57 protein-coding genes, 1 tRNA gene and 1 pseudogene (2 of these 59 running past the window's edge) are annotated in these 56817 nt (G+C 72.5%); 39 read left to right on the forward strand and 20 right to left on the reverse strand.

Translation table 11 applies throughout. The features are described 5' to 3' along the window. The 4 genes from rny to caldi_RS05300 form a co-directional block, all read left to right on the forward strand. Positions 1–522 carry the end of a ribonuclease Y gene (gene rny, locus caldi_RS05285; protein WP_406568101.1) on the forward strand. It extends 1029 nt beyond the left edge of the window, so 522 of the gene's 1551 nt are visible here — the last part of the coding sequence; the start codon falls outside the window, past its left edge; the stop codon is at positions 520–522. 262 nt (positions 523–784) lie between these two features. Then, positions 785–1591: a TIGR00282 family metallophosphoesterase gene (locus tag caldi_RS05290; RefSeq protein ID WP_264844061.1), complete on the forward strand. Its 807-nt coding sequence runs from the start codon at positions 785–787 to the stop codon at positions 1589–1591. Between the two features lie 62 nt (positions 1592–1653). After that, positions 1654–1914 (forward strand): stage V sporulation protein S, encoded by a 261-nt coding sequence (locus caldi_RS05295; RefSeq protein WP_264844062.1) that lies wholly within the window; start codon positions 1654–1656, stop codon positions 1912–1914. A 138-nt stretch (positions 1915–2052) separates the two neighbouring features. Next, positions 2053–3600, forward strand: coding sequence for a leucyl aminopeptidase family protein (locus caldi_RS05300; RefSeq protein ID WP_264844063.1), 1548 nt, complete (start codon positions 2053–2055; stop codon positions 3598–3600). A gap of 91 nt (positions 3601–3691) precedes the next feature. On the opposite strand, the gene caldi_RS05305 is transcribed toward caldi_RS05300, so the two are convergent. Continuing rightward, positions 3692–3904, reverse strand: a complete 213-nt coding sequence (locus caldi_RS05305) for a hypothetical protein (RefSeq protein ID WP_264844064.1) — start codon at positions 3902–3904, stop codon at positions 3692–3694. A gap of 257 nt (positions 3905–4161) precedes the next feature. On the opposite strand from caldi_RS05305, the gene caldi_RS05310 reads away from it, so the two are divergent. From caldi_RS05310 to caldi_RS05320, 3 genes are all read left to right on the forward strand, one after another. Next, positions 4162–5127 (forward strand): LysR family transcriptional regulator, encoded by a 966-nt coding sequence (locus caldi_RS05310; RefSeq protein WP_264844065.1) that lies wholly within the window; start codon positions 4162–4164, stop codon positions 5125–5127. Positions 5128–5167: 40 nt separating this feature from the next. Beyond that, entirely contained in the window at positions 5168–5452 is a 285-nt protein-coding gene (locus caldi_RS05315) for a 4a-hydroxytetrahydrobiopterin dehydratase (RefSeq protein ID WP_264844066.1), read from the forward strand. 146 nt (positions 5453–5598) lie between these two features. Continuing rightward, the gene (locus caldi_RS05320) at positions 5599–7176 is read left to right on the forward strand and encodes an amino acid permease (protein WP_264844067.1); all 1578 of its coding nucleotides are present in this window, start codon (positions 5599–5601) and stop codon (positions 7174–7176) included. A gap of 12 nt (positions 7177–7188) precedes the next feature. On the opposite strand, the gene caldi_RS05325 is transcribed toward caldi_RS05320, so the two are convergent. Beyond that, positions 7189–8157, reverse strand: coding sequence for a TerC family protein (locus caldi_RS05325; RefSeq protein WP_264844068.1), 969 nt, complete (start codon positions 8155–8157; stop codon positions 7189–7191). 444 nt (positions 8158–8601) lie between these two features. On the opposite strand from caldi_RS05325, the gene caldi_RS05330 reads away from it, so the two are divergent. The 9 genes and pseudogenes from caldi_RS05330 to hfq form a co-directional block, all read left to right on the forward strand. Beyond that, positions 8602–9600 (forward strand): DMT family transporter, encoded by a 999-nt coding sequence (locus tag caldi_RS05330; protein WP_264844069.1) that lies wholly within the window; start codon positions 8602–8604, stop codon positions 9598–9600. Between the two features lie 66 nt (positions 9601–9666). Further along, entirely contained in the window at positions 9667–11133 is a 1467-nt protein-coding gene (gene miaB, locus caldi_RS05335; RefSeq protein ID WP_264844070.1) for a tRNA (N6-isopentenyl adenosine(37)-C2)-methylthiotransferase MiaB, read from the forward strand. 21 nt (positions 11134–11154) lie between these two features. Further along, positions 11155–11550, forward strand: coding sequence for a YlbF family regulator (locus caldi_RS05340; protein WP_264844071.1), 396 nt, complete (start codon positions 11155–11157; stop codon positions 11548–11550). A gap of 462 nt (positions 11551–12012) precedes the next feature. Further along, positions 12013–12945, forward strand: coding sequence for a metal-dependent hydrolase (locus tag caldi_RS05345; RefSeq protein WP_264844072.1), 933 nt, complete (start codon positions 12013–12015; stop codon positions 12943–12945). Between the two features lie 76 nt (positions 12946–13021). Continuing rightward, complete coding sequence (gene mutY / locus caldi_RS05350) at positions 13022–14131, forward strand: A/G-specific adenine glycosylase (RefSeq protein ID WP_264844073.1); 1110 nt, start codon at positions 13022–13024, stop codon at positions 14129–14131. Continuing rightward, positions 14128–16767 (forward strand): DNA mismatch repair protein MutS, encoded by a 2640-nt coding sequence (mutS, locus tag caldi_RS05355; protein WP_264844074.1) that lies wholly within the window; start codon positions 14128–14130, stop codon positions 16765–16767. The genes mutY and mutS overlap by 4 nt, the downstream gene beginning before the upstream one ends. A 75-nt stretch (positions 16768–16842) precedes the next feature. Then, positions 16843–18696: a DNA mismatch repair endonuclease MutL gene (mutL, locus tag caldi_RS05360; RefSeq protein ID WP_264844075.1), complete on the forward strand. Its 1854-nt coding sequence runs from the start codon at positions 16843–16845 to the stop codon at positions 18694–18696. Beyond that, on the forward strand, positions 18693–19640 hold the full coding sequence (gene miaA, locus caldi_RS05365; protein WP_264844076.1) for a tRNA (adenosine(37)-N6)-dimethylallyltransferase MiaA: 948 nt from the start codon (positions 18693–18695) through the stop codon (positions 19638–19640). The genes mutL and miaA overlap by 4 nt, the downstream gene beginning before the upstream one ends. Positions 19641–19682: 42 nt before the next feature. Then, positions 19683–19913 (forward strand): annotated as a pseudogene (gene hfq / locus caldi_RS05370) (RNA chaperone Hfq); the annotation flags it as partial. 207 nt (positions 19914–20120) lie between these two features. Here the strand turns inward: hfq and caldi_RS05375 are convergent. Then, positions 20121–21074 (reverse strand): aldo/keto reductase family protein, encoded by a 954-nt coding sequence (locus caldi_RS05375; RefSeq protein ID WP_264844737.1) that lies wholly within the window; start codon positions 21072–21074, stop codon positions 20121–20123. 214 nt (positions 21075–21288) lie between these two features. Here caldi_RS05375 and caldi_RS05380 point away from each other — a divergent pair, with 214 nt between their 5' ends. The 6 genes from caldi_RS05380 to caldi_RS05405 all read left to right on the forward strand — a co-directional run bounded on the left by caldi_RS05380 (position 21289) and on the right by caldi_RS05405 (position 27697). Then, on the forward strand, positions 21289–22323 hold the full coding sequence (locus caldi_RS05380) for an AAA family ATPase (protein WP_264844077.1): 1035 nt from the start codon (positions 21289–21291) through the stop codon (positions 22321–22323). Between the two features lie 24 nt (positions 22324–22347). After that, a complete protein-coding gene (locus caldi_RS05385; protein ID WP_264844078.1) occupies positions 22348–22923 on the forward strand; it encodes a GTPase domain-containing protein in 576 nt (191 codons plus the stop codon). 55 nt (positions 22924–22978) lie between these two features. Then, positions 22979–24334 carry a GTPase HflX gene (gene hflX / locus caldi_RS05390; protein ID WP_264844079.1) on the forward strand — a complete coding sequence of 452 codons (1356 nt, stop codon included), beginning with the start codon at positions 22979–22981 and terminating at the stop codon, positions 24332–24334. A gap of 47 nt (positions 24335–24381) precedes the next feature. After that, a complete protein-coding gene (locus tag caldi_RS05395) occupies positions 24382–25662 on the forward strand; it encodes a methionine gamma-lyase family protein (RefSeq protein WP_406568121.1) in 1281 nt (426 codons plus the stop codon). A 187-nt stretch (positions 25663–25849) separates the two neighbouring features. Further along, positions 25850–27157: a type I glutamate--ammonia ligase gene (gene glnA, locus caldi_RS05400; protein ID WP_264844739.1), complete on the forward strand. Its 1308-nt coding sequence runs from the start codon at positions 25850–25852 to the stop codon at positions 27155–27157. Between the two features lie 144 nt (positions 27158–27301). After that, positions 27302–27697: a hypothetical protein gene (locus caldi_RS05405; RefSeq protein WP_264844080.1), complete on the forward strand. Its 396-nt coding sequence runs from the start codon at positions 27302–27304 to the stop codon at positions 27695–27697. 79 nt (positions 27698–27776) lie between these two features. On the opposite strand, the gene lexA is transcribed toward caldi_RS05405, so the two are convergent. Then, positions 27777–28409 (reverse strand): transcriptional repressor LexA, encoded by a 633-nt coding sequence (gene lexA, locus caldi_RS05410; protein ID WP_264844081.1) that lies wholly within the window; start codon positions 28407–28409, stop codon positions 27777–27779. Between the two features lie 322 nt (positions 28410–28731). Here lexA and caldi_RS05415 point away from each other — a divergent pair, with 322 nt between their 5' ends. The 10 genes from caldi_RS05415 (at position 28732) to caldi_RS05460 (ending at position 36331) form a co-directional block, all read left to right on the forward strand. Next, positions 28732–29049, forward strand: coding sequence for a LysM peptidoglycan-binding domain-containing protein (locus tag caldi_RS05415; RefSeq protein ID WP_264844082.1), 318 nt, complete (start codon positions 28732–28734; stop codon positions 29047–29049). Positions 29050–29078: 29 nt separating this feature from the next. After that, on the forward strand, positions 29079–29420 hold the full coding sequence (locus caldi_RS05420; RefSeq protein WP_264844083.1) for a hypothetical protein: 342 nt from the start codon (positions 29079–29081) through the stop codon (positions 29418–29420). Positions 29421–29614: 194 nt separating this feature from the next. Next, positions 29615–30286, forward strand: coding sequence for a redoxin domain-containing protein (locus tag caldi_RS05425; RefSeq protein ID WP_264844084.1), 672 nt, complete (start codon positions 29615–29617; stop codon positions 30284–30286). 23 nt (positions 30287–30309) lie between these two features. Next, positions 30310–31020, forward strand: coding sequence for a cytochrome c biogenesis protein CcdA (locus caldi_RS05430; protein WP_264844085.1), 711 nt, complete (start codon positions 30310–30312; stop codon positions 31018–31020). Positions 31021–31300: 280 nt separating this feature from the next. Continuing rightward, positions 31301–32848, forward strand: a complete 1548-nt coding sequence (gene resB / locus caldi_RS05435; protein WP_264844086.1) for a cytochrome c biogenesis protein ResB — start codon at positions 31301–31303, stop codon at positions 32846–32848. Continuing rightward, positions 32829–34079 (forward strand): cytochrome c biogenesis protein CcsA, encoded by a 1251-nt coding sequence (ccsA, locus tag caldi_RS05440; protein WP_264844087.1) that lies wholly within the window; start codon positions 32829–32831, stop codon positions 34077–34079. Before resB ends, ccsA begins: the two co-directional genes overlap by 20 nt. 147 nt (positions 34080–34226) lie before the next feature. Then, positions 34227–34685 carry a stage V sporulation protein AC gene (spoVAC, locus tag caldi_RS05445; RefSeq protein ID WP_264844088.1) on the forward strand — a complete coding sequence of 153 codons (459 nt, stop codon included), beginning with the start codon at positions 34227–34229 and terminating at the stop codon, positions 34683–34685. A 5-nt stretch (positions 34686–34690) separates the two neighbouring features. Next, a complete protein-coding gene (gene spoVAD, locus caldi_RS05450; RefSeq protein WP_264844089.1) occupies positions 34691–35704 on the forward strand; it encodes a stage V sporulation protein AD in 1014 nt (337 codons plus the stop codon). Then, complete coding sequence (gene spoVAE, locus caldi_RS05455; RefSeq protein ID WP_264844090.1) at positions 35701–36051, forward strand: stage V sporulation protein AE; 351 nt, start codon at positions 35701–35703, stop codon at positions 36049–36051. The genes spoVAD and spoVAE overlap by 4 nt, the downstream gene beginning before the upstream one ends. A 22-nt stretch (positions 36052–36073) precedes the next feature. Next, positions 36074–36331 carry a DUF1657 domain-containing protein gene (locus tag caldi_RS05460; protein WP_264844091.1) on the forward strand — a complete coding sequence of 86 codons (258 nt, stop codon included), beginning with the start codon at positions 36074–36076 and terminating at the stop codon, positions 36329–36331. A gap of 158 nt (positions 36332–36489) precedes the next feature. Here caldi_RS05460 and caldi_RS05465 read toward each other — a convergent pair whose 3' ends face one another. Next, complete coding sequence (locus caldi_RS05465) at positions 36490–37386, reverse strand: hypothetical protein (protein ID WP_264844092.1); 897 nt, start codon at positions 37384–37386, stop codon at positions 36490–36492. A 60-nt stretch (positions 37387–37446) separates the two neighbouring features. Further along, positions 37447–38187 (reverse strand): SGNH/GDSL hydrolase family protein, encoded by a 741-nt coding sequence (locus caldi_RS05470; RefSeq protein WP_264844093.1) that lies wholly within the window; start codon positions 38185–38187, stop codon positions 37447–37449. Between the two features lie 149 nt (positions 38188–38336). Here caldi_RS05470 and caldi_RS05475 point away from each other — a divergent pair, with 149 nt between their 5' ends. Beyond that, entirely contained in the window at positions 38337–39524 is a 1188-nt protein-coding gene (locus caldi_RS05475) for a thiolase family protein (RefSeq protein ID WP_264844094.1), read from the forward strand. A 108-nt stretch (positions 39525–39632) separates the two neighbouring features. Here caldi_RS05475 and caldi_RS05480 read toward each other — a convergent pair whose 3' ends face one another. The 6 genes from caldi_RS05480 to caldi_RS05505 all read right to left on the reverse strand — a co-directional run bounded on the left by caldi_RS05480 (position 39633) and on the right by caldi_RS05505 (position 43777). Then, on the reverse strand, positions 39633–40784 hold the full coding sequence (locus caldi_RS05480) for a class II aldolase/adducin family protein (protein WP_264844095.1): 1152 nt from the start codon (positions 40782–40784) through the stop codon (positions 39633–39635). 112 nt (positions 40785–40896) lie between these two features. Further along, positions 40897–41910, reverse strand: a complete 1014-nt coding sequence (gene trpS, locus caldi_RS05485; RefSeq protein WP_264844096.1) for a tryptophan--tRNA ligase — start codon at positions 41908–41910, stop codon at positions 40897–40899. A gap of 162 nt (positions 41911–42072) precedes the next feature. Then, a tRNA-Cys gene (locus caldi_RS05490) sits at positions 42073–42147 on the reverse strand. An 88-nt stretch (positions 42148–42235) separates the two neighbouring features. Next, positions 42236–42868 carry a thioredoxin family protein gene (locus tag caldi_RS05495; RefSeq protein WP_264844097.1) on the reverse strand — a complete coding sequence of 211 codons (633 nt, stop codon included), beginning with the start codon at positions 42866–42868 and terminating at the stop codon, positions 42236–42238. A 69-nt stretch (positions 42869–42937) separates the two neighbouring features. Beyond that, positions 42938–43558 (reverse strand): hypothetical protein, encoded by a 621-nt coding sequence (locus caldi_RS05500; RefSeq protein WP_264844098.1) that lies wholly within the window; start codon positions 43556–43558, stop codon positions 42938–42940. Between the two features lie 12 nt (positions 43559–43570). Next, entirely contained in the window at positions 43571–43777 is a 207-nt protein-coding gene (locus tag caldi_RS05505) for a hypothetical protein (protein ID WP_264844099.1), read from the reverse strand. Positions 43778–44082: 305 nt separating this feature from the next. On the opposite strand from caldi_RS05505, the gene modA reads away from it, so the two are divergent. Genes modA through caldi_RS05520 form a run of 3 tightly spaced genes read left to right on the forward strand, consistent with a single transcriptional unit; the run spans position 44083 to position 46659 of the window. Then, positions 44083–44880 carry a molybdate ABC transporter substrate-binding protein gene (modA, locus tag caldi_RS05510; RefSeq protein WP_264844100.1) on the forward strand — a complete coding sequence of 266 codons (798 nt, stop codon included), beginning with the start codon at positions 44083–44085 and terminating at the stop codon, positions 44878–44880. Beyond that, positions 44877–45545, forward strand: a complete 669-nt coding sequence (gene modB, locus caldi_RS05515; protein ID WP_264844101.1) for a molybdate ABC transporter permease subunit — start codon at positions 44877–44879, stop codon at positions 45543–45545. Before modA ends, modB begins: the two co-directional genes overlap by 4 nt. Positions 45546–45549: 4 nt before the next feature. Further along, complete coding sequence (locus caldi_RS05520) at positions 45550–46659, forward strand: ABC transporter ATP-binding protein (RefSeq protein WP_264844102.1); 1110 nt, start codon at positions 45550–45552, stop codon at positions 46657–46659. Positions 46660–46665: 6 nt separating this feature from the next. On the opposite strand, the gene caldi_RS05525 is transcribed toward caldi_RS05520, so the two are convergent. The 3 genes from caldi_RS05525 to caldi_RS05535 all read right to left on the reverse strand — a co-directional run bounded on the left by caldi_RS05525 (position 46666) and on the right by caldi_RS05535 (position 48635). Continuing rightward, positions 46666–47520, reverse strand: a complete 855-nt coding sequence (locus caldi_RS05525; RefSeq protein ID WP_264844103.1) for an anti-sigma factor — start codon at positions 47518–47520, stop codon at positions 46666–46668. After that, entirely contained in the window at positions 47492–48076 is a 585-nt protein-coding gene (locus caldi_RS05530) for an RNA polymerase sigma factor (protein WP_264844104.1), read from the reverse strand. The genes caldi_RS05525 and caldi_RS05530 overlap by 29 nt, the downstream gene beginning before the upstream one ends. Positions 48077–48167: 91 nt before the next feature. After that, positions 48168–48635 (reverse strand): copper amine oxidase N-terminal domain-containing protein, encoded by a 468-nt coding sequence (locus caldi_RS05535; protein ID WP_264844105.1) that lies wholly within the window; start codon positions 48633–48635, stop codon positions 48168–48170. Positions 48636–49061: 426 nt separating this feature from the next. Between caldi_RS05535 and caldi_RS05540 the strand changes: the two genes are divergently transcribed. Then, entirely contained in the window at positions 49062–50276 is a 1215-nt protein-coding gene (locus caldi_RS05540) for a tyrosine-type recombinase/integrase (RefSeq protein ID WP_264844106.1), read from the forward strand. Positions 50277–50344: 68 nt separating this feature from the next. Here caldi_RS05540 and caldi_RS05545 read toward each other — a convergent pair whose 3' ends face one another. The 4 genes from caldi_RS05545 to caldi_RS05560 form a co-directional block, all read right to left on the reverse strand. Then, positions 50345–51385 (reverse strand): hypothetical protein, encoded by a 1041-nt coding sequence (locus caldi_RS05545; RefSeq protein ID WP_264844107.1) that lies wholly within the window; start codon positions 51383–51385, stop codon positions 50345–50347. A 74-nt stretch (positions 51386–51459) separates the two neighbouring features. Beyond that, a complete protein-coding gene (locus tag caldi_RS05550; protein ID WP_264844108.1) occupies positions 51460–52434 on the reverse strand; it encodes an MBL fold metallo-hydrolase in 975 nt (324 codons plus the stop codon). Positions 52435–52458: 24 nt separating this feature from the next. Then, positions 52459–54618 carry a cell division FtsA domain-containing protein gene (locus caldi_RS05555; RefSeq protein WP_264844109.1) on the reverse strand — a complete coding sequence of 720 codons (2160 nt, stop codon included), beginning with the start codon at positions 54616–54618 and terminating at the stop codon, positions 52459–52461. Between the two features lie 4 nt (positions 54619–54622). Further along, on the reverse strand, positions 54623–54835 hold the full coding sequence (locus caldi_RS05560; protein WP_264844110.1) for a YpmA family protein: 213 nt from the start codon (positions 54833–54835) through the stop codon (positions 54623–54625). Between the two features lie 181 nt (positions 54836–55016). Here caldi_RS05560 and caldi_RS05565 point away from each other — a divergent pair, with 181 nt between their 5' ends. Together caldi_RS05565 and caldi_RS05570 are read left to right on the forward strand one after the other, a co-directional pair. Then, positions 55017–55532 (forward strand): YhcN/YlaJ family sporulation lipoprotein, encoded by a 516-nt coding sequence (locus caldi_RS05565; protein WP_264844111.1) that lies wholly within the window; start codon positions 55017–55019, stop codon positions 55530–55532. Positions 55533–55671: 139 nt separating this feature from the next. Further along, positions 55672–55902 carry an alpha/beta-type small acid-soluble spore protein gene (locus tag caldi_RS05570; protein ID WP_264844112.1) on the forward strand — a complete coding sequence of 77 codons (231 nt, stop codon included), beginning with the start codon at positions 55672–55674 and terminating at the stop codon, positions 55900–55902. A gap of 95 nt (positions 55903–55997) precedes the next feature. Here caldi_RS05570 and caldi_RS05575 read toward each other — a convergent pair whose 3' ends face one another. Beyond that, on the reverse strand, positions 55998–56817 hold the 3' portion of the coding sequence (locus caldi_RS05575) for a tetratricopeptide repeat protein (protein WP_264844113.1). Its footprint extends 368 nt past the window's final position; the window shows 820 of its 1188 coding nt (coding positions 369–1188); its start codon lies off the right edge, out of view — the gene reads right to left on this strand; its stop codon occupies positions 55998–56000.

Raw genomic sequence — 56817 nt, forward strand, 5'->3', positions numbered from 1 at the left:
GGCATCATGGCGTCCGAGCTGGGCGTGAACGCCGAGGTCGCTCGCCGGGCCGGGCTCTTGCACGACATCGGCAAGGCGGTCGACCACGAGATGGAGGGCTCCCACGTGCAGATCGGGGTGCACCTCCTGCGCAAGTACAGGGAGCACCCTGACGTGATCCACGCCATGGAGACCCACCACGGGGACGTGGAGCCCCGCTCCGTGGAGGCGGTCCTGGTCACGGCGGCGGACGCCGTGTCGGCGTCGCGCCCCGGGGCGCGCCGGGAGACCCTCGAGAGCTACATCAAGCGGCTGGAGAAGCTGGAGGCCATCGCGGACTCCTTCGAAGGGGTCGAGAAGGCGTACGCCATCCAGGCCGGGCGCGAGGTCCGGATCATGGTCAAGCCGGATCGGGTGGACGACTTCGGCGCGATCAAGCTGTCCAAGGAGATCGCGCAGCGCATCGAGAACGAGCTCGAGTACCCGGGCCAGATCAAGGTCACGGTCATCCGGGAGAGCCGCGCGGTGGAGTACGCGCGCTGAGCCGGGCGCTCGGCCGCCGGCAGGGCAGGGGCCGCCCCCGTGCGGGGTGCGGCCCCTCTGCGTTTCCGACGCGACAGGTGCGATAAACGCGGTCACGCGCGGCGGGAAGGCGGCATAGAAAACACCCGGGGACTGCCGGCGCGAACCCGGGGGCGGGTCGCTGCGTAATTCGTCGTGAAGGCGTTGTGGGGTCCGGCACGGGAGGTGGGAGCCGCCCCACCGGCTGGCACTCTGCTATAATCCTGCCGGTGGGGGTAAGAGCTTGAACATCCTCTTCTTCGGCGACGTCGTCGGCAAGGCTGGCCGGCAGTTCCTGGCCCGCCGTCTCGGGCCCCTGCGGCGGGAGCACGGGGCGGACCTGGTCGTGGTGAACGGGGAGAACGCCGCCGCCGGGGCCGGCATCACCCCGGCCGTCACCCAGGAGCTCCTGCGCCTGGGGGTGGATGTCGTGACGCTGGGCAACCACGCCTGGGACCGTCGTGACATCCAGACGTACATCGACTCGGAGCCCCGGCTCCTGAGGCCGCTCAACCTGCCTGCGGGTACGCCCGGCTTCGGCTCGGCGGTGGTGAACACGGCCGCCGGCAGGGCAGCGGTCGTCTGCCTGCACGGACGGGTCTTCTTCCCGTTCCACCCGGACGATCCGTTCCGTGTGGTCCAGTCGGAGGTGGAACGCCTCCGCGAGATCACCCCCGTGATCGTGGTGGACTTCCACGGCGAGGCCACGTCCGAGAAGGCGGCCCTCGGGTACTTCCTGGACGGCAAGGTGAGCGCGGTCGTCGGAACCCACACGCACGTGCAGACGGCAGATGAGCGCATCCTCCCCGGGGGTACCGCGTACATCACCGACGTGGGCATGTGCGGGCCCCAGCACTCGGTCATCGGCATGGACGTGGAGCAGGCGCTGCAGCGGTTCCTGACCCAGTTGCCGGTCCGCCTGGAGGTGGCCAGGGGCCCGGCGGTGCTGTCGGCGGTGGTGATCACGGTCGACCCGGGGACGGGGAAGGCCTTGGGCATCCGGCGCATCCTGGAGCACGAGCAGCCGGACGACCCTGACAATTCGGATTGAAGTCAGCCGGTGCGGACCAGAGCTTCATCCGGCAGAGGGAAGGAATGGGGGAGGATCCTGCCGTGGACGTGCTAAAGGTGTCTGCCAAGTCCAGCCCGAACGCGGTCGCGGGCGCCCTGGCCGGTTGCATCCGGGAGAAGGGGTGCGCGGAGCTGCAGGCCATCGGTGCCGGGGCCCTCAACCAGGCAGTCAAGGCGGTGGCCATCGCCCGGGGGTTCGTGGCCCCCAGTGGGATGGACCTCATTTGTATCCCGGCCTTCACGGACCTGAAGATCGACGGTGAGGAACGCACCGCCATCAAGCTCATCGTCCAGCCCCGCTAGGGAACGCGGACGCGCCGCCGCCCGGTTTGCCGGGCGGCGGCGCTCCATGTGCGCCCAGAACCGCTCCCGGCGCCGCCTGGGCGGAGGAACGCGCCGGGCGCGCGTGGAAGTCCAAGCGCCGGGGAGGCTGGAGACGCCATGACCGAAGTGCAGGTCGTGACCGGGAACATCACCGACATCGACTGCGACGTCCTGATCGTCAACCTCTTCGAGGGCGTGACCCGCCCCGGCGGGGCCACGGGGGCGGTCGACGCCGCGCTCGGCGGCCTCATCTCGGACGCCATCCGGGCCGGGGACCTCACCGGGCGCTGGGGTGAGACGGCCATCCTGTACACTGGGGGCCGGATCCGAGCCCGGAAGGTGCTCGTGGCCGGCCTGGGCCAGGCGGCGCGGTTCGGGTACCGGGAGGTCTTCCGCGTGGCGGCCCTGGCGGCGCGGGCCGCCCGGGCGTCGGGCGCCACCCGGATCGCCTCCATCGCTCACGGGGCGGGGATCGGCGGGCTGGACCCCGCCCGGGCCGCCCAGTTCACCGTCGACGGGACGCTGCACGGCCTCTACCGGTTCGCGGGGTACCGCACGGAGCCACAGCCCGAGCGCCCCCAGGTGGAGGCGTTCCTCCTGGTCGAGCGGGACCCGGAGAGGGCCCGGGCGATGGCCGAAGGGGCGCGGACCGGCCGGCTGCTGGCCGAGGCGGCGGCCTGGGCCCGGGACCTCGGCAACCGGCCAGGGAACCGCCTCACGGCGGCGATGCTGGCGGACGAGGCGGTCGCCATGGCGCGCGACACGGGGCTCGAGGCGGAGGTGCTGGGCCCCGAGGAGGCGGAGCGGCTCGGCATGGGCCTCCTCCTCGCCGTGAACCGGGGCTCCGCGGAACCGGCGCGGGTGATCGTGCTCCGGCACCGCGGCGGCCGGAACTCCGGCCGGGCGGCTTCCGGGCAGCAGGCCGGCGGCGGGTGGCCGCTGGCGCTCGTGGGCAAGGGGCTCACCTTCGACACCGGCGGGATCTCCATCAAGCCGTCCGAGAACATGTGGGACATGAAGTTCGACATGTGCGGCGGCGCGGCGGTGCTCGGGGCCATGCGGGCGATCGCGCAGCTCGCCGTGCCCCTGGACGTGCTGGCGGTCGTGCCGGCCACCGACAACATGCCCGACGGCGCGAGCTACAAGCCGGGCGACGTGATCCGGGGCCTGTCCGGCAAGACCGTCGAGATCCGCAGCACGGACGCCGAGGGCCGGCTGATCCTCGCCGACGGCCTGGCCTACGCCGTCCGGGAAGGGGCACGGCGCCTGGTGACGATCTCCACCCTCACGGGCGGCGTGGCGGTGGCGCTCGGCAGCGTCCGCTTCGGCCTCCTGGCCAACGACGACCGCTGGTACGAGGAGGTCGCGGCGGCTGCCGAGGAGGCCGGGGAACGGGGCTGGCGCCTTCCGTCCGACGAGGACTACCGGGAACTCCTGCGGTCGCCGGTCGCGGACATGACCAACGGGGGGCGGCGGGAGGCCTCCACGATCCAGGGCGGGGTCTTCCTCTTCCAGCACGTCGGCGGGGTGCCGACCGTCCACATGGACATCGCGGCCACCGCGTGGTTGAGGGACAAGACGGCCGAGGCGGACGAGGGCGCCACGGCCGTCGGGCTGCGGACCCTGGTGGCGACGGCCCGGCGGCTCGCCGCCGCGGGCGGCTGAGGCTCCGCGAGGCAGAGAGAGGGCGGGCGGCCGGAAGTCGATCCGGCCGCCCGCCCGTGCCGCCACCGCGTGCCCGCCTGCACGCCCCGGATCACACCCTCGGTCCCACGCGGGTCCGCCGCGCCGGCGGCCAGGGGCCGTCGGCAAGGCGCAGCCCGGGCGGTGGCTCCGGCTTGTGGGTCCACCCCAGGAGCGGGTCGTCAGGGTACGCCGGCTCCTCGTCGAGGTCCGGTGGCACGTGCCTCAGGCTGAGCGATGGTGTGACGGCCCTGTGCGGGGGCCGCTCCGCCCGGTTCGGGGTCACGGTTGCCACCTCCCCTGCACAAGCGAGTCGGGGCACGCCAGGGGCGGCGCGTCCGGGTCGCAGTCCTATTGTACCACGCACGGGAATGAACAGGGCGGCCGTACGGCCGCCCGAATGGGAGGGGAGGGGCAGAAGGACCTGGTCCGCGCCCTGTTGCTTTACTGTTCCTGGATCGGTGGTCCTTCCGTCCTTGAGGATAGCGCAGGGCCTGGTATACTTCAAATGAATGGGTGGAATCCAGCGGATAACCCAAGGGAATGATGGCCACCATGCTGCTGCAGCACCTGATCACGTTCTCCCGGGTCGTCGAGACGGGCAGCTTCACCCGCGCCGCGCAGGCCCTCAACCTGAGCCAGCCGAGCGTCACGAAGCACGTGAGCAGCCTCGAGGCCTTCCTCGGCATCCAGCTCCTGGACCGGGACGGCAAGCGGATACACCTCACGCCCGCGGGGGAGGCGGTCTACGCTTACGCCAAGCGCATCCACCAGGCGGTGCTGGACTGCCAGGCCACGGTGCAGGCCATGAAGAGCCCCGACGTGGGCCTGGTGACCGTGGGCTCGGTGCACACGATCGGCCTCTACACCCTCCCGGACCTTCTGGCCGACTTCGCCCGGGCGTATCCCCACGTCCGCCTCATGGTGAAGACGGCGCCGATGGCCCAGACCCTGGACCTGCTCCTCCGCCATGAGATCGACATCGGCCTGGTGACGGCGCCGGTGAGCCACGAGCGCGTGGAGTGCGTCCCGCTTTACGAGGATCCCGTGCTCGTGGTCACCTCGCCCGAGCCCCGCTTCCCGCTGCCCCACCCGGTGGTCATGGAAGACCTCGGCCGCCTGCCGGTGATCGGCTACCAGCGCGGCAGCCGGTACCGGAGCTTCGTGGACTCTGCCCTGGAGGGGCTCGGGATCCACCCCCAGGTGCTGATGGAGTTCGACAGCCACGAGGCGGCCAAGGCCATGGCCGCGCTGGGGCTGGGAATCGCCCTCGTCCCGGCCTCCGCCGCCCGCCGCGACCTGGAGGAGGGGAAGCTGGTGGAGGTCCGGGTCCAGGGCCTGCCCCGCATCGCCCGGACCACCTGCATGATCCTGCGCCGGGACGGGCGGCTGTCACCGGCCGCCGCCAACCTCGCCCAGTTCATCCGGGAGCGCTTCCACGGCCACGGGCAGGCGGCCGTCCGGCCGGCCCCGGCAGAGCCGGCCAGAACCCGCGGCGCTGCAGGTTGAGCGGGCACCCGGGACACCACTCCGAGGGGAGGCATGTGCGGTGCGCCTGAGCGAGGCGGAGGTCCGTGAGCGCCTGAAGGGGCTTCCGGGCTGGACGTATACGGGCGGCCGGATCGAGAAGCGCTACCCGTTCCGCGCCTTCACCGACGGGCTGGCGTTCGTGAACCGGGTGGCGGCCATCGCCGAGGCTCTGGACCACCACCCGGACGTGCTCCTGCAGTACGGGTCCGTGACGCTCATGTGCACGACTCACAGCGAGAAGGGAGTGACGGAGAAGGACTTCGAACTGGCGGCCCGCTGCGAGCTCGCCCTCGCGGAGGAGTAGGGCGGCCGGTATCTCCGCCTGAGGCGCCCACCGGCCCGAAGGCACGGCGCGGAACCCACCGGGGCGGACGTTCGCCCCGGTGGGTTCGCGTCGCGCGAGACTGGCGGATACCGCCCGGTGATACTAGTCCGCGGAGGGGAGAACGGGTGGGACTTCTCCGGGAACTGTTCCGCACCCGCAACCCGGAACCGGCGCCGGCCGAAGGTGCGGGCCTCCGCCGGGTGCTCGGGTGGGTCGACCTGAGCGTCCTGGGCATCGGGGCCGTGATCGGCACGGGCATCTTCGTCCTGACCGGCGTCGGCGCGGCGCGGTACGCCGGCCCCGGGGTCACGCTCTCCTTCCTCCTGGCCGGGCTGGTCGCCGGACTCGCCGCGCTCGTCTACGCCGAACTGGCTGCCATGGTGCCGGTCTCCGGGAGCGCGTACACCTTCGCGTACGCCGCCCTGGGCGAGATCGTGGCGTGGGTGATCGGCTGGAACATGATCCTGGAGTACGCGGTCGCCGGGGGGGCCGTGGCGATCGGCTGGGGGTCCTACCTGGTCGACCTCCTCCGGGCCGCCGGGGTCACCCTGCGGCCGGCGCTCACGGAGCCGCCGCCCGCAGGGCTCGTGAACCTCCCGGCGATGCTGGTGAGCGTGGCGGTCACGGCCCTGGTCGCGCTGGGGACCCGGGAGAGTGCCCGGGCGAACCGCGTCATGGTCGGCCTCAAGCTCGCCGTCGTCCTGCTCTTCCTGGCGGTGGGGATTCGCTTCGTCGACCCGGCGAACTGGCGGCCGCTGCTGCCGTTCGGCTGGGCAGGCGTGGCGCGGGGGGCGGCGATCATCTTCTTCGCCTACGTCGGCTTCGACGCCGTGGCCACGGCCGCCGAGGAGGTCCGAAGCCCCGAGCGCGACGTGCCCCGCGGCATCCTGGGGGCGCTCGTGGTGGCGACCTCGCTGTATCTCGCCGTTTCGCTCGTCCTCACGGGCATGGTGCCCTACCCCCGGCTCGACACCGCTTCGCCGGTCGCGATGGCCCTGCTGGCCCACGGCCAGCGCCTGGCCGCCGGCGTGGTGTCCGCAGGGGCGGAGGTCGGGCTCCTGAGCGTGCTGATCGCGGTCACCTTCGCCCAGTCCCGCATCTTCTTCAGCATGAGCCGGGACGGGCTGCTCCCCCCGATCTTCTCCCGGGTGCACCCCCGCACCGGTACCCCCCTGGCGGGCACGCTCCTGACCGGAGCCGTGGCCGTGGTGATCGGGGGCTTCCTCCCGATCTCCGTGGTCGCCGAGCTGGCGAACATCGGAACGCTTTCCGCCTTCGTCGCGGTGGGGCTGGGCGTGTGGGTCCTGCGCCGGACCCGCCCGGAGGCCCGCCGCCCCTTCCGGACCCCGGGGATGCCCTGGACCGCGCTCGGGGTGGTCGTCTCCAGCCTGTACCTCATGTCCCGGCTGCCGGTGCTGACCTGGACCCGGTTCGGGGTCTGGCTGGCGATCGGCCTGGCCGTCTACTTCGCCTACGGCCGGCGGCATAGCCTCCTGGCCCGGCCGGCCCGCGCCCCGCGGGAGCCGCGTGCGCCGGCTGCCCCGGCCGAGCCCGTGCAGGGCGATGGGGTACCGGCGTGGACGCCCCCGGTACCCCCGGCAGCGCCCGGCCCTGCCCCCGAGCCTGCCCGCGCGTCCTGGGCTCCGCCGGCGGACGCGGCCGGCCCGGGCGGTGCGCCAACCGGGCACCCGCCCGGGCCGTGACGGGCAGCGGGATCAGCCCGTGTGCGTGCGGGCGGGATCCTCGGCGCCGCTGGCCGCCGTCTGCTCGTGCGCCGGCGCGGGAATGAGGACCGACGCGAGGACCGACACGACCAGCACCGTGAAGATGACCCCGAGGGACGCCAGGATGGGGATCTTGTAGAAGCCGGCGATGAGCATCTTCACGCCCACGAAGGCCAGGATCACGGAAAGGCCGTACTTCAGGAACCGGAAGAGGTCCATGATGCCGGCCAGCAGGAAGAACAGCGACCGGAGGCCGAGGATGGCGAAGATGTTGGAGGTGTAGACGATCAGCGGGTCATGCGATACGGCGAATACCGCCGGGATCGAGTCGACCGCGAACACGACGTCGGTGGTCTCGACCAGGATGAGGACCAGGAGGAGAGGGGTCGCCAGGAGGCGGCCGGCGCGGCGGACCAGGAAGAACTCACCCTCGTACCCCTCGGTCAGGGGCAGGACGCGGCGGGCCCAGCGGAACACGGGGTTGGCCTCCGGTTCCAGCTTCTCGTCCCTGGCCAGGGCCATCTTGGCGCCGGTGTACACCAGGAAGGCGCCGAACACGTACGGAATCCAGTGGAACGCCTCGAAGAGAGCGGCGCCGGCGGCGACGAAGATGCCGCGGATGACCACCGCGCCCAGGATGCCCCAGAAGAGCACCCGGTGCTGATACTCCGGCGCCACCTGGAAATACGAGAAGATCATGATGAATACGAAGAGGTTATCCACGCTCAAGGAATACTCGATGAGATAACCCGCCAGGAACTCCAGGGCCCGCTCGGGACCTTCCCAGAAGTAGACGAACACGTTGAAGGCCAGGGCCAGGGCGACCCAGACCAGCACCCACAGCCCCGCCTCCCGTGTGGACGGCCGGTGCGCCTTCCGGTTCAGGACCCCGAGGTCCACCGCCAGCGCCGTCACGATCATGATCGTGAACGGGACCCAAAGCCACAGCTCATGGGACATCGGCACCCCACCCTCCCGCGGTTCCCAAGAAATAAAACCTGCACGCCACCGGCGTGCAGGTCTTGCGTCCCGTGATCCCTGCCTGGGCAGGCGGGCGGACAGACCGGGCTGTTCGTGCCGTACTGACGGCCTGCCGTACCGGCCTCGGGGCCGGCCGCTACTCCCCTGCAATTCCCAGCGTAGGACAAACCCAAGACCTACGGTAACACAAGCATCGCTACCGGTAAAGGGTCGGAGCTGCCACTGCTGCCTTCCCGGTAGCCCTGTTTACCGCCACCATATTCGGGCGGGCGGCGAGGATATACCGACCTTCGAGGGGAAACCGGGGGTGCCGGCGCGACCCACCGCCGGCAAATGCCTGCGGCCGGTGTTGTTCACTCGCAGGAAGTTTCGTACACTGCAAGATGTGCGGCGAGTGAGGGATGTCCGAGCGGAGATGGTGCCGTGTCCTTCCTGGCCCGGTGGCTCACGGACCTCGTCATGGTCCTGGTGGTCCTGATCTGGGCGCTGAACAACGTCCTCATGAAGGGGGCGCTGGCGGGGTGGGTCACCCCCGGTGCCTTCAACGCGGTGCGCTTCTCGCTCGGCGCGACCCTCCTGGGCGCCCTGGTGCTGGGCGTGGAAGGGAGCCTGCAGGTGCCCAGGCCGCTCCTACCCCGGGTGGCGCTTCTCGGCATCATCGGCAACGGGCTCAACCAGTTGTTCTTCATCAACGGCCTGGCGCGCAGCACGGCCAGCAACGCCGGCGCCTGGCTGGGCCTGGCGCCGGTGCTCGTCGCGCTCATCGGCGCCGCCGTCGGGCTGGAGCGGGTCAGCCTGCGCATGGTGCTGGGCGCCGCGATCTCTGCCGCGGGCATCGTGACCGTGCTCAGCGCCCAGGCCGGAGGCCTTTCCCTGACGGCGGGCGACCTCCTGCTGGCCGGCGCGGTCACGACGTGGTCCATCTATACCGTCGCGGCGCTGCCCCTCGTCCGCGTGGTGAGCCCCCTGCGGGTGACCGCGGTGGCGATGATCTTCGCGGCCGCCGGCCTGGTCGCGGTCAACTTCCCGGCGCTCCTGGCCCAGGACTTCCGTGCGGTCCCGATGGGGTCGTGGCTGGCGCTCCTGTACGCGGCGGCCGTCTCGAACGGCGCGGGGTACGCCCTTTACGTGTGGTCGGTGCGCCGCATCGGCGCCGCCCGCGCTGCCCTCTTCAACAATCTCGGCCCCGTGTTCACGGCGGCCGGCGCCCGCCTGATCCTGGGGGAACGGTGGGGGCTGCAGCAGTGGGCCGGGGTGGCGCTCGTGATCGGCGGCGTCGTCGTGGCCCGGTGGGACGACCTGCGGCAGGCCCTGCTGCCCGCCCGTAAGAGCGAGCAGGAAGCGCCCGGCCCGGCGCACCAGGATCTTCCCGCCCTGCCCGAGCGGCGGCCGGTTCGCCAGCGGGGAGCCGGCATGATATAATTCGCTTGACATCTCGGAGGCGGGCTGAGTAGCCCGTCTATCGGTTTGCCCGGAGGGCGGTGCCGGATGGACCGCGAGATCGATCTCGCCCTGACCCCGCCCGGTGAGTCGGACCGGGCAGGCGGGGCTCGTCTTGCCGGCGCGCTGAACCTCGACCCGGACACGGCCCGGCGCCTGCACGCGCGGCTGGATCCGAAGGTTTACATCGAGACGTTCGGCTGCCAGATGAACGAGCACGATACGGAGATCATGTACGGCATCCTCGGCCGCATGGGCTACGCGCAGGCGTCCGGGCCCGAGGAGGCCGACGTGCTCCTGTTCAACACCTGCGCCATCCGGGAGAGCGCCGTGGAGCACGCCCTGGGGCGCATCGGCCAGCTCAAGCCCCTGAAGTACAAGAACCCGGACCTCGTCGTCGGGGTGTGCGGGTGCCTGCCACAGGTGGAGGGCCAGACGGAGCGCCTCCTGCGCATGTTCCCGCACCTGGACCTCATCTTCGGCACCCACAACATCCACCAGCTGCCGGAGCTCATCGAGCGAGCGCGGCACGAACGCGAGACCGTGGTGGACGTGTGGGAGTCGATGGGGCCGGACGGAATCCCCGAACGCCTCCCCGTCCAGCGGGCGGGCACCCTGAAGGCGTGGGTGACCATCATCTACGGCTGCAACAAGCGCTGCAGCTACTGCATCGTCCCGCGCACCCGGGGCCGCGAGCGCAGCCGGCTCCCGGAGGACATCGTCGCCGAGGTCCAGGAGCTCGGCCGGCAGGGCTACAAGGAGATCACCCTGCTCGGCCAGAACGTGAACGCGTACGGCAAGGACCTGGGATACACGGACTTCGGCGACCTGCTCACTCTCCTCGACCAGTCGAGCCCGGGCATCGAGCGGATCCGGTTCACGACGAACCACCCCAAGGACTTCACCCCGAAGATGGTGGAGGCCATCGCCCGGGCCCCCAAGGTGTGCGAGTGGCTGCACCTGCCCGTGCAGAGCGGGTCCGACGCGGTGCTGCGGCGCATGCGGCGCAGCTACAACCGGCGCCAGTACCTGGACCTCGTCCGCCGGATCCGCGAGTGGATGCCCGATGCGGTGATCACCACGGACATCATTGTGGGGTTCCCCGGCGAGACCGAGGACGACTTCCGCCAGACCCTGTCCCTGGTCGAGGAAGTGGGTTACGACGCCGCCTTCATGTTCATGTTCTCGCCCCGCGCGGGCACGGAGGCGGCCACGCTGCCCGACCAGCTGCCGCAGGAGGTCAAGAAGGAGCGCCTGCAGCGGCTCATCGAGCTGCAGAACCGCGTCAGCCTGGCCAAGAACCAGGCCATGGTGGGCCGCGTGGAGGAGATCCTGGTCGAGGGGCTCGACAAGGGCAAGGCGGACCGGGTGTACGGCCGCACCCGCGGGAACAAGCTGGTGACGGCCCCCGGCAGCGCCGACCTCATCGGCCGCCTGGTGCCGGTCCGGATCACGGAGGCGCACATCTGGACGCTCGAGGGCTCGGTCGTCGAGGCTGCCGTGGCGACCGGCTGACGGAAGGGGAGAGCAGCCCGCATGGCCCGGTCGGACGTCTGGCTCCTGACCAGGCAGCTGGCGGATGCGCTCGCCCGCACGCCCGAGGTGGAGCGTTTTCGCACCACCGAGGAAGCCCTCCTCGCCGACCCGGAAGCGGTCCGCCTGGTGCGGCGCCATGGCGAGCTGAGGCGCAGGGTGGCCTCCGCCGGGCTCCTCGCGCCGGCCGAGCGGGCCAGGGTCGTGCGGGAGTTCCTGGCCGTCGAAGCGCAGTACCGCAACCACCCCTTGATCGTGGCGCACCAGGAGGCGAGGGCGGAGCTCGACCGCCTGGTGGCGCGAATCAGCGACATCCTGAACTTCGCGGTGACCGGCCGGCTCCGTCCCGGCGGTGGGGCGGGCTGTCCGGGAGGGTGCGGTCGCCTGGGTTCGCCGTAGCGGGGCCGGTCGCCGGCCCCGCTTCGCGGTGTGCGGGTACCGCCAGCCCTGGGGTGGACGTGCTGCAGCGCCGAACGCGCGCACGTACCGTACCCCGGCCGCCGGGGCGGGTCAACACCGGAGGCACCAATCGCGATTTCTGCGGATCTCCCCGCCGCGGGTGTCTGCAAAATCTGCAGAAGCCCGCCCCGCAGTTGACGGAATGTCGGACTTCGGGTCACCACGCTCGGCCGCCCAAGCGTTGAAGTCTCCACGGGGGCCACGGAGTACTGCAGTTCTTGCAACCTCTCCGCGCCGTACCCTCTGCTGATAGGGGGCCGGACGTACGCTTGGGCATCCTTCCGCTAACCAGCGGATACCAGACCAGGTAACGACTATACAATTGAGTTCAACGCCAATCGTTCGTTAGGATGAGCGTAGACCTACCTTCGGGTTTCAGAACGGCGGAACGGAAGGGACCGCATGGACACCCTCTCCCACACGCTCTTCGGACTTTCGCTGACCGCGCTGCGCCGGCCGGGGACCGGTCCGGACGAGGCCGTCACGGTCCGGGCCGTGCGCTGGACCTCCGTCCTCGGGGCCAACCTCCCGGACATCGACGTGGTGCTGCTTCCCGGCAACCCGGTGAACCAGATCGTCTACCACCGGGGGATCACCCACTCCGTGCCCGCAGCGGTCGTCTTCGCCGGGTTGCTCACGGTGTTCGCCCGGTGGCGGTGGCCCCGCGCCCGCTCGCGCACCGTGTTCGGCTGGAGCCTCGTCTCCGTCCTGGTCGGCCACCTCTTCGCCGACCTGATCACGAGTTTCGGGACCCGCATCCTGTTGCCGTGGGACAACACGTTCTACGCGCTGGACTGGATCGCGCTCACGGAACCCCTCATCGTCCTGCCACTCCTCCTGGGCGCCCTCGTCGCCTGGCGGCGCCCGGCCGCGGCACGGCGCTGGCTCGGCGCCGGGCTGGCCGCGGCCATGCTCTTCATCGGGTACCGGGGCGTCACGCACGAGGTGCTCCTGCGCCGGGTGGTCCGCACCTACGCGGCGAGCGGGCCGGTGCTCTCCGCCAGCATGCAGCCGGCGTACTGGCGTCTGACCCGCTACGAGTACGTCGTGGAGACCCCCGAGGCGTTCCGGCTGGGCGCGGTGCACCCGTTCGGGACACCGTCGGAGTATGCCGTGTACTACAAGCCCCTGAGGAGTGACCCCGTCGTCCGGGCGGCGGAGTCCGATCCGGCGCTCGGGCCGATCCTCCGCTTCGCAAGGCACCCGCTGCTGACGTACACGCCGGGCCCCGACGGATACCTTGTCAACATCACCGACTTCCGGGGCGGGTTCGCCTTCCGGTTCCGCCTGCACCTCGTCCCCCCGGCCGTGGCGGCGACGGCCCCGGGCGGCTAGCCCTTTCGCCGGCTGCGGCCCGCTCCGTGCCAGCCTGCGGTATAATTGGGGCGACGCTGGCACGGGAGGACGAGCATTGGCGGACACCCTGGATCGCGCACTGCTCGAGTGGTACGACTCCCGGCGCCGGGACCTGCCCTGGCGGCGACAGCGGGACCCGTACCGGATCTGGGTCTCCGAGGTCATGCTCCAGCAGACCCGGGTGGAGACGGCCATCCCTTACTACCTGCGGTGGCTCGAGCGCTTCCCGGACCTCCTGAGCCTGGCCCGGGCGCCCGAGGAAGAGGTCCTGGCGCTGTGGTCCGGGCTCGGGTACTACTCCCGGGCCCGTAACCTGCACGCGGCGGTCCGCGAGGTCGCCTCCCGGTACGGCGGGGAGGTGCCGAGGGATCCCGACGCCTTCGCGGCGCTGCCGGGGGTGGGCGAGTACACCGCCGGCGCGGTTCTCTCCATCGCCTACGGGCTGCGCCTGCCCGCCGTCGACGGCAACGCCCTCCGCGTGCTGGTGCGGCTGGGCGCCCTCGAGGGCGACATCACCCGCACCGCCGTCCGGCGGGAGGCGGTCCGGCTTGCCGCGCGCCTCGTCCCGGAGGACCGCCCCGGGGACTTCAACCAGGCCCTCATGGAACTCGGCGGCTCGGTCTGCGTCCCCCGCCGGCCGCGGTGCGGCGACTGCCCGATCACAGCCTGGTGCGAGGCCAGGCGGCGGGGCCTGGAGGGCGTCCTGCCGCGGCGCACCCGCCGCCCCGCCGCGCCGGCGGTGCCCCTGGCGGCGGCCCTGATCCGGGACGGTTCGGGCCGGGTCGGCCTCGCGCGCCGGCCCGCCGTGGGCCTGCTGGCCGGCATGTGGGGCCTGCCGGCGTTCGAGGTGGGGGCCGAGACCCCCGCCGGGGCGGTCGCTGCCGCTCTCGAGCGTCACCTGGAGGAGGCACACGGGCTGCGGGTGCGGGTGGGGCCGCCGGTTGCCCGCGCCCGCCATGTGTTCAGCCACCGGACGTGGGAGATGACGGCGTTCGCCGGCGACCTGCTGGAGGCACCGCCGGAAGGACCGGGCTGGCGCTGGCTCACGCCCGGGGAGCTGGAGGGCTTCCCGCTGCCCCGCGCGTTCTCCCGGCTGGTGGAGGCGGCCGGACTGGTCCCTGCGGCGCCGGCCGGGCGCCCCGAGCGGAGGAGGTCCACCCGATGAGCCTTCCCGGCCAGGACGCCGGGCTCACGCCCATGTTCGCCCAGTACCGCGAGTTCAAGCAGCAGTACCCGGACGCGCTGCTCCTCTTCCGCCTGGGCGACTTCTACGAGCTCTTCTTCGAGGACGCCGAGGTGGCCGCGCGCGAACTCGACCTGGTGCTGACCGGCCGGGACGGGGGCAAGGCCCTGGGCCGCGTCCCGATGTGCGGGGTTCCCTACCACTCGGCCGACGCGTACATCGCCCGCCTCATCGAGCGGGGGCACAAGGTCGCCATCTGCGAGCAGATGGAGGACCCCCGCCAGGCGAAGGGGCTCGTCCGGCGCGAGGTCATCCGGGTGGTGACCCCGGGCACCCTGGTGGAGCCGCGGAGTCTCGAGGAGAAGGAGAGCCACTTCCTGGCGGCCGTCTGCCAGGGCCGGACGGGCTTCGGCCTGGCCTACGCCGATCTGTCCACCGGCGAGTTCGCCGCCTGCGAGCTCTCGGGCGCCCACGGGCTGCGCCAGCTGGTGGAGGAGCTGGGCCGGATCGAGCCGCGCGAGGTGCTGCTCGAACCCGGTCTGGAGCGGGCGCCGGGCATCACCGCGCCCCTGGAGCGCATGGGGGCGGCCCTCACCCCGTACGGCTCGGGGGCCTTCCGCCACGAGGCGGCGTACCGGCTCCTGTGCCGGCACTTCGGCACCCACTCGCTGCGCGGCTTCGGCGCCGAGGACAAGGAGCTGGCCGTGCGGGCCGCCGGCGCGGTGCTCCAGTACCTCGAGGAGACCCAGAAGACCACCCTCGGCCACATCACCGCGCTGAACGTGTACTACCCGGGGTCCTACCTGGTGCTCGACCCCGCGACGCGGCGCAACCTCGAGCTGACCCGGGCGCTCCGGGACGGGGGTCGCCGGGGGACGCTCCTGGAGGTGCTCGACCGCACCGTCACGGCCATGGGCGGGCGCCTTCTCCGGGCCTGGCTCGAGCAGCCCCTCCTCGACCTGGCCGCCATCCGCGCCCGTCACGAGGCGGTGGGCGAGCTCGTCCAGGCCCCGCTCCTGCGCGGCGAGCTGCGCTCCCTCCTCGGCGACATGCGGGACGTGGAGCGGCTGGCGGGCCGGGTGGCCTACGGGAGCGCCGGGCCCAGGGACCTCGTCGCCCTCGGGCGCTCCCTGGCCGTCCTGCCCTCCCTGCGGGTGCTCCTGGAGGAGGCCGGCTCCCCCCGGCTGGTGGAGCTGCGGGAGCGGCTCGACCTCCTGGACGACGTCCGCGACCTCCTGGGGCGGGCCATCGCCGACGACCCCCCCGTCTCGCCCACGGAGGGCGGGGTGATCCGGGACGGGTTCGACGAGGAGGTCGACCGGCTCCGCGCCGCCGCCCGGGACGGCAAGTCGTGGATCGCCGCCCTCGAGGCCCGGGAGCGGGAGCGGACGGGCATCAAGTCGCTGAAGGTCGGCTACAACAAGGTCTTCGGGTACTACATCGAGGTGACGCGCGCCAACCTGGCCGCCGTCCCGGACGACTACCAGCGCCGGCAGACCCTCGCCGGCGCCGAGCGCTTCGTCACCCCGGACCTCAAGGCGATGGAGGAGCAGGTGCTCGGGGCGGAGGAGCGGCTGGCCGCACGGGAGTACGAGCTCTTCGCCGAGGTCCGCCGGCAGGTGGCGGCGCAGGTGGGCCGGATCCAGGCCTCCGCCCGGGCGGTGGCGGAGATCGACGTGCTGGCCGCCCTGGCCGAGGTGGCGGCGGTGTACGGCTACACCCGCCCGGTCGTCGACCACGGCGAGGTCATCGAGATCCAGGGCGGCCGCCACCCCGTCCTAGAGCGCGTGCTGCCCGAGGGCCGCTTCGTGCCCAACGACTGCCTGCTGGACACGGGGGAGAACCGCCTTCTCCTCATCACCGGCCCGAACATGGGCGGCAAGTCCACCTACATGCGCCAGGTCGCCCTCATCACCCTCATGGCCCAGATGGGCTCGTTCGTGCCCGCGCAGGCGGCGCGCATCGGGCTCGTCGACCGCATCTTCACCCGGGTCGGCGCCTCGGACGACCTGGCGACCGGGCAGTCCACCTTCATGGTCGAGATGTCCGAGGTGGCGGCCATCCTCCACGCGGCCACGCGGCGGTCCCTGATCGTCCTCGACGAGATCGGCCGCGGAACCGCGACCTTCGACGGGCTGTCGATCGCCTGGGCAGTGGCGGAGTACGTCGCCGACCCCACCCGGATCGGCGCCCGCACCCTCTTCGCCACCCACTACCACGAGCTGTGCGAGCTCGAGGGGCTCCTGCCGGGGGTGAAGAACTACTCGGTCGCCGTCCGGGAGAAGGGGGACGAGATCACCTTCCTCTACCAGATCGTCCGGGGCGGGGCCGACCGCAGCTACGGGATCCAGGTGGCCCGCCTTGCCGGCCTGCCCCGGGCGGTGGTCGACCGGGCCCGGGAGATCCTCGCCACCCTCGAGCAGCAGGAGGGGCAGCGCCGCGCCCGCCGAGAGGCGGCCGCCGCCCGGGCGCGGCAGCCCGTCCAGCTCAGCTTCTTCGAGTCCCGGCCGCACCCGGTGGTGGAGGAGCTCCTCGCCCTGAACGTGATGGCCCTCACGCCCCTGGAGGCGCTGAATCTCTTGCACAGCCTGCAGGAGAAGGCGAAGGAGGGGCGCTAGGCGCCCGCTTTGCGCCGGCCCGCGCCGGTCGGCTACAATCTGGAAGGGAAGACGTATCCTCCGGGAGGCGTGGCGGTGGGGCTCATCCGGGTCCTGGACGAGCGGACGGCCAACCAGATCGCCGCCGGCGAGGTGGTGGAGCGCCCGGCGTCCGTCGTGAAGGAACTGGTCGAGAACAGCCTGGACGCCGGAGCCCGGCGCATCACCGTCGAGGTCGCCGGCGGCGGCCGCGAGCTCATCCAGGTCGTGGACGACGGCTGCGGCATGGGGCCCGACGACGCCCGCCTCGCCCTGGAGCGGCACGCGACGTCGAAGATCGCCTCGGCGGAGGACCTCCGGCGCATCCGGACCCTGGGCTTCCGCGGCGAGGCGCTCCCCTCCATCGCCTCCGTGTCGCGGCTGGTCCTGCGCACGCGGCCCCGGGACCGGCTGGAGGGCACCTGCGTCCGGGTGGAGGGCGGCGGCCCGCCGGAGGTGGAGGCGTGCGGCTGCCCGCCCGGCACCGCCGTGGAGGTCCGCGACCTGTTCTACAACACGCCGGCCCGCCTCAAGTTCCTGAAGACCGACGCCACCGAACTGGGCCGCATCACCGAAGTGGTCGGGCGCCTGGCCCTGGCCAGCCCCGGGGTGGTCTTCCGCCTCCGTGCCGGCCCGGCCGAGCTGCTCACGACGCCGGGAACGGGGGACCTCCTGGCGACCGTCCACGCCGTGCTGGGCCGCGAGGTGGCCAGGGCGCTGGTGCCGGTCGAGTGGGAGGGCGGAGGCGTCCGGGTATGGGGCTACGCGGGGTTGCCGCAGCTCGTGCGCGCCGGACGGGCCCACCAGCTCTTCTTCGTCAACGGCCGCTCCGTCACCGACCGGGTCCTGCGCTTCGCCTTCGAGGAGGCCTACCGGAACGCCATCCCGGAGGGCCGCCACCCCGTGGCCGTCCTCTTCGTGGCGGTGGACCCGGAGGAGGTCGACGTGAACGTGCACCCCGCCAAGGCGGAGGTGCGCTTCCGCAACGAGCGGGCCGTGCGCGCCGCGGTGTACCAGGCGGTGCGGGAGGCCCTGGCCGCCCACGCCGGCCTGGCGCCGCGCGGGTTCGGCTCCGGGTACGGGCCGGCCCCCGGCCCTGCCCCGCCCCCGGGCGCGCCGTCCGCAGCGCCGCTCCAGCGGGCTTTCCCGGCCTTCCCGTCCGCGGTGCGGGAGGTGGCAGCGGGCGCGGCGCGGCCTGCGCCGCCCGCGGCGGCCGCCAGCGCCGACGGCGGCCCCGGCCCGGACCTCCTGTCCCGGGAGGAGGCGGAGCGCGCCGCCCTCGGCTACCCCGCGCCCGGCCAGGAGCCGCGCACCCCGGCGGACCTGATCCGGAGCCTGCGGCCGCTGGGGCAGGTCCACCGGACGTACATCGCCTGCGACGGCCCCGAGGGCCTGTACCTGGTGGACCAGCACGCGGCCCACGAGCGGGTGTACTTCGAGCGCGTGCTCCGCGAGCTCGAGTCCCGGCCGGTGGCGGTGCAGCTCCTCCTGTTCCCCGCCACACTGGAGCTGACGCCGGCCCGCTGGGCCCTCTGGACCTCGGTGGCCGACATCCTGCGCGATGCCGGCATCCACGCCGAGCCCTTCGGCCGCCAGACCCTGCGGATCACGGCGATTCCGGACGGCGTGCCGGAGGCCCACGCGGTGCGCCTCGTCGCCGATCTCCTCGACCGCCTGGCGGAGGAAGACCTGCCCTCCGCCACCGTCGAACGGCGCCGGCGGGCCGTGGCCGCCCTGGCCGCCTGCCGGGCGGCGATCAAGGCGAACGACCCGCTCGCCCCCGCCGAGCAGCAGGCCCTCCTCGACGCGCTGGCCGCCTGCGAGCATCCCGGCGAGTGCCCCCACGGGCGCCCCACGCTGATCCTGGTCAGCCGGGCCGAACTGGAACGCCGGTTCGGCCGCCGCGGATGAGGCCCGGACCCCTCCTGGCCATCGTGGGCCCCACGGCGGTCGGGAAGACGGCGGTGGCGATCGAGGTGGCGCTGCGGCTCCGGGGCGAGGTCATCAGCGCCGACTCGATGCAGGTCTACCGGGGGCTCGACATCGGCACCGCCAAGCCCACCCCGGAGGAACGGCGCGGGGTGCCGCACCACCTCATCGACATCTGCGACCCCGGGGAGAACTTCAGCGTCTTCCAGTTCCGGCTGCTCGCCGACGCGCTCATCGAGGACATCCAGGCCCGGGGCCGGCTGCCGATCCTGGTGGGCGGCACAGGCTTCTACGTGCGCGCGGTTTTGCGGGAGTACGGCTTCCCGGAGCTCGACCCCGACCCGGCGATCCGGCGGCGGCTCGAGGAGGTCGCGCGCGCCCACGGGCCCCTCGCCCTGCACGAGCGGCTGCGGGCCGTGGACCCGGCGGCTGCCGAGCGCATCCACCCGCACAACGTCAAGCGGGTCATCCGTGCCCTGGAGGTCTACGAACAGACGGGACAGCCGATCTCGTCCCTGCACCGGGCGACCTGGGCGCCGCGCTACGACGCCCTCGTCGTGGGGCTCACGCTCGAGCGGTCGGAGCTGTACCGGCGGATCGAGGCACGCACCGACGCCCAGCTCGCCGCCGGCTGGCTGGAGGAGGTGGTGCGTCTGGTGAACGCGGGCGTGCCGGCGACCACCGGCCCTCTCACGGGGCTCGGCTACCGCCACCTGGTCGGGTACCTGCGCGGGCTCGTGACCTGGGAGGAGGCGGTGGCCAGCATCAAGCGCGACACGCGGCGCTACGCCAAGCGCCAGTTCACCTGGCTGCGCCGCGAGGAGGGGGTCACCTGGCTCGACATGGCCGCGGGGGTGGAGGCGGTGGCGGCGGAAATCGTCCGGCTGGTGACAGGGAAATGGCCGGGGCGCGTGGAAAAGGCGTAGGAAACCTGGAACACAGTACACCACACGGGGGGCGGGTTGCGCTTGCCCAAGATCGTGATCAACCAGCAGGACACGTTCCTGAACCTGGTCCGCAAGGAAGCGGTACCGGTGACCGTCTACCTTGTCAACGGCTTCCAGCTCCGGGGCATCGTCCGCGGGTTCGACCAGTTCACGGTCGTGCTCGAGAACGAGGGCCGGCAAATGCTCGTGTACAAGCACGCGCTGTCGACCATCGCGCCGAGCCGGCCCATCAACCTCCACGCCGCCCAGCAGCAGTACCTCCAGCAGTTGCAGCAGGCCCAGCAGGCCGGGCACGCCCAGCAGGGGGCCCAGGGGCCGCACCCCGCCTCGCCGCCGGCGCCGCGCCGGGAGGCGTGACCGGGCTCGCCCCCCGGGGACGGACATTCAGGGCCGGCAGCCCTCGCTGCCGGCCCCTTTCCCTGTCTCCGGCGCCCGACCCCGTGGCCCCCGTCCGGGGCTTCACGCCAGCGCCGCCTCGATGTCCTGCAGGTCCTCCGCCGACAGGGTGACCCCGATCGCGCGCACATTCTCGTCGAGCTGCTCCGGCCGGGTGGCGCCGATGAGGGCGCTGGCCACCTCGGGGAGCCGCAGCACCCACGCCAGCGCCAGCTGGGCCAGGGTGAGGCCGAGGCGGGCGGCGATGGGGCGCAGGCGCTCCACCCGGGCCAGGTTCGCCTCGGTGAGGAAGCGCTGCATGAACTGGTTCACGCGTTCGTCCGCGGCCCGGGTCCCCTCGGGCACCCCCTGGCCGGGGCGGTACTTGCCGGTCAGGACCCCCTGGGCGAGGGGCGAGAAGACCACGAGGCCGATCCCCTCCTCCCGGCACACGGGCAGGACCTCGGGTTCGATCTTCCGGTCGAGCATGTTGTAGATCGGCTGGTTGACGGCGATGGGGTTGAGGCCGAGCTGGCGGGTGATGCGGGCGCCGCGGGCGATCTGCACCGCCGGCCACTCGCTGATCCCGGCGTAGAGGACCTTGCCCTGGCGGATCAGGTCGTCAATGGCCCGGAGGGTCTCCTCCAGGGGCGTCTCGGGGTCGTAACGGTGGCAGTAGAAGATGTCGACGTAGTCGGTGCCCAGCCGCTTCAGGCTCCGGTTCACGCTCTCCACGATGTGCTTGCGCGAGAGCCCCCGGTCGTTGGGCCCCTCGCCGACCGGCCAGAACGCCTTGGTGGTGAGGACGTAGGTGTGGCGCGGCACGCCCCTGAGCGCCTCCGCCAGGAACTCCTCGGCCGCCCCGGGCCGGTGGCCGTAGATGTCGGCGCAGTCGAAGTGGTTGATGCCCAGTTCGAGTGCCCGCCGCACGGTCGCGAGCGCCTGCTCGCGCTCCGTGGCGGTCCCGAACGTGAGCCAGCTCCCCAGGCTGATCTCGCTGACCTTGAGGCCCGTGTTCCCCACCTTGCGGTACTTCATCATGCCCCTTGTCCCCCCGGACGCGGCGCCACGCCGCCCGGGCGTCACCTCCCGGTCAAAAGTTCGGTACGCGATGTGCCCGGAACATAGACTTCCTCGGCGGCGGCAGTCCATCCTGCACCGGGGGAACCGTCCGGCGCGCCGGGCAGGCTTCGGGGCGCCCCGGCGTAGAGATGGGTAGGCAGGCACGCGAGTGACAGGGGAGGGCGAGCGGTTGGGGCAGCAGCGAGGGAGGGCGGCCCGTCCCGAGTGGAGCGCGTGGGTCGAGGAAGGGAGCCGCAGCCCCCTGGAGGTGCTCCGGGAGTGGAGCCGTGCGGGCGGCGCGGAGCCCGTCCCCGCCCGTGGGCGGCCCGGGCCGCGCCCGGCCGTGGCCCCGCCGCCCGAGAGCCCCCGGGGCGCCGCCCCTGCCGCCGCGGCGGACCGGCCTGCCGAGGCGGAGGCGGTCCTGGCCGAGCTCGACCGGCTGGTGGGCCTCGGCCCCGTGAAGCGGACGGTGCGGGAGATCGCCGCGTACGCCGCGATCCAGGCCCTGCGCCGGCAGGCGGGCCTCGCCGCCGACCCGATGACCCTCCACATGGCCTTCACGGGCCACCCGGGGACGGGCAAGACCACCGTGGCCCGCCTCCTCGGCCGGCTCTTCGCGGCGCTGGGGCTCCTCAGCCGGGGGCATCTCGTCGAGGTGGAGCGGGCCCACCTGGTGGGTGAGTACATCGGGCACACGGCCGTCAAGACCCGGGAGGCCGTCCGCAGGGCGCTGGGCGGGGTGCTCTTCGTCGACGAGGCGTACTCCCTTGCCCGTGGCGGCGAGAAAGATTTCGGCCGGGAGGCGCTCGACGCGCTGGTGAAGGCCATGGAGGACCACCGAGACGACCTCGCCGTGGTGCTGGCGGGCTACCCGCTCGAGATGGAGTGGCTCCTCGCCCAGAATCCCGGGCTCCGCTCCCGGGTCGCCATCCACCTGCACTTCCCGGACTACTCGCCTCCGGAACTGGTCCAGATCGCCGACCGGATGCTGGCCGAGCGCCAGTACGTCCTTGCCCCGGCGGCGCTGGTGCGGCTGAGGGAGGTCATCCTGCTCGAGCCGCACCGGTTCCGGGCGCAGGCAGGCAACGCGCGCGCCGTGCGCAACCTGCTCGAGCGGGCGATCCGGGCCCAGGCGCTTCGGCTCGCCGGCCGCGGCCCGCACACGCGGGAGGAGCTCATGACCCTGACCCGGCAGGATCTCGACGCGGCGCTCCGGCATCCGTGAGGCCCAGGCGGGGGGGAGCGGGCGGTGGACCTCGTCCTGGTGGGACAGCCCGGGTCGGGCAAGACCCTCCTGTGGGAGCGCCTGGGCCGGCTGGCCGGAGCAGGGACCGGGGGCGCTACGCCCGGCGCGCCGCCGGAGGTGCGGGCCTGGAGTGCCACCCGGGGACACGGCCCGTGGCGGCGCCGGGTCTGCCTCGTGGACACGCCGGGGCTCACGGACCGGGTGCACCCGGACCCCGCACGGCGCCGGGCCCAGGCCCTGGCCCTCGAGCGGATTGCGGCGGCCGCCGGCCTCCTCCACGTCGTCGACGCCAGCCGGGCGGGACAGCAGGGGGAAGAGGCTCTCGCCGGCGTCGACCAGGCCCTGTCGCTCCTGGGCGCCCGGCGCGGGGGATACGCCGTGGTGGCGACGAAGATGGACCTGCCCTGGGCCGCCACCGGGCTCGTCCTGGTGCGCAGGTGCCTCCAGCCGGGGATCCTCGTGCCCGTCTCCGCCCTGACCGGGCAGGGGCTCGGCCTCCTCCGGCGGCTCCTGTGGCGTGGCCCCTGGCAGGCGGTTCCCGGGGCAGCCCGCGGTCACCGGACGAGTCTGAAAGCTTGACGCCCGGAAGCGGCGGTCATACGATAACGTTGCTGCACGACCGGAGGCGAGCCCCGTGGCCGACACATCCCCTCAGCGCGCCCTTCTCGTGGCCGTGGAAGCCGGCGGCGCGCCCCGTCGCGCCCGGCCGGAGGCGGACGAGCCGTCCCCGGAGGAGTCCCTGGCGGAGCTCCGGCTCCTGGCCGAGACCGCCGGGGCGCAGGTCGTGGGGACCGTGATCCAGAGCCGGCGCGAGTGGAGCCCCGCCACCCTGATCGGCGAGGGCAAGGCCCGGGAGATCGAGCGGCTGCGCCAGGAGCAGGGCTTCGACCTCGTCATCTTCGACGAGGAGCTGAGCCCGTCCCAGCAGCGGAACCTGGAGGCCATCATCAATTGCGGGATCCTGGACCGCACCGCCCTCATCCTGGACATCTTCGCCCGCCGGGCCCGGACCCGCGAGGCCCGGGTGCAGGTGGAGCTGGCGCAGCTGCAGTACCGCCTGCCGCGCCTGACCGGACGGGGCGTGGACCTGAGCCGCCTGGGGGGCGGCATCGGGACCCGGGGCCCGGGCGAGACGCGCCTGGAGATCGACCGCCGGCGCATCCGGGAGCGGATCGCCCACCTCCGCCGGGAACTGCAGGAGGTCGCGGCCCACCGGGAGCGCCAGCGCGCCGGCCGGGAAGAGAACCGCGTCCCGCTCGTCACGCTGGCCGGGTACACGAACGCGGGCAAGTCCACCCTGCACCGGCGGCTGGCGGGCAGCGACGCCTACGTGGAGGACCGCCTGTTCGCCACACTGGACACCATGGTGCGCCGCGTCGAGCCGCCCGACGGCGAGCCGCTGCTCCTGGCGGACACGGTGGGCTTCATCCGCAAGCTGCCGCACACCCTGGTGGCAGCCTTCCGGTCCACGCTGGAGGAGGTGGTCCGGGCCGACCTCATCCTCCACGTGGTCGACGTGAGCCACCCGGCCCGGGACCGGCAGATGGACGCGGTCCAGGCAGTGCTCGACGAGATCGGCGCGGGCGACCGGCCCCGGCTGGTGGTGCTGAACAAGCTCGACCGGCTCCGGGACATGCTGGGAGAGGACGGCGCGCGGGCCGAGGTGGAGCGGCTGCGGCACCGCTTCCCCGGGGCAGTGGCCGTGTCGGCCGTCACGGGCGAGGGGTTCCCGGAGCTGTCCCGGGCGATCCAGGACGCGCTCGGGCGCCGGCGCGCGGTGGTCGAGGCGCTGGTCCCGTATCCGATGGCCCACCTGGCCGCCTTCATCCACCAGCGGGGCCGGGTGCTGGCCGAGGAGTACCGGGCAGGCGGGGTCTTCATCCGGGCGGAGATGGAAACGTCGCTGGCGGACCGGGTGCGCGCCGCCCTGGGCCCCCCTGGGACGGCGCGGAACGGCCAGGGGGCGCCCGCCGAGCGGTCCGGGAGGTGAACGCGGAGCTGTACGACGCCGACGTCCTGGCAGAACTGGTGCCCGACCTGCCCGGACCCGTCCTCGCCGCCGCCCGGGCCGCCCTGGCCGAAGCGGAACCCTGGTGGCGGCGGGTCGCGTCCGTCGTCCTGCAGAACCAGGCCCGCGTCCTGGCAGCCTTCCAGGCGGCCGGCGTGGCCGAGCACCACCTCGCGCCCAGCACCGGCTACGGGATCGGGGACCCCGGCAGGGCGAAGGTGGAGGAGGTCTTCGCCCGGGTCTTCGGCGCCGAAGCGGCCCTGGTGCGCCCGCAGATCGTCTCGGGCACCCATGCCATCACGCTGGGGCTGTTCGCGGTCCTCCGGCCGGGAGACGAGATGATCGCCGCTGCCGGCACTCCGTACGACACGCTGCTCCCCGTTCTGCGCGGCGCGCCGGGCTCCCTCGCCGAGTGGGGCGTCTCCTACCGCGAGGTGCCGCTTGCCCCGGACGGCCGGCCGGACCTGGAGGCGCTGCGGCGGGCGATCGGGCCCCGGACCCGGGCCGTCTTCATCCAGCGCTCCCGCGGCTATGCCCTGCGGCCGTCGCTCACGGTGGCCGAGATCGGCCGGATCGTGGAGACCGTGCGCGGGGTCCGCGAAGACATCGTCTGCGTGGTCGACAACTGCTACGGCGAGTTCTGCGAGACGGCCGAGCCCACCGCCGCCGGCGCCGACCTCGTCTGCGGCAGCCTCATCAAGAACCCGGGCGGCGGGCTGGCGCCGACCGGCGGGTACGTGGTCGGGCGCGCGGAGCTCGTGGAGGCGGCCGCGGCCCGGCTCACCGCGCCGGGCATCGGCGCGGAGGTGGGGGCGAGCCTCGGCACCACCCGGCTGATCCTGCAGGGGCTCTTCCTCGCCCCGCACGTGGTGGGCGAAGCCCTCGCGGGCGCACACTTCGCGGCGGCCTTCTTCGCGCGCCTGGGGCTGAACGTGCGGCCCCGGGTTGACGAGCCCCGGACGGACCTCATCCAGGCTGTCGAACTCGGCTCCGCCGAGGCCCTCGTGGCCTTCTGCGAGGCCGTGCAGGCGGCCTCTCCGGTCGACTCGGGCGCCCGTCCCCGGCCCGAGGCCATGCCCGGATACGACGACCCCGTGGTGATGGCCGCCGGCACCTTCGTCCAGGGGGCGTCCATCGAGCTCAGCGCCGACGGCCCGCTCCGGCCGCCGTACGCCGCGTACTTCCAGGGCGGGCTCACGCGGGAGCACGTCGTCGTGGCGGCCCTGCAGGCGGCGGCGGCGCTCTGGCGGCGCGGGCTGATCCCGGCCGCCGGGGGGCATGCCGGAGGCGGGCCGGGAGCCAGGCTGTAAACGAACCTGACAAGCAGAGCAGGAGAAGTCCGCTTGGCAGCGAATCCGATACCGCTGTGGGTCTCGGACGGCTCCCGGGTGGCCGGTCGCCACGCGCCGTCCCGCGATCGGACTGGCTGAGTGCCCGACGAAACCGCTCAGGAGGGGTCGTGCAGTGCCGGAGCGTCCTCGCACCAAGGACGAGGTCATGGCGAAGGTCAAGGAGCTGGGGGTCCGCTTCATCCGCCTGCAGCTCACGGACATCCTGGGGATCACCAAGAACGTCGACATCCCGGTGAGCCAGCTGGGCAAGGCGCTGGACGGGCAGATCATGTTCGACGGCTCGTCGATCGAGGGGTTCGTCCGGATCGAGGAGTCGGACATGCTGCTGCGGCCCGACCCGTCGACCTTCGTCGTCTACCCCTGGCTGGAGAGCGGCGCCACGGCGACGGCCCGGCTCATCTGCGACGTGTACAACCCCGATGGCACCCCCTTCGAGGGCGATCCGCGCAACTGCCTCCGGCGCCAGGTCGAGGCAGCGAAGGCCATGGGGTTCACGTTCAACGTCGGCCCCGAGCCCGAGTTCTACCTGTTCGAGCGCGACGCGGAGGGCAAGCCGACGACCCGCCCGACGGACAAGGCGAGCTACTTCGACCTGGCTCCCCTCGATCAGGGCGAGGAAACCCGGCGCGACATCGTCGTGGCCCTGGAGAAGATGGGCTTCGAGATCGAGGCGTCGCACCACGAGGTCGGGCCGGGCCAGCACGAGATCGACTTCAAGTACGCCGACGCGATCACGACGGCGGACAACATCGCGACCTTCCGGTTCGTGGTGCGGACGATCGCCATCCAGCACGGCCTGCACGCCAGCTTCATGCCCAAGCCCGTGTACGGCATCCCCGGCAACGGCATGCACCTGCACATGTCCCTGTTCCGGGGGAACGAGAACGCCTTCTACGATCCGTCGACCCCCAACCAGCTGAGCGACGTGGCCATGCACTTCCTGGCCGGGCTTCTCCACCACGCCCCCGCCGTCACCGCGATCTGTAACCCGCTCGTGAACTCGTACAAGCGGCTGGTGCCGGGCTACGAGGCGCCCGTGCACATCGCCTGGTCCGAGCAGAACCGCAGCCCCCTCGTCCGCATCCCCGCCCGGCGCGGCCTCTCCACCCGGCTCGAGTTCCGGAGCCCGGACCCGTCCTGCAACCCCTACCTCGCCCTGGCCGTGACCCTGGCCGCCGGGCTCGACGGGATCCGCAAGCAGATGGAGCCACCCGCGCCGGTGCACCGCAACATCTACCGGATGACCGACGAGGAGCGCCGCGAGCTCGGCATCCGTCCCCTGCCCGGCAGCCTGGGTCAGGCCCTGGACGCGCTCCGGGAGGACGAGGTCATCCAGGAGGCCCTCGGCCCGCACATCTACGCGCACTTCCTCGAGGCGAAGGAGGTCGAGTGGGAGATCTACCGGAGCCAGGTGCACCAGTGGGAGCTGGACCAGTACCTCGGGGTGTTCTGAGGGCCCCTGCCTCCCGGCCCCGGGGGCGCCGAGGCGGGAGGATGGCCACGCGCCGTCTGACCCGGTATCGACGGGACCGGACCCTCGCGCTAGAATAGGACTACTAGACGTACTTGGCGCCGGTACATCCGGGGGGCGATCGCCATGCCGGACCTGGACTTCTTCGACCCCATCGCCTACTTCGAGCAGCGAACCCGGGAACTCGAGGAAGCGTGGACGACCAAGAAGGCGCGGCTCGAGCTCCTGCAGGCCAACCTGGACCGCCTCGAGCGGACCCTGGAACTCCTTGGCGAGCTTTCCGAGGAACACCAGCGGGCGCTCCAGGTCGAGGTCGCGGCGCTGGTCGAAGCACGGGAGAACACCCGGCGGACGATCGAGAACCTCGAGGTCGAGATGCAGCAGCTGCAGGCCAAGCTCACCGCACTGCGTGCGGCCCAGGCGCTCCTGGGCCCCGGCAGGAACGAGCCCGCACCGCCTGCGGCTGCCGATTCGGCGGAGCCGGGGGCCCGCCGGACCCGGAACGCCGGGCGCGGGCGCTGAGCCGGGAACTGCCCGATCCTGAAGAACGACCAGGGGCCAGCCGGAGACGGCTGGCCCTTCGGGTTCTCGCGCCCGGAACTCAGTCGAAGCGGCGGACGAGCCCGACCACCTTGCCGAGGATCGTGCACTCCCGGACGCGTATCGGTTCCAGGTTCGGGTTCTCCGGTTGCAGCCGGATGTGATCCACCTCGCGGAAGAAGCGCTTGACGGTGGCCTCCGGTTCGCCGGGCCCGGGCACCAGGGCCACCACGATATCGCCGTTCTGGGCGGCAAAGGTGCGGCGCACCAGCACGTAGTCGCCGTCCAGGATGCCCGCGCCGATCATCGAGTCGCCCTGCACGCTCAGGAAGAAGACGTTGTACTCTTCGTCCGGCCGCAGGAAGTCGGACGGCACCGGGAAGTAGTCCTCGATGTTCTCCGCCGCCAGGATCGGCTGTCCGGCCGTCACCCGGCCGACCACGGGCACGTTGACGACCCGCTTCACCGCCTTTGGCTCGTCATCCAGAACCTCGATCGCCCGGGGTTTGGTGGGGTCCCGGCGCAGATACCCCTTCTCCTCGAGCCGGGCCAGGTGGCCGTGCACCGTGGAGCTCGAGCTGAGGCCGATGGCCTCCCCGATCTCCCGGACCGAGGGCGGGTAGCCCTTGCGGCGGATCTGGTCCTTGATGAACTGGAGAACCTGGCGCTGCCGTTCGGTGAGGCGCTCCGGCATGTGGTGCCGCCCGGCCCGCCGCGGGGCTACGTCCCCGGCGACCAACCCGGGGCTCTGCGGGTCCGGACCGTTCACTCCTTTCCGTGCGGCTCGGTCCCTCACGGTACGGGGCCCGCGGCCTCTCCGGCCGGGGCTGGATCGCATTCTGGCACCAATTGTACCACAGGCTGGCTCGTCTGCAAACAGGTGTTCGAAATCGGGCGCGGGCACTTGCATCGAACGCCAGTTCGTGCTAGCATGATAGCGAACACCTGTTTCGGCGCACATGCATTCGCCCTGGGGCTACCTCACGGCCGGGAAGGCAAAGGCGGGTGGAGTCGGAGTGCGGCGCTCGCGTTCGAACCGGGAACGCCGGCGGCTATTGCGGCGCCTGGGAGTGGTGGCCGCCGCTGCCCTGATGCTGTGGGCCCTGGTGCCGCGAATCGTGGAGGCCATCGCCGGCGGGGCGCCGCGGCCCCGCATGGAAACCGTGGTCGTCTCGCCGGGAGACACCCTGTGGGGGATCGCGGTCCGCCTGTCCGGTGGTGAACGGGACGTTCGTGACGTGGTCTGGGACATCATGGAGGCCAATCACCTGCCGGACCCGCGCATCGAACCGGGGCAGGTCTTGCTCGTACCGGTTCCGAGCGGCGACCGGTAGGCTGCGCTGACCGTCCAGGGGGGAGCGCAATGCAGGCCGCTCTGGCAATCCGGCAGGATGCGGCGGGGCCGGGCGTCGCCCCGCTGCCGCCGGCGCTCGCCGGGGAGATCGACGAGATGCGGTCTCGCTTCGGGGAAGCCCTGATGCTGGCCCGCAAGGGCGACTACAGCCGGGGCGACGACCTCCGGGCCCTCGCCCGGGCGATCGGACGGCTGCTGGCCCGCGAAGCGCGGCGGCCCCCCGCCGAGCGCGGCCTGCCCATGCGCGAGCTGTCGATCGCGGTCGCCCGCCGCTTCCCGGAACTCTCGGATTGGGCGCTCGACAGCGCCCTGCGAGCCCGTCTGACCCGTTCCGGCACCCCGCGGGCCTGAAGCACCGTCGCCCGTCCGTCACGGGCGGCTTCTCGCGCCATCCGGCCCGCGCCCGAGAGAATTGGTGTCTCGCCGCATTGACACCGGGGCGCCGCAGACATACCATGCTAGTGACTTTTCGTAACGATAATCTTGTGCGTGGGCCGGGTGTGCTATGATAATCCCGACGTCCCGGGCCGGGAGGTGAACCCCCGTTGGCGGCGGCCGACACAGCCGGCATCGTCTGCCCGGAGTGCGCCACGGTCCTGTGGCGCGGCGGGCGTTTCTGCCATCACTGCGGCTGGGACAGCAAGAACGCCGCCGCCGGGGCTGCCGCCGCCCACGGAAACCCGGCCTACGGCCGGCCGGCGTGGAAACGCCGGACCATGGCGGCCATCACCTTCGTGACGCTGGGCCTCGTCCTGGCTCTCCTGCTGCGGCCCGGCGGGGGATCCCGGCGGACGGTGATCCCGGGCGCGCCGGCGCCGGACTTCGCGCTGACCGCTCTGGACGGCTCCACGGTCCGCCTCTCGGACCTCCGGGGCAAGGCGGTGCTCCTGAACTTCTGGGCGAGCTGGTGCCCCCCTTGCCGGGAGGAGATGCCCTACCTGCAGGAGGCGCAGGAGCGCTTCGGGCCGGAAGGGCTGGTGGTCCTGGCGGTCAACCTGGACGAGAGCCCGGTGGCCATCCGGTCGTTCCTGGAGCGGTACGGCATCCGCCTCCCCGTGCTCCTGGACAGGGATCTACACGTGACGGAGCAATACGGGATCATTCCCCTGCCCACGAGCTTCTTCATCGATCGCCAGGGTGTCGTTCGCAGCAAGGTAGAAGGCGCCATGGACCGGAACCGGGTCTTCTCGGAAGTCCGGCGCGTCCTGGCGCCGTAGGCGGACCGGTTGGAGGGGTGCGGTTGGAGACCGCGGCGCCAAGCATACTCTTCGCCTTCGGAGCCGGTGTGCTGTCTTTCCTCTCGCCCTGTGTGGTCCCGGTCTACCCTTCCTACATCTCGTACCTCACCGGGATGTCCCTCGGCGAGATCGAGGCGGGGGGGTCCAAGGCCCGAGCCCAGGTGATGCAGCACGCCATTTTCTTCATGCTCGGCTTCTCCGTGATCTGGGTCGCACTCGGCCTGGTCACCTCGGCCCTCTCCAGCCTGTTCTACTCGGGCCGCGGCGTGCTCCGGCTGGTCGGCGGGGTCATCATGGTCGCGATGGGGCTCGCCCTCCTCGGCGTTCTCCGGATCCCGCTCCTGCAGCGCGAGGCGCGGCTGCAACTCGCGCGGAAGCCGGCAGGCTACATGGGTTCCTTCGTGGTGGGCCTGGCTTTCGCGGCGGGCTGGACGCCGTGCATCGGACCCATTCTGACCGCCGTCCTCGCGCTGGCGGCGTCCCAGCCGGGGACAGGGGTTCCGCTGCTGCTGGCGTACTCCGTCGGGTTCGCCCTGCCCTTCCTGCTGCTCGCCTACGGGCTGGGCTCGGCCCGCTGGCTGGCCCGGTACAGTGGGATGGTCGAGCGGGTGGGAGGCGGCCTCATGATCCTGACCGGCGTCCTGCTGGCGACGGGACGCCTCGAGCGCATCCTGGCGTGGCTCATCGCCGTCACCGGCTTCTCCGGCTTCTGAGCCCGTCCTGCGTTGCAGATCCCGTTTCAAAGGAGCATCTCGCATGCCGACACAGAAGGGTACGGAATCATGACTTCCAGGTGGGGGACGAATGCACGTCAGAGAACTGGCCGCTACGGCTACCGGGCGTTGCCCGGCATGCGGCGCCGTCCTCCCTGGCGCACGCGGCGAAGCGCGCTTCTGCGCCGTCTGCGGCGCGGCGGTAGCCGGAGACGGGAACGCTGAAGCGGCTGCGGACGGCATCCATGCACGCGGCACCGCCCCACGGCCCACGCCGGGGGTGAGCACACCCGGGGGTGCCGGTACCCGGTCGGCGTGGACGGAGTTCCTCGACGCAGCCTGGGACTTCTTCGCCTCGACCCGCGTGGCGACCGTGATCATCTTCCTGATCGCGGTCGCGTCGATCGCCGGCAGCCTGATCGAGCAGGAGGGGCTGTACAACGACTGGCGCCCCCCCGAGCTCTACTACCCGGCGCGCTATGGCCCCTTCTGGGGCAACCTGTTCATGCAGCTCGGGCTGACCCACGCTTACAAGTCCTTCTGGTTCGTGTCGCTCGTCTACCTGGGCGTGATCAGCCTGATCGTCTGCAGCCTGCAGCGGCTCGTGCCGCTGCACCGGGCGCTGCAGCGGCCGCAGGCGGCCAAGCCGGAGTCGTTCGTGCGCCGCCTGCCGGTGGTTGCCGAGCTGCCCTCCGGCGGTGGGCGCCTCGAGGCTCTCGAGAAGCTGCTCCGCCGGCGTGGGTTCCGCGTCTGGACGGGGAAAGGAAGCCTGCACGCGGACCGGGGGCGCCTGTCGCGCTACGGGCCGTACGTGATCCACATCGGCCTCATCATCGCGGCGTTCGCGGCGACGTCGAAGGTCCTGCCGGGATGGGACGTGACTCAGGACCTGTGGGTTGCCGACGGCCAGACCGTGGCCATCCCGGGGACTCGCCTGGCCATCCGCAACGAGAAGTTCACCCTGGAGACGTACCCGTCCGGCATGCCGAAGGAGTACCGGACGGACGCGGTGCTGATCGACTCGGGACAGGAGGTCAAGCGGGCGGCCATCGAGGTGAACCACCCGCTGCGCTACCAGGGGTGGGAGATCTACCAGGCCTCGTGGCGGGAGGAGCCCGGCGTGGCGCTGTTCCGGCTGGTGGACAGGAATACCGGCCGGGTCCTCGATGACCTCGAGATCGACCTGAAGGATCCCGCGCCCGAGTACGCCACCCGCAGCCCCTACCGGGTGGTGGTGCGCGAGTACTACCCGGACTTCACCATCGACCCCCAGACCAAGCAGCCGACGAACAAGAGCCGGGACATCCTCAACCCGGTGTTCCTGCTGAGCTTCACGGACGAACGCGGCGCCGAGGTCGGCCGGCAGGCCGTCGCCGTGCTGATCGCGCCCGGGCAGGAGGTGCCGCTCTTCGCCTCGGGGCCCGTCTACCTCGAGCAGACGGGGCTCCGGACCCGCTGGTACACGGGGCTGAAGGCCCACCGCGACCGGAGTGTGCCGTTCATGTTCGCTGCACTCACGGTCGTGATGATCGGGATGGGGATGACCTTCTTCCTCTTCCACCGCCAGCTCTGGGCGGTGGACACCGGGGCGCGGATCGTCCTCGGCGGGTGGACCTACAAGAACCGGCTGGGGCTTCAGCGCGAGGTCGAGCGGATCGCCGGGGACATGGGCGGAACGGTGATCAAGGGCTACCGGGGACTCGCCAGTCCTGCGGCCGCGCCTGTCTCCCTGCCGGCGTCTGCCGCCCCCGCCCGGGCAGCGGAGGGTCCTGGCGGCGAGGATCTCCGGGTGCGAGGAGGCCAAAGTCATGCAGTCCACCTGGATTAGCCTGAGCTTCTGGCTCCTGGGGATTGCTTTCTTCAGCTACCTGGTCGCCAGCATCGCCTATGCGGCCGGAGTGATCGGGGCGCGCCGCGCCGCCGTGGTTCCCGCCCTGGCCGGCGCCGGGGGACCGGGGGCTGCCGCCGGCACGGCCTGGTACCGCACCGCGCCGGAGCTGGCGTTCCGGCTGCTCACGCTGGGGACGGCGGCGCACGCGCTCGGCATCCTGGCCCGCTGGCAGGGCGCCGGCCACTGGCCCACGTCCAACATGTACGAGTTCGTGGGCTTCATGGCATTCACCAGCATGCTCGCCTTCCAGGTGCTGTACCGGATGTACCGGCTCCCGGCCCTGGGCACCGTGGTGGCGCCCCTGGCGGTGGTGATCCTCGCCTACGCCTACGTGTTCCCCAAGGAGGTCAAGCCGCTCATCCCGGCGCTGCAGAGCTACTGGCTCTGGCTGCACGTGAGCACGGCGGCCCTGGGCGAGGGGTTCTTCGCCGTCGCCTTCGGCGCCGCCCTGCTGTACCTCGTCCGCACCCGTGACCGGGCCGGCAGGTGGGGTGCGGCGGCGCTCGAGGGCGTCCTCTGGGCCATTCTCACCCTGTTCGCCTTCACGGTCCTCGCCTACGGCCTGCGCAACGTCGCGGGGATGCAGTGGGTCTTCTCCCTGGACGGCAAGACGGTGCTCTACCACCTGCCCCCCGTGATCGGCCCGGCCGGGGCGGCGGTGGGGGAGAAGGGGACGCTGCTGGGCCTCCCGCTGCCCCTCGTGGCTGCGCCGGCCGCCCTCAAGGGGAAGAACCTGAACACGCTCCTGTTCTCCGTCCTCGCCGGCACCCTGCTGTACTACGCCCTGCGCGGGCTTCTCCTGCGCGGCCGTCCGCTCGGCGAGGGATTCGCAGGACTGGTCCGGGGGCTGGACGAGGACATCCTGGACGAGGTCAGCTACCGGGCCATCGCCATCGGCTACCCGATCTTCACCCTGGGCGGACTCGTGTTCGCCATGATCTGGGCCAAGGAAGCCTGGGGCCGCTACTGGTTCTGGGACCCCAAGGAGACGTGGGCGTTCATCACTTGGCTCACGTACTCGGGGTACCTGCACCTCCGCATCAACAAGGGGTGGGCCGGGCGACCGTCGGCCTGGGCAGCCGTCCTCGGCTTTGGCGTGGTCCTGTTCACCCTCATCGGGGTGAACCTCCTGATCGTCGGCCTGCACTCTTACGTGGGCGGCGACTGAGCGCGGCGGCTTTCGAACCGCCGGCGCGCGGCTCGCTCGAAAGCCGGGGCGCCGTCGGGAGCGGGCCCGGGGGCTACCCGGGCCTTCTCTCGCGCCGTATACGGGCATTCCGGCCGCCGCAGACTAGCGGCCGGGAGGTGGCGCCCAGTGGCGAAGAAACCCAGGAGCGCCGAACAGGTCCGGTACCACCAGCTCGTGAGCGCCCGGGAGCCCCGTCCCCCCCGCCTTCGCAACGCGCTCATGGCGTTCGGAGTGGGCGGCCTGGTCAGCGTGCTCGGCCAGGCCCTCACCGACTTCTACCGGCTGACCCTCGGACTCGACAAGAAGGCGGCGACGGGCCCCGCCGTGGTGACCCTGATCTTCGTGGCAGCCCTGCTCACGGGCCTCGGCGTGTTCGACCGCCTGGCCAAGTACGCCGGTGCCGGGCTGGCCGTCCCCGTCACCGGCTTCGCGAACTCCATCGCCGCCTCCGCGCTCGAGTTCAAGCGGGAAGGACTGGTCCAGGGCGTCGGCAGCAAGATGTTCATGCTGGCGGGGTCGGTCATCACCTTCGGGGTCGTCACGGCCTTCGTCGTGGCGCTCCTCGCCACGCTCATCCCGGGGTGATACCGGTGGCGGAGAAGCGACTCGGACGCCAGACCGTCGCGTTCCAGAACCCGCCGGTGATCGTCGGGATGGCGGCGGTGGCGGGCCCGAAGGAAGGGGAGGGGCCTCTCGGCGCCGACTTCGACCACGTCTACCGGGACGTGACCCTCGGCCAGGACAGCTTCGAGAAGGCCGAGCGCGAGATGATGAAGAACGCCTGCCTGACCGCCCTGCAGAAGGCGGGGCTCACGCCGGCGGACGTGGATTTCTTCCTCGCCGGCGACCTCCTGAACCAGATCATCACGGCCAGCTTCACCGCACTCGAGATCGGGGCACCCTATCTCGGGGTGTACGGTGCGTGCTCGACGTCGGCCGAAGGGCTGGCGCTGGCGGCCATGCTCATCGACGGCGGGTTCGCCCGCCGGGTGCTGGTCGCCTGTTCGAGCCACAACGCGACGGCCGAGCGCCAGTATCGCTATCCGGTCGAGTACGGTGGGCAGCGCAAGCCGTACAGCCAGTGGACCGTCACGGGGGCCGGGGCAGCGGTGCTGTCGCGGGAGGGCGAGGGCCCGCGGGTCACCCATGCCACGCTCGGGAAGGTGTTCGACCACGGGGTGAAGGACCCGTACAACCAGGGAGCCGCGATGGCGCCGGCAGCGGCGGACACGATCGTCCGCCACCTGCTCGACACCGGGCGGCGGCCGGAGGATTACGACCTCATCGCCACCGGTGACCTCGCGCGCTTCGGGCACCAGCTCGCCCGGGAGTTGGTGGCGCGGGACGCCGGGATCACTCTGGGCGACAACTTCACGGACTGCGGGATCCTCATCTACCGGGAAGATCAGGGCGTCCACTCCGGGGGCAGCGGGTGCGCCTGCTCGGCCGTGGTCACGTTCGGACACTTCGCCCGGGAGATGGAGCGGGGGCGGATCCGGCGCCTCCTCCTGGTGGCGACGGGAGCCCTCCTGTCCACCACCAGCGCCCAGCAGGGCGAGAACATCCCGGCGGTGGCGCACGGCGTGGTGATCGAGGCCAGATGATCTACTTGAAGGCGTTTCTGGTCGGCGGGCTGATCTGCCTCATCGCCCAGCTGATCCTGGACAACACGAAGTACACGAACGGCCACGTGCTGACCGGCCTCACCGTCGCCGGCGGAATTCTCGGGGGCCTGGGGCTCTACGACCGTCTGGTCGACTTCGCCGGCGCGGGGGCCACGGTCCCGATCTCGAGCTTCGGCAACGCCCTGGTCCAGGGGGCTCTCATGGAAGCCCGTGCCCACGGCCTCGTGGGCATCCTGACCGGGATGTTCGAGATGACGTCGAGCGGCATCGCGGCCGCCATCGTGTTCGGCTTCCTGACGGCCCTGGTGTTCAACCCGAAAGGATGATCTCGACGAGGGGGAGGCCGCGTTGACGATCCAGCAGGACCTCCAGAAGGCGATCGCGGGCGCCCTGCAGGCGCAGGGAGCGTACGCCATGTTCGCCGAGTCCACGCAGGATCCGGCCGCCAAGGCGATGTTCACGGAGATGCGCCAGGACATGGAGCGGCACGTGAAGATCCTGGAGTCCCGGCTGCAGTACCTCAACCAGAACAACCCGCTCAACCAGCAGCAGCAGAAGCAGCAGCAGGAGCAGGCCAGGGCCCAGCAGAAGGCCCAGCAGGTGTGAAAGGGGCGCGTCCTTCATGGACGCGCCCCTTGCAGTTCGAACCAGAACACAGCGGGTCTGTGGATAAGTCTGTGGAAACTGTGGACCGTTGTTCGCATCTTCATGACAATCTCTATCGCTGAGGACAACCGTCATGGTCATGGCGTATAGCTCGTCGCTCAGTGCACGGTGTCTCCCCCGGCCCTTCCGTTCCCGCGTGCCGCGCGGAGGGACGCGTGGAGATCGGCGAGGCGCCGTTGAAAGCGCTCCAGTTCACCCTGCTCCACCAGCGGCCTCAGCTCGGCCAGGGCCGCCCGCGCCGCTTCGAGGTGCCCCTGCAGGGCCGGGTCGCCGCCGGCGTCCGCCTCGGCCCGCGCCAGGTCGGCCGCCGCCTGTTCGATGGCCCCGGCCGCGCTCTCGTACAGCCCGAGGTGGTCTTCGACCTGGGGCAGCCGGACCGCGAGGTCCTCGGCCTTGTGGCGGGCGGCGACGGGGTTGCCGGTGGCCAGGTCGGCACGAGCCCGGTCGAGGAACGCCCTCAGGCTCTCGACGTGCCGCCGCGCCGGTACGGCGAAGCCAAGGCGGGCCTCGACCGTCTCGAGCCGGCGACCGAGCGCCTCCACGCGCCCGGCCGCCTCCTCGACGGCCGCCGGCCCGGCCTCCCACTCGGCGCGGAAGGCGGCGAGCTGCGACTCCAGGCGATCCAGAGCTGAGGTCACCTCGCCCAGGCGGCGGCGCACCTCCTGTTCCCTCTCGCGCAAGACGCTCCAGTTGCCGCGGGCGGCGGCCTCCCGGATCGCCTCCATGAGCCCGGCGACGGTCCCATGCGCGCGGGATGCCTCCTCGAAGGCGCGCTCGACCGCGGCAAAGGCGGAGGCCGTGCGCCCGCTGCCCTCCCGGGCGCGGTGGACGGCGTCGAAAAGGTCGACGACGCGTTCCGCCACCCGGCCGTACGCCTCGTTCAGCGAGCGCAGCCGGTCCTCGTGGCGTCTGCGCCGCTCCCGTTCCGCCTGGCGCCAGTTCCACCCCACGCCTAGCGCCACCCCCGCCAGGACCGCCAGCCACACCCAGGTCAACCTGCGTCCCTCCCCGGCCGGTTCCCCTGTCCCGGGAACACCGGGGGACCCGGCCGACGCCTATCCGGTAAGAGGACGCGACGAACCCGGCTCCGGGTTCGGATCAGGCCGGCAGGCGGAGGCCACGCAGCGGTAGATCTCCCGGGCCACCGCCCGGTGGCCGATGCCGTTCGGGTGGATGTCGCCCAGGAGCACCCAGGTCCGGGTGGGCTCCCGGCCGTCGATGGCGGCGCACGCCTCGGCCACGACCAGCCGGTGCGCGCGAGCGAGGTCCGGGTCCCGGATCGTGCGATTGATCGCTTCGATGAACCGCTCGGCCTGCTCCCGCTTGGGGTGCCCGGCCGGGTAGGGGTTGTAGAGCGTGACGGCCACGAGGGTGGCCCCGGGGTTCAGGGCCCGGATCCTCTCGACCGCGGCCCTCCAGTGGGCCGGGAACCGCGCCGCCGCCGCTTCGAGGCAGTCCGGGTTCTCGCGGCAGCGGAGGAGGTCGTTGCCGCCGATGCAGAGGGTGATCACCTCCGCGCCACGGATCTCGTCCCGCAGGCTCTCGCTCTGGTCGAGGGCCCGGAGGAGGCCGGGGCTCGTCATCCGGATGCGGCCGAGGTTCACGTAGCGGACCGGCCTCCCGAGCCGGCGGAGGAGGCGCGCGACGTGGTCGGCGAACCCGAAGCCGTAGAACGCGCCGATGCCGGCGGTCAGGGAGTCACCCAGGGCCACGTACCGGATCGGCGGACCCGGGCGCCGCGACGCCGCCAGCAGCGCGAGCCCGCTGAGCGCCAGGATGAGCCGGGAATCCCGCAACGGGCTTTCCCCCTTTCCCGCCTCCGCTCACCAGTGTATGGCCCGCACCGGCGCATGGCCCGGCGCGCGGCGGAGTCAGGGGCCCGGGACAGGGTCGGCGGGCGGCACCGGCGAAATCCTTTTCATTCCGCGCGAAAGGGGAGTGCAAGGTGACTGGCGTCGTGATCGCAGCCGGCGCCCGCACGGCCTTCGGCACCTTCGGGGGGCGGCTCAGCCGGGTGCCGCTGGTCGAGTTCACCGCGGAGGCCATCAGGGGGGCGCTTCACCGTGCCGGGGTGAGCGGGGACGAGGTCGACGAGGTCGTCATGGGCCAGGTCTACCAGGCGGGCTTCCGCGCCAACCCCGCCCGGCAGGCGGCCCTGCGGGCGGGGGTCGCCATCGGGGCCCCCGCCAGCGTGATCAACCAGCAGTGCTCCTCGGGGTCCCGGGCGGTGCAGATCGGGGCGGACCAGATCCAGCTCGGGCGCGCGGAGATCGTGGTGGCGGGCGGCATGGAGGCGATGAGCCAGGTTCCGTTCCTGCTGCTCGGCCACCGCTGGGGCCACCGCCTCGGCGCGGACACGTTGCAGGACGGGCTTCTGTGGGACGCCCTCCAGGACCCGTTCATCGACCGGCACATGGGCGTGACGGCGGAGATCGTCGCCCGGGAGCGGGGGATCACCCGGGAGGAGGCCGACGCCTTCGCCCTGCGCTCGCAGGAGCGGGCGGCGCGGGCGATCCGGGAGGGCCGGTTCCGGGACGAGATCGTCCCGGTCAAGGTGCCCGGCGAGAAGAAAGGGGAGGAGGTGCTCTTCGAGGAGGACGAGCACCCCAAGCCATGGACCACGGCCGAGGGCCTGGCGAAGCTGCGGCCCGCCTTCGAGGAGGGGGGCATCTGCACGGCCGGGAACTCCTCCGGGATCAACGATGGCGCCGTGGCGCTGGTGCTCATGAGTGAGGAGACGGCCCGCCTGCGCGGCATCCGGCCGCTGGCCCGCCTGGTGGCGTCGGTGAGCGTGGCCGTGGAGCCGCGCGTCATGGGGATCGGGCCCGTGCCGGCGATCCGCAAGCTCCTTCAGGTGACCGGGCTGGGGATCGGCGACGTCGACCTCTTCGAGATCAACGAGGCGTTCGCCGCGCAGGTCCTGGCCTGCACCCGCGAGCTCGAGCTGCCCGAGGACCGGGTGAACGTGAACGGCGGGGCGATCGCGCTCGGCCACCCGGTAGGGGCGACCGGGGCCCGACTCATCCTCACCCTGGCCCACGAACTGCGCAGGCGAGGACTGCGGCGCGGCATCGCCTCCCAGTGCGCCGGCGGCGGCCCGGCCATGGCCACTCTGATCGAGATCCCGGACTGAGCTCCGGGCCCGCAGGCGGACCCGGGCGCGAGGGGAGCCGCCCGGCACCGTGGCCGCCGGCGGCTCCCTCCGTGCGCCTTCCTGCGCCTCCCCTCGGGCAGGGCGGTGTCAGGACATGGGTACCTGCCGCAGGATCCGCCCCTCGATCCGGTTGAAGATGTCCTCCAGGTCGGGCCCCGTGATCGTGAGCCCATGGTTCTTGAGGCCCACGACGGCCCGGGCCGGGTCCGGCGCCTGCCGCACGAGGTCGGCGACCGCCTGCCCCAGCTCGAGGGTGCCGCACGGATAGTTGATCTCCGTGGACCGGACGCCTTCCATCCAGGCGTGGACGTGGACGATCGCGCCGACCTGCGGATGCTCCGTGTAGATGAGCCAGTGCTCGATGGCGTCCACCGAGACCCGCCGCGGCTCGATCCCCGGCGGCACGCTGAGACGGATCGCGTTGTGCTCGGGGTCGTACCCCTTCACGAGGAGGATGTCCTGACCGATCACCCGCAGGTCTGCCTTGTTGACCCCGCTGGCGCTCATCCAAAACGTGTTCCCCTCGTGACGGGCGCTGAGGTTGCCGTAGCTCAGCCCCCCGATCCCGTACAGGCGCTGCACGTGGCGGAAGTCCCGCGCCGGCAGGAGTTCCTGGATGGGGAACGGCGCGGGAAGCAGGTCGAGCGCGTCCAGGCGCTGCCCGGCACGCCGCAGCGCCTCCGTGGTCTCGTTGCCGTTCCAGAGCGCCTCGGGCAGGTCCGGATCGAAGATGTTGTTCACGACCAGGTTCGAGCACGCCAGAGGCAGGAGCCGCTCCCGCACCCGGGCGAAGAAGCCTGCTTCGTCCCCCGGCGTGAACGGGATCGGGTAGGTCCCCCGCTCGAGCGTCACGAAGTGGAGCTCGAACGAGTCGCCGCCATTCACCAGGTACAGGAGGAGGTTCGACAGGGAGCGGATCAGGATCGGGTACCCGGCCCGGAGAATGTCTTCAGGACGCTCCTGCACCTCCGTGAGGGACACGACGAACGTGGCCTGGGCCTTGCGGCGGAAGGGGCGGGGGCGTGCGGGATCGACGACGTTCAGGACCAGGCGGAGGTCCCCCTGCGGGACGGCCACGTACCGGTGGCCGGCCTCCTCGAGGGACGCCTTGAGCCCCTCGACGAGCCAGCGCAGGCGGCTGCTGCCGGGCTCCCCGGCGATTCCGAAGGTGACGGCCGTACCCGGACGGGAGGCGGGCCCCACGCCCCGAGCCCGCAGTGCCTCCTGAAATGCGCTCACGCGAGTCCCCCCTCGTTGGCAGTGATGCGCTACACCTGGTTAGCTTCTCCGGGTGGCTGCCCACCCCCTGCCGCAACCTGCCATTGCGCATCCTGTCCGGCCGGGAGCCGGGCTATACCCGACCCACCCGTCCGGTGACGCTCCGCGGGTCGAGGAGGCCCATGCGCTGCCGGATTTCCATCAGCTTGGGCCCGGCCACTGCCTGCGCCCGGGCCGCGCCTTCGGCCAGCACGTCCTCCAGCGTGCCGGAGTTCATGAGCTCATGGTACCGGCGCTGGATGGGCTCGAGGGCGGCGACGACCACGTCCGCCAGGTCGGACTTGAACTGGCCGTAACCCTTGCCGGCGTACCGCTCCTCGAGGGCGGGAATCGGCTCGCCGGACAGCAGCGAGTAGATCTGGAGGAGGTTGGAGATCCCCGGCTTCTCCTCCTCGTCGTAGCGGACCTCCCGCCCCGCGTCCGTCACCGCCCGGCCGATCTTCTTGCGGACCGCGTCGGGCGGGTCGAGCAGGGTGATGTAGCCGTTCGGGTCGGGGTCGCTCTTGCTCATCTTCCTGCGCGGGTTCTGCAGCGACATGATCCGCGCCCCGACCTGGGCGATGGCCGGCTCCGGCACGGTGAACGTGGGGCCGTAACGCTGGTTGAACCGCTGGGCGAGGTCCCGGGTCAGCTCCAGGTGCTGCTTCTGGTCCTCGCCAACGGGCACGAGGTCCGCGTCGTAGAGGAGGATGTCCGCGGCCATGAGCGTCGGGTAGGTGAAAAGGCCCACCGAGACGCTCTCCTTGCCCTCGGACTTCTCCTTGAACTGGGTCATGCGCCCGAGCTCCCCGAAGTGGGCGATGCACTGGAGGAGCCAGCCGAGCTCCGCGTGCGCCGGCACGTGCGACTGGACGAACAGGGTCGTCCGGGCGGGGTCGAGGCCCACCGCGATGAACAGGGCGGCGACGGCGAGGGTGTTCCGCCGCAGCTCCTCCGGGTCCTGCGGCACGGTGAGCGCGTGCAGGTCCACGACGCAGTAGAAGCACTCCGCCCGGTCCTGCAGCTCGACGAAGTGGCGCATCGCCCCGAGGTAGTTGCCGAGAGTCAGGCTGCCGCTCGGCTGGACACCCGAGAAGACACGTGGCATGGTTGGCCTCCTGCTGCGCGTTCTTGGCGACCATTGTCGCGCGAAACGGCACGAAATGCACGCGTTTCCGCCCGGAGGCACGCGCCGGGGGGAGCGGCGCGCCGGGCGCGAAACGGCGCCGGAGGGCCGACCTCTGTCGGATCGCCCTCCGGCGCCACGGCGTGGAGGTCCGGGGCGGATTCGAACCGCCGAATAAGGGTTTTGCAGACCCTTGCCTTACCGCTTGGCTACCGGACCGCGGCGTTCACTTCCTTGCGGCCACCTCATTGTACCACCTGCCGGCCGGGCGGCGCAACCGCACGAAAACGGCGGACAGGCCGCCCGGCTATTCCGCGCCGGCTGCAGCGGCCTGGACGAGCCGCTGCACCAGCACGAGCTCCGGCAGCGGCCCGGCGAAGCCCGTGCGGCCGCCGACCACGAAGTACGGCACCGTGCCCACCCGGAAGCGGTCGAGGTAGGACGGCATCGCGCCGGCGTCCACGACGGCAGCCTTGAGCCCGCCAGCCGCCATGGCGAGCCGGTGGGCCAGGGCGGCGGCGTGGGCGCAGCGCGGACAGTCGGGCGCCACGAGGACCTCCAGGAGCAGCGGGCGCCGGAGCCGTGCGAGTTCCCCGGCGGCAAGCGGCGACACCGGCCGCCGCCCGCGGGAGAGGTCCACGACGTCCTGCACGAGGACGTCGACCTCGAGACCCTGCGGGACGGTGCGGAACCACACCCCCCGGTCGGCCCCGGCGGCGTCCGCCAGCGCCAGGGCCAGGGTGCCGTCGGCGCCGTCCGGGCCGTTCGTCTCGAGCCACGAGACGTGGATGAGGGGCGACAGGCGGGCGAGGTCCGCGGCGAGGTCCCAGGCCGCCCCGGGATCGGGCCCCCGCACGCCGACCCGGAGGTGGACGTCCACCACCATGTCCGCCAGCTGCCGCGCCGCCCGCTCGATCTGGGCGCGTGTCAGGTAGGCCATCGGGGAGATCGTATACCCCTGGCCGTACCCCTGTCAACCGGCCGCCGGCCCTGTGGCCCCCGCCGGCCCTCAACGTACGATCGCCACGCAGTGCCAGCGCACCGACCGCGGGCAGGGCGGCCGCACGGCGGCGCGGGCCGTCTGCGGGCCTGTCCGGTGGGTCTGGGAGAACGAGGTCGGCTGGGTGAAGAGCACGGCAGGGCGTCGGCTCCCGGCCGCCGTCGGGGCGGTTTCCCCGGGGTGAGCGGGCGGCCGTGCCTCGGACCCCGCCTCGGCGGGTGTGGGCTCGCTGGGGCGTGGCTCTCCGGGCTCCGGCTGGGACGCGGCCCGGGCGGTGGTCATCACCGCGCTCCCGGCCGCCGCCGTCACACGGCTCGCCGAGGCGATCCCGACAACGTCGCGGGCGTTCACGTAGGTGACGGGACCGGCCCCGGCCAGGACCAGGGTGTCGCCCGCCGCAGCCGCCAGGACGCCCTGCAGGGTCAGGCCGCCGGCGAGGGCGATCTGCACGGGCTGGCCGACCATGCGATCCAGGACGTGTGCCAGGCCGGTGTCCGGGCGATCCTCACCCCCGGCCAGCACGGGGAGGGGGAGGTGGCGCGCGCGGACGGGGCCGGCGAGGGCGGGAGGGGCGGCCCTCACCCGGGGGGGGTCGGGAGCCGGGCGGGTGACCCGGGTCGAGAGCAGCACGGGGGTCACCTCCTACGCGCGGCCCCGGTCGTCGAGGCGCCGCACCGCCCGGATGTCGGCCACGTTGATCCAGACGACCTGCCCGTCGGCGGTGCACAGGACGAGGAGATCGTCCGTCAGCGCCGCGACCCGTCCCACCTGGCTCGACTGGTCGAAGAAGACCTGGACGCGGTCGCCGGTGAGGTGGTCGAGGAGCGACCGGATGTTGAGCACGGCCATCAGTGACTCACCTTACCTGCGCCGGATGGTGGACCCCCTCGTCACATACACTATGTAAACCAACCGGCGACGTGCTCCCGCCCCCTGGCTCCCGGATCGCCGCGCGGCCGGGGTGCGGCGCCACAGGGCCGCCCGCAGGGCCCAGTATACGGCGGGCCGGTCCCGGATGTGCCGGGGTCGTGCCAGGACACGACGCGGACGGCGTCGAACAAACTGGACGACCGCCGGCACGCCCGAAGCCGGCCCCACCGGCCACCGCCGGGAGCCTCCGGGCCGGACGGGTGGAGGAACGAAGGGAGCAGGACATGCAGTCACGACACCGGTTCGCCGTGGCGCTCGTCTTCATGGCGCTCCTCGTGCAGGCCGGGTGCCTGCGGGCCGCGGGCGACCGCCGGGAGCCCGCGGGCCGCCCCCTGACCGTCGCAGCGGCGGCGAACCTCCAGCAGGCGTTCACCGAGATCGCGGCGGGTTTCGAGGCATCCACCGGGGAGAAGGTGGTCCTGACCTTCGGCGCGAGCGGGCAGCTGGCCCGGCAGATCGAGAACGGGGCGCCCGTCGACGTCTTCGCCTCGGCCGACGTGGGGTACGTGGACGCCCTCCTGGCCCGGGGGCTGATGATCCCCGACACCCGGGTCCTCTACGCGCGCGGCCGGATCGTGCTCGTCGCGAACCGGGCCGCCGCGGTCGAGGTCCGTGACCTGGCCGCGCTTGCGGATCCCCGCATCCGGAAGGTCGCCATCGCCAACCCGGCTCATGCCCCGTATGGCGCGGCGGCGAGGGAGGCGCTCACGCGGGCCGGGATCTGGGAGAAGGTGGAACCCAAGCTCGTGTTCGGGGAGAACATCCGCCAGACGCTCCAGTTCGTCCAGACCGGCAACGCCGAGGCGGGCATCGTCTCGCGGTCCGAGGCCGGGGTGCCGGAGGTCGTCGCGTCCCCGATCGACGACCGCCTGTACTCGCCCCTCAACCAGGCGGCCGCGGTGGTGAAGGGCACCCCCAGGGAGGGGGCCGCCCGCCGGTTCCTGCAGTTCGTCGTCGGCCCGGAGGGGCAGGCCGTTCTCGAGAAATACGGGTACGCACGCCCGGAAGAGGGGGCACGATGAGAGGCGTCGACTGGTTTCCGCTCTACCTTTCCCTCAAGGTGGCCGCCCTGGCGACCCTGGCTGCGCTGGCGGTCGGGGTGCCGCTGGCCTGGCTCCTGGCCAGGCGCCGGCTTCCCGGCGCCGACCTGCTGGCCGCCCTGGTCACCCTGCCGATGGTCCTCCCGCCCACGGTGCTGGGCTACTACCTGCTCCTGGTGATCGGCCGCCAGAGCCCGCTCGGCCGGCTGCTGGAGGGGCGCTGGGGCATCACCCTGGTCTTCACGTGGCAGGCGGCTGTCCTCGCGGCGACCGTCGTGGCCGTTCCCCTGGTCGCCAGGTCGGCCCAGGCGGCCTTCGAGGCGATCGACCCCCGGCTCGAGGCGGCGGCCCGGACCCTCGGCCGCTCGGAGGCGTCGGTCTTCCTCACGGTCACGATGCCCCTCGCCTGGCGCGGCATCGTCGCCGGGGCGGTGCTCGCGTTTGCCCGCGCCATGGGGGAATTCGGAGCGACCCTCATGGTGGCGGGGAACATCCCCGGGCAGACCCAGACCCTCTCCGTGGCGATCTACGACGCGGTGCAGGCCGGGAACCAGCCGCTGGCGGCCGCCCTGGTAGTGGTGATCAGCGTGGTGACGGTCGCCATCCTGGCGGTCGTGGGGCGCTTCGCCCGGCTCACGGGGTGGTGAGCCCGTGCTCGCGTGCCGGATTGCGAAGGACCTCGGCAGCTTTCGCCTGCACGTGAACCTCGAGGTCAAGGACCACGTCGTGGCGCTCTTCGGGCCCTCGGGCTCGGGCAAGAGCATGACGCTCCAGTGCATCGCCGGTCTGGTCACGCCCGACGCCGGTCGCATCGAGATCGGGGGCCGCGTGGTGTTCGATTCCGGGACCGGCGTCAACCTGCCGCCGGAGCGCCGGAACGTCGGGTACGTGTTCCAGAACTACGCCCTGTTCCCCCACATGACGGTGGCCGGGAACGTCGCCTACGGCCTGCACCGCCTGCCCCGGCAGGAGCGGGAGGCGCGGGTCCGGCAGGTGCTGCGCGCCGTCCGCCTGGAAGGGCTCGAGCGCCGGCGGCCGCACGAGCTTTCCGGCGGCCAGCAGCAGCGGGTCGCCCTGGCCCGGGCGCTGGTGACACGGCCGGCGGCACTTCTCCTGGACGAGCCCTTCGCCGCGCTCGACAGCATCATCCGCAGCCGGCTCCATCGCGAGCTCCTCGAACTCCTGCAGGAACTCCCCATCCCGACGCTCCTGGTCACCCACAACCTCGAGGAGGCGTACGCGCTGAGCCGGGAGATCGCCGTCTACGAGGGCGGACGGGTGCTCCAGTTCGGGCCGCGCGACGAGGTGTACTACCGGCCGGCCTCAAAACCCGTCGCCCGCTTCGTCGGGGTGAAGAACTTCCTGCCCGGCCGGGTGGAGGAGGTCACGGAGCGGTACACCCGCGTGGCCGGTCCCGGCGGCCTGACGCTCTGGGGCCCGCCGGGGCCCTTCGCACCGGCACAGCGGGTGGAGTGCTGCATCCGCCCGGAGCACGTGATGCTGGTCCGCAAGGAGCAGGCCGGCGAGCCGCCCAGGCCGGGCGAGACGCGGATTCCGGGCGCCATCGTGCAGGAGGTCGTGTACGGGGGTCACGTGAACCTGCTCTTCGAGCCGTGCGCGCGGGCCGCGGGGGTGCGGCTCCCCAATCTCCACATCACGCTCCCCACGTACATGTACGACCGGCTGGCCGTCGGGACGGTGAAGCAGTGGACCGTCGCGCTGAAGGCGGAATTCGTCCACGTCCTTCCTGACACGGCGTGAGAACCGTCACGGCCTGAGCTGGCCGGACCGGGCGAGGTCCAGCCGTCCGTAGAGCACCCGGGGGCCGCGCGGCGCCGTGCCGTAGGGGTCCGGCTCCCGGGACACGCCGAGGCTGTCGACCGGCACGTCGTCGGGGACCCAGATGGCGAGGCTTCCGCTGCCAGAGGCGTCGACGATGAAGACGCCGCCGCTTCGCCGCTCCTGGCCGTGGATGAGCCAGAGCTGGTAGGCCTCGCCCGGCTCCAGGCGGGGCAGGCCCCGGGCGACGAGCCGGATCCACCGCCCGCGGCGGCCGGGGTCGAGGTACGTCGCCACCTCGGCCACCGCCCCCGGCGCCGCCGGGGTCGCGGCCAGCACGACCTCGACCTCCCCGAGCGGCCCCGTGGCGGCAGCGGAAGGGGAAGCGGCCGCCTCCAGGAGCGCCAGCCGCCGGCTCAGCCGGTTCACCTGCCAGAGCGCCCCGCCGAGGCTCAGGACCCACACGGCGGCCGCCAGGGCGATCCACGGCCGCCATCCCCGGAGCCGGACCCACCCCGGCAGCCGGAGCCACCCCCGCAGCCCGGCCGGCGTTCCCGGGCTGCCCGGCCTCCCTGCGCCGGGCAGGCCGGCACCGACCGGGGGCCGGCCGCCGGCGTCCGCAGCGGCCAGGGCGAGGATGCGCTGCCGGAGGTGGGGGGGTGGCGCCTGTTCGGCCGCGGCGTACGGGAGCAGGGACACGACGGCCAGCGCCTCCTCGTACCGGAGCCTGCAGGCCGGGCAGGTCGCCAGGTGGCTGCGCACCGTTTCCTCCTCGTCCCGGGGGAGAGCTCGCAAGGCCAGCGCGGCGATGCTTTCAGTGAAGGAACATTCGCGTTCGCTCATCATCGTCGGCCCCCTTCGGACCGGGCGCGAGGAGGGCGGCCCGGAGCGCCTCCAGACCCAGTCGCAGACGGCTCTTGACGGTGCCGAGCGGGATCCTGAGCTCGGCGGCGATCTCGCGGTGCGTGCGTGCGCCGAAGTAGGCCATCTCCAGCGCCTGGCGCTGCTCCGGCGGCAGCCGGCCGAGCGCCTCCTGGACCTGCAGGCTCAGCACCGAGCGCAGGGCAGCCTCCTCGGGCGCGGCGGGGAACCCGGCCCGGCCGTCCGGCGAGGACAGGGCCGTCTCGCGCCGGCGCGCCCGCAGCGCATCCACGGTCAAGTTGTACGCGATGTGGAGGATCCAGGTGCCGGCCTCGCCCCGCTGGGGATCGTAGCGCGCCGCCTGCCGCCAGACCCGCAGGAAGACCTCCTGGGTGACGTCCTCTGCGGACTGGGCGTCCCCGAGCATCCGGAGGGCGAGCGAGTAGACCGGGCGGGCGTAACGGTCGTACAGGTCGCCGAGGGCGCTCCGATCGCCGGCGGCCAGCCGGGTGACGAGCGCCGCGTCCGTTTCGCTCATCTCACTGTCCTCCAGGGGCGTACAGCCCGGCGGCCCCAGGGCTTCCCCAGGGGCCGCCGGGCCATGCCGGGCGTAGGTGGCCGCCGGGCGGTCAGTGGCCCTCGACGGTGACCTTGACGGTCTTGGTGGCTTCGTCGAAGGCGTAGTGGTAACCGAAGTTGTCGGCCAGGAACTTCAGCGGGACCTGCGCCCGATCCTTCACGATGTGGACGGGACCGGACAGGGGGCTGGACCCGCCACCGGAGAGGATGTTCACCTCGGCACTGCCCACGGTCAGGATGAAGTGCTGCCCGGCCGGGCCGAACACGTGTACCTGCCTCTTTTCGCCGTCCCAGTCGACCTTGCCTCCCCAGGCTTCCACGACGGCCCGGACCGGGACCCAGACCTGGTTGTCCTTGAACACGTGGACGGGAACCTCGAGGGTGACGTCCTTCTCGGCGATCCGAACCTGGGTCGAGCCTACCACGAACGTGCCGCTCGCATCGTGGGCGAAGGCCGTCAGGGCCGTGCCCAGGGTGAGGAAGGCGGCCAGCCCCAGCGCAACACCGAACCTGCGCACTGCACGCTGTACCCCCAATCGGCGGATGGATGATGTTCACCTGGACATACGGGGCACGACGGGGGATGGATCACATGGGGGATGAAAAAGTTCGGTGGGGGGCAGCGTCCGCCCCGCGGCGCGACCCCAGGCTTACTTGTCCGGAGCCTTTGTACGCATCCCGCTGCGCGCCCCGGTCGCTCGCATGGTGCGGAGTTTCCTCGCACCGGGGCACGCGTGTTACAAGGGCGGTGGCCGCGCGGGGCCGAGTGCTGCCCGCCAGGGTGAGCCCAGAACTGCTGTGGAGGAAGGAGAATGGCCGCTTCAAATCCATCGCATAATGTATCTTATGCGATGTTGTGGCGGCAGGCAGGTTGCCGCCGCCGGGCAGCGAACTTCCCCTGGGGACACACTTCCAGGGCCACCCCGCGTACGGAGGTCGAACGGATGGCGAACCGCGACGACCGAGTGTCCGATCCGCAGGACCGCGGCACGCCGCACGGCGGGACGCCGCGCCGGCGCCGGGGCTCAGCGCCCGGCGGAGTGCGGTCTGAGACCGCGACGGCCGGCCAGGTGCAGACCGCGGGCACGACGGCCGGCGGCGCACGGCCCACAGGCTCGGCGTCCGGTAGCGGGGCCGGCGGTCCTGACGCCGGCGAGGGCGAACCGGCGAAGCCGCCCCTGCCGCCGGAACTCGACCAGAACCTCGAGCGCTTCCGGGCGGCGGTGACGGGGTCCAACCGGGCCGCACGGACGGCCGAGGCCTACTACCGGGACGTGCGGATCTTCTTCGAGTGGCTGGTGGCCTCGGGCACGGGCGTGCAGCGGGTCTCCGAGATCCGGCCCATCCATATTCTGGATTACCGCGTCGCCATGGTGAAGGACAATTTGAAATTGAGTACGAGAACGCGGCGCGAGTCGGCCCTCCGCCTCTTCTTCAAGCTGATGGTCGAGATCGGCCTCATCCGTGCCCAGGACAACCCGATGGTCGAGCGAAGCGCCTTCCAGCCGCGCGCCCGGGGCGGCCAGCGGGCCCTGCCCGTCTTCCTCAGCGAGGGACAGGCGCGGGAGTTCGTCCGGACCATCCTCGAGCGGGAAGACGCCCAGGGCGGCCGGCAGAGCTGGATGAAGGCGCGGGACGCCGCCCTCTTCACCCTCCTCCTGACCATGGGCCTGCGCGTCTCGGAACTGTGCTCGCTGCGGCTGCGGCATGCGGAGGAGATGCTGCGGCTGGGCTTCTGCACCATCCGGGGCAAGGGCGACAAGGAACGGGTGGTGCCCGTGCCGCCCACGGCCGCCCAGCGGCTTCAGACCTACCTGCGCCAGCGGCCGGCGGTGTTCCCTGCCGGACACCCGCTGGAAGGCCAGCGGGTGTCCGACGCGCTTTTCCTGTCGAAGGACCTGACGCCGATCGGCCCCCGGGGGGTCCAGTTCCTCATCAAGACCTACGCGAAGCGGGCCGGCTTCTCGGCCGACCTGGTCCGGTCGCTCACCCCGCACAAGCTGCGCCACACGTTCGCCACGCTGCTGCTGGAGGGCGGGGCGAACCTGCGGGCGATCCAGGATCTCCTCGGCCATGCCCACATCTCGACCACGCAGATCTACACCCACGTCCGGCGCGAGAACCTGCGGGAGACCATCCGCAGGCTGCCGCAGATCTAGCCGGCCGGTCCCCTCCGGCCCCACCGACCCGGGGCGACCCGCCGGGTCCGGTCGGGGTCATGCCCGGTTCACGCGGGAAACGCGGAACGGTCTCCGGCCGCCACGGCGGCCTGCGCGCTCTCCCGGGACGGCGCCATGGGCCGGCGGGTGCGGAGGTTGAGGCTGTACCCGGGTACCAGGAGGTGCAGGCGCAGGCTGCACACCGGCGGGAGATCGCCCGGCGGCGGCTGGTCGCGGGTGGGGAGCACCTCGTCGCAGGTCGTGGAGGTCTCACGGCCGTCCGCGAAGGTGACGGCGCCGTCGCCGAGGACCTGGGCCTCGTTCCCCCGCACGACCAGCACCGCGCCGGGGTCCAGCTCCATCCCGAGGTGCTGGGGCGAGAGGTGCGTGCCGAGGGCGTGGAGAAGGCCCGCGGGACTCGGCTGCCTCCCCGGGGGGGCATGGACCACCACCCCGGGCAGGAGGGACAGCCCGGGGACGGCCGACGTGCCGCCGCCCGCCCCCGGAATCACCAGGCGCTCCGCCAGCAGCAGGTGGGCCGGGCGCGTCGCCACGAGCACGTGGCCACGGCCCAGGGCTTCCCCGAGGGCGCGGTGCACGGCCGTGCCCATCAGCGTGTCGAGCGCCCCGGCGATCTCTCCGGCCTCGAGCACGACGACCTCCGCCTCGGCGAGGCGTGCGGCCAGGGCGCTGTCTTCCGCCGCGGCGCGGCCGGGCAGGTTGACCGTGTGGACCTCCGGAATGCCGTACTTGCGAAAGGCCCGGACCGCAGGGGATCCGGCCTGGGACCCGTGCGATCCGGCCGGCGCCTCCGGGGATTTCTCCGCGAGCTCCCCCGCGCGGAGCACGATCACCCGGAAGTCCCGACCCCCCACCCGGTGGATGGCGGCAATCACCGCGTCGTGGGGAACCTCTTCGGAGCCGCAGAGGATCACCGTACCCGACCGGAGGTAGGGTTCGCCCGCGGCTGCGTCGGCGGCCGCCGCGTCCCGGGACCTGCGGGCGTGGCCGGTCAGGCGGCGCCAGAGACCGCGTGGCAGGACGATGGAACGGATGAGGTTCGATGACAGCTCGTGCGTGATGTCGCTGAGTCGCTCGAGGTTCAGCATTCCGGTCCCCCCTGTTCCCCCGCCCGGGCGGGGAAAGCCCCGTGCCGGGGGTCGCCGGGACAGGCCCCGGGCGGTCAACCCGGATGCGCTGCTGCGGCAGCGGCGCCGGCCCCGGCGCCCGGCACGCCGGCGACCCGCTGCCACCGGCGCCGGGAGCCCGCATAGGCCGGGGCCACGGCTCCCTGCCGGGCAAGTTCGCTCAGGTGCGCCCGCAGGGCCGCGTGGTCCAGGTAGTAGGACACGTCGCTGTCGTAGGTCTTACCCAGTCTTGCCGCCAGGCGGTCCTGGAGGTCGTCTTCGCTCAAGGGTCCGTCTACCAGGATGTCCAGGATCAGGGATCCAATACGGCGGACGTGCCCTCGGTCCGCCTCAACCGCCACGCGAAGCGGGTCGCCGTCCCCGCCCGGGTCCGCGCCTCGATCGAGGTGTGGCCCGTGGCCCGGGACGATCAGCCCCTCGGGCCGGGCGAGAAGGCGTTCCAGGCTGGCCAGGAAGGCATCCACCCGGACCAGGAACAGCACCGGGTGCCGCTCGAGGACCTCGGGCAAGAACACCCCGTCCCCGGCGAACAGGACCCCGTCGACGGCGATTCCCACCTGGGCCGGTGAATGGCCGGGCAGCGGTACGATCTCCAGCGACCGCCCCGCCACCTCGAACAGGCCTTCTCGGGGCAGGGCCATCGCGGGACAGGGCGCGGGAGGACGGAGGAACTTGACCGAGAGTCCGGGAGGCGGGCTTGCCCCGTAGATGGCCATCGGGGCGAGGTCGGGGTGCTCGAGGATCACGTGCTCGGGCGCCGGGGCGTAGACGGCGGGGCCATGGCGGCGGTGCAGCTCGGCGGCGCCGCCGATGTGGTCCGCATGGCAGTGCGTCGCCACCACGGCGGCCAGGCGGTACCCTTGCTCCAGAAACGGGCGGAGGGCTTTCCGGGGGGCGCCGGCGTCCAGCCCGGCGTCGATGAGGATGATCTCCCCGGACTCGCCCAGCACCACCCCGAAATTGACCCCGCCTTGCCAGTAAAAGATACCCGGTTTGAGTTCCGTGAGCAAGGACGTTCTTCCTCCAGAAATTTCCTACTCCCACGCGATCACGATGTCATCGCCGTCACGGATGGGAGTGGCGAAGTCCGCCGGGCGGCCGGAGACGGTCAACACGAGGCGGGACTGGCCGGACGGGGGGGACGAGGCCATATCCACGTGCTCGAGCACGTGGGCCAGCATCAGGGAGGATCCCCCCGGCTGCACCACCAGGACGTCCCCGTCGTGAAGCGGCTCCTCCGGCCGGACGGGGTTGCCGTCCCGCCGGATCTCGAGGGGCACCGGTAGCGCCAGCGGCCGCCCGTTGACGCGCACGCGCAGGGGGCGGTCCGCGATGCCGGCCGAAGTGACGGCCTCCCCCACCGTGGGGGGCGGCAGCGGCGTGACGTCGATGCGGCTGCCGCCGGAGACGGGCGTGGCCGGGTCGGCGGGAAGGCCGTCGACGGCCAGCCGGAACCGGGGGCGCCGGAGCACGTGCTCCACCCCCTCCGCCGGGCCGCCGGGTAGGGCGACCCGGTAGCGCAGGGTCACGGCTTCGTCAGCCCCCACGAGCCCGAGCGCGGCGAGGACCTCGCCGAGGGTGGCGGGCAGGCGGGCGACCACGTCGTCGTTGTCCCTCAGCTCCTCGTCCAGGGAGGCCGGCCTCCCGCTGACGAGCACGAGCGGCTCGATCCGCCGCTCCTCCCCGTTGACGGTGACCGCAAGCGGTGGGTGGTCAGGCAGCACGTCCCGGACGCGCGCCCGGCCGGGCTGCCCCGGGGCGGCCGGTTTCACCGTGATCCGGTCGCCGTGGCGCACGGGGCTGTCGAGGCCGGCCGCGGCCCCGTTCACCTCGATCCGCGCCGGCCGGCCGGCGGTGCCGGGGACGAGCTTCAGCTCGCCGTTCACCCGGACGGTCAAGCCGGGTCCCAGGCGGGGCTGCAGGTCCCGCATCGAGTAGCCGGCAGCCAGCAGCGCGTCGGCGACGGTGAGCCGGGAAGGATGGTAGAGCCGGACCCCGGCGCCGTTGACGTACACGTAGGCGACCCCCAGGGCGGTCTCCTCCCGGGCCGCGACGGCGATGCCGATGGGCGTCACCGCATCGGGGCCGCCCAGGAGCGCCTTGGCACCCGTCACGCCCTGAATGGCGTCCCGCCCGCGGACCGCCACGCGCGCCGGAGGCAGGCCCAGCTCGGCGGCGACCGCCTCCGCCAGCCCCGGCGTCTGGCTGCCCCCGCCCACCAGGACCACGGCCTGCGGCGCGCGGCCATTCAGCCGCAGGATCCGCTCGGCGAGCCGGCGGGCCAGCGATTCGACGGCGGGCCGCAGGGCCGCGGCCAGCTCGGCGGCCGGAACCTCGTGGGTCACGCCGAGCACGTCCTGGAAGCGGACGGGTTGCCCCCGGTTGATCTGGCGCTTGACGGCCTCGGCTACGGTGAAGTCGAGGAGGTAGTGCTCCGAGAGGGCCTCGGTGATCTCGTCCCCCGCGACCGGCACCATGTCGTACGCCACGACGGTGCCGCCCTGGGTCACGGCGATGTCCGACGTGCCCGCCCCGATGTCGACGAGCACCAGGTTCAGGTGGCGCATCGTCGGCGGAACGACCACCCCGATGGCGGCGATGGGCTCGAGGGTGAGGGCCGTCATGGTGAGGCCGACGCGCTCGAGAACCGCCAGCAGGGAGTCGAGCACGCCCCGAGGGAGGAAGGTCGCGATCACCTCGACCCGGGCGACCTGCCCCCGCTGGCCTTCAAGCCGGGTGAGGGGGACGGAGTCGAGCTCCCAGCCCAGCACCGAGTGACCGACGTAGAGGTAGTTCCGGGCCTCGCCCTCGTCGCGGAGTCCCTCCGCCAAGGCGCGCTGGGCATCCTGCACGGCTTCGAGCTCGAGGGTGCGGACCTCGGCCCGGGTGAAGGGGCCGTCACCCCGCCCGGTCCGTACGGCGATCCCCCGGAACGTCCGGAGCGCCCGCCCGGCGGCCGCCACGGCGACCTCCTCCAGGCGGGTGCGGCAGCGCGCCTCGAGCCGCTCCCGGATGGCGGCCACCACCGACGAAACCTCGACCACGTCGTGGATCTGGCCGTCGAACATCGCGCGGCTCCGGTGCTCCATCTTCTCCGCCGCGACGATGCGCAGGCCCCTGGCCGTCGGCTGCGTGACCAGGCCGACCACCTTGCGCGTTCCGATGTCCAGGCTGAAGGCCAGTTCGCCGCCCACCGGCTCACCCCTCGCCGTCGCCCCGCCCGGCCGGCGGTCCCGCCTCGTAGATGGTGAGGCTGAACCGCCCTTCGTCCACCCGCCGGAGGCCGAAGATGAACCCCCGGTCCTTCAGGGAACGGTTCAGGAAGGTCACCAGCCGGACCGGGTAGTCCTCGACCGGCAGCACCGTTTCCGCCAGCTTGGGCAGGGGCGCGTGATCGGCTCGCAGATCCATCCTCTCGCATCCTTTCGATCGGGCAGCGCCGGCAGGGGTGGCCCGCCCCGCCGGCGGAGCAACACGCGATTCAGTCTGCGACAGGCGCCGGCGCCGTTTCCGCCGATTCCCTGCCATACGAGCGCGGCGCGAGCGGGGAGATTAACGCAGACGAGATGCGCTGCGGAAGAGGTGACGAGCGGTGAAGCGCCGCGATCGAAGCATCGCCGCGCTGGGTGGCGCCCTGGCGCTGGCCGTGAGTCTGGCGGGGTGCCCCGCCCCCGCGCGGCGCCCCGCGCCGGCGCCCCCGGGCGGACCGCCGGGTGCGCTCCCCGCCCCGGCGGCGCCCCCTGCGCCGGCCGGCCCCGGAGCGGCCGAGGAGGATCGGGCCCGGGTGCTCGCGCAGGTGGCGCGTGATGTCCGTGGGGTGCGGCAGGCCTGGGTGGTGACGGCCGGCCGGACCGCGTACGTCGGCATCGACGTCGACGCCGCCGGCGCCCGGGCGCCCGGGCGCAACGCCGAGATCGAGCGCGCCGTGGGCGACCGGGTCCGGCGCGCGAACCTCGGGATCGACCGGGTCTACGTCACCACCCGCCCCGAGCTGGTCCAGAGCATCATGAACATCGAACAGGCCGTGGGGGCGGGCCGCCCCGTGAGCACCTTCGCCGCCGAGCTCGCCCGGCTGGCCGCCGAGATCGCACCCACACCGTCTCCGTGAATGGTTCGGCTCTCCAGCCCCCCGCTCCTCCTTGGATCGGGAGAGGTTCCCGGACCCCATGGAGGCAGGGTTTGCTAGACATAACGCGGCCGCGCCCCGCCGAGACTAGAGGTGCCCCCGCGGTAGGAGGTGCAGTCCCATGCCGAAGTTCGCTCCGGAGCTCTTGCCGCACGAGGTCCGGGACCTCTTCAAGTACGAGATCGCGACCGAGCTGGGGCTGACCGGCCAGATCCTGGAGCAGGGCTGGCCCGAGGCCACCTCCCGGGACTGCGGCCGGATCGGGGGGCGAATCGGCGGCCCGATGGTGCGGGTTCTCGTCCGCAGGGCGGAAGAGGCACTGGCAGGGCGCGGCCCGTCACCCGGACGCTGAGTTCCGGTCGGGTCCCGACCCTCTTGCTCCCAGGCGCAGCGCCTGTTCCCTGTGTAACCGGGAGGCCGGCCCGCTGGCCGGCCTCCCGCATGGCGTCAGGCCAGCGCGCGGTTGTAGAACTCGACGGCCTCCTCGGCCCGGCCCATGCGCTCCAGGCACGCCGCCTGACCCCAGAGATGGCTCCGGTTGGCCGGCTCGAGCGCCCGGGCCCGGACGAACCACGCGTGCGCCTGACGGTAGTCTCCCATCCGGAAGAGGCACACGGCCGTCTGGCCCACGAGGCCGGCATGGTGCGGGTCCGCCTCGAGGCCCCGCCGGTAGGCCGCCAGCGCCTCCGGGTAGCGCCCCTGGACCTCGAGCGCCCGGCCGTATGCCAGGACGACCGCGGGATCGCCCGGTGAGGCGGCGAGCGCCCGTTCGAGCACCTCCAGGGCCTCGCCGGGTTGCCCGAGTTCGAGGAGGCACACGCCGAGGTTGTGCAGGGTCTCGGCCGAGTGCGGCTCCAGGGCGAGGGCGCGGCGAAACGCTTCTGCGGCCTCGGCGGGCCGGCCGAGCGTGGCCAGCGCGTGGCCGACGTTGTGGAGGACCACCGGGTCGCCCGGGGCGAGGGCCTGAGCCCGCACCAGGCACCGGTGGGCCTCCTCCGCCTCCCCAATCTTCTCCAGGGTGATGCCGAGGTTGGCCCAGGCCGGCCCGAGGTCGGGGTCGAGCGTGACGGCCCGCCGGAAGCTGCGGGCCGCGTCCCGGTCGAGCCCCAGCCGGGCGAGGCAGAGGCCGCGCTCGTTCCACGCCGCCGCGCGGTCCGGGTCGGCCGCCACTGCCGCGTCGAGGTGCACGAGGGCTTCCTGGGCCCGCCCGGCCTCCAGGAGTGCCCGCCCCTTGCCGAGCCACAGGCGGGGATCCTCGGGCGCCAGC

Origin of the sequence: Caldinitratiruptor microaerophilus (assembly GCF_025999835.1) — a bacterium.
GTDB classification, from domain to species: domain Bacteria; phylum Bacillota; class Sulfobacillia; order Symbiobacteriales; family ZC4RG38; genus Caldinitratiruptor; species Caldinitratiruptor microaerophilus.

Bases quoted from the DNA above. Each gene is read 5' to 3' on its own strand.
- caldi_RS05300 (WP_264844063.1), top strand. From the start codon at position 2,053: ATGACCGAAGTGCAGGTCGTGACCGGGAACATCACCGACATCGACTGC.
- caldi_RS05310 (WP_264844065.1), top strand. From the start codon at position 4,162: ATGATGGCCACCATGCTGCTGCAGCACCTGATCACGTTCTCCCGGGTC.
- caldi_RS05325 (WP_264844068.1), bottom strand. From the start codon at position 8,157: ATGTCCCATGAGCTGTGGCTTTGGGTCCCGTTCACGATCATGATCGTG.
- miaB (WP_264844070.1), top strand. From the start codon at position 9,667: ATGGACCGCGAGATCGATCTCGCCCTGACCCCGCCCGGTGAGTCGGAC.
- caldi_RS05340 (WP_264844071.1), top strand. From the start codon at position 11,155: ATGGCCCGGTCGGACGTCTGGCTCCTGACCAGGCAGCTGGCGGATGCG.
- caldi_RS05345 (WP_264844072.1), top strand. From the start codon at position 12,013: ATGGACACCCTCTCCCACACGCTCTTCGGACTTTCGCTGACCGCGCTG.
- mutS (WP_264844074.1), top strand. From the start codon at position 14,128: ATGAGCCTTCCCGGCCAGGACGCCGGGCTCACGCCCATGTTCGCCCAG.
- miaA (WP_264844076.1), top strand. From the start codon at position 18,693: ATGAGGCCCGGACCCCTCCTGGCCATCGTGGGCCCCACGGCGGTCGGG.
- caldi_RS05375 (WP_264844737.1), bottom strand. From the start codon at position 21,074: ATGAAGTACCGCAAGGTGGGGAACACGGGCCTCAAGGTCAGCGAGATC.
- glnA (WP_264844739.1), top strand. From the start codon at position 25,850: ATGGCGAAGGTCAAGGAGCTGGGGGTCCGCTTCATCCGCCTGCAGCTC.
- caldi_RS05405 (WP_264844080.1), top strand. From the start codon at position 27,302: ATGCCGGACCTGGACTTCTTCGACCCCATCGCCTACTTCGAGCAGCGA.
- lexA (WP_264844081.1), bottom strand. From the start codon at position 28,409: ATGCCGGAGCGCCTCACCGAACGGCAGCGCCAGGTTCTCCAGTTCATC.
- caldi_RS05420 (WP_264844083.1), top strand. From the start codon at position 29,079: ATGCAGGCCGCTCTGGCAATCCGGCAGGATGCGGCGGGGCCGGGCGTC.
- ccsA (WP_264844087.1), top strand. From the start codon at position 32,829: ATGCAGTCCACCTGGATTAGCCTGAGCTTCTGGCTCCTGGGGATTGCT.
- spoVAE (WP_264844090.1), top strand. From the start codon at position 35,701: ATGATCTACTTGAAGGCGTTTCTGGTCGGCGGGCTGATCTGCCTCATC.
- trpS (WP_264844096.1), bottom strand. From the start codon at position 41,910: ATGCCACGTGTCTTCTCGGGTGTCCAGCCGAGCGGCAGCCTGACTCTC.
- caldi_RS05495 (WP_264844097.1), bottom strand. From the start codon at position 42,868: ATGGCCTACCTGACACGCGCCCAGATCGAGCGGGCGGCGCGGCAGCTG.
- caldi_RS05505 (WP_264844099.1), bottom strand. From the start codon at position 43,777: ATGGCCGTGCTCAACATCCGGTCGCTCCTCGACCACCTCACCGGCGAC.
- modA (WP_264844100.1), top strand. From the start codon at position 44,083: ATGCAGTCACGACACCGGTTCGCCGTGGCGCTCGTCTTCATGGCGCTC.
- modB (WP_264844101.1), top strand. From the start codon at position 44,877: ATGAGAGGCGTCGACTGGTTTCCGCTCTACCTTTCCCTCAAGGTGGCC.
- caldi_RS05525 (WP_264844103.1), bottom strand. From the start codon at position 47,520: ATGAGCGAACGCGAATGTTCCTTCACTGAAAGCATCGCCGCGCTGGCC.
- caldi_RS05530 (WP_264844104.1), bottom strand. From the start codon at position 48,076: ATGAGCGAAACGGACGCGGCGCTCGTCACCCGGCTGGCCGCCGGCGAT.
- caldi_RS05540 (WP_264844106.1), top strand. From the start codon at position 49,062: ATGGCGAACCGCGACGACCGAGTGTCCGATCCGCAGGACCGCGGCACG.
- caldi_RS05545 (WP_264844107.1), bottom strand. From the start codon at position 51,385: ATGCTGAACCTCGAGCGACTCAGCGACATCACGCACGAGCTGTCATCG.
- caldi_RS05560 (WP_264844110.1), bottom strand. From the start codon at position 54,835: ATGGATCTGCGAGCCGATCACGCGCCCCTGCCCAAGCTGGCGGAAACG.
- caldi_RS05570 (WP_264844112.1), top strand. From the start codon at position 55,672: ATGCCGAAGTTCGCTCCGGAGCTCTTGCCGCACGAGGTCCGGGACCTC.